This window comes from Ensifer sp. KUDG1, from assembly GCF_050434285.1.
Taxonomy (GTDB): Bacteria; Pseudomonadota; Alphaproteobacteria; order Rhizobiales; family Rhizobiaceae; genus Ensifer.
Map to the genome: position 1 here is coordinate 943862 of NZ_JBNDIG010000002.1, position 56929 is coordinate 1000790.

The following is a 56929-nucleotide window of genomic DNA, read 5'->3' on the forward strand; positions in this document are numbered from 1 at the left end:
CCGCTGCGCGCTTGAGATAGGCCGCACGCTCCCACGGTTCGGCCTCGACATGGCCAAGGATCGCCATCGAGATGATGCGGTCGCCGTCGCCGAGGTTGATACCGCGAACACCGATCGAGTTACGGCCGGCAAAGACGCGCACGTCATCGACCGGGAACCGGATGCACTGGCCGAGCGCTGTCGTCAGCATGACGTCGTCACGCTCCGTACAGGTGTCGACGGAGAGGATCTCGTCACCCTCTTCCTCGAGCTTCATCGCGATCTTGCCGTTGCGGTTGACCTGGACGAAGTCCGACAGCTTGTTGCGGCGAACCGTGCCGCGCGTCGTCGAGAACATGACGTCGAGGTTTTCCCAGGTCGCCTCGTCCTCAGGCAGCGGCATGATCGTCGTGATGCGTTCGCCGGGTTCCAGCGGCAGCATGTTGATCAGAGCCTTGCCGCGCGATTGCGGCGTGCCGATCGGCAGGCGCCAGACCTTCTCCTTGTAGACGATGCCACGCGAGGAGAAGAACAGAACCGGCGTGTGGGTGTTGGCAACGAATAGCCGGGTAACGAAATCCTCGTCCCGGGTCGCCATGCCGGAGCGGCCCTTGCCGCCACGGCGCTGCGCGCGATAGGTCGTCAGCGGTACGCGCTTGATGTAACCGAGATGCGAGACGGTCACGACCATGTCTTCACGGGCGATGAGATCCTCATCGTCCATGTCGGGGCCGCCCTCCATGATCTCGGACCGGCGCGGAGTGCCGAACTCGTCGCGGATGGCGATGAGCTCGTCCTTGACGATGCTCATGATGCGCAGGCGCGACGACAGGATGTCGAGGTAATCCTTGATTTCCTCGCCGATCTTGTTGAGTTCGTCGCCGATTTCGTCGCGGCCGAGCGCTGTCAGGCGCTGCAGGCGCAGATCGAGAATGGCGCGGGCCTGCTCTTCCGAGAGGTTGTAGGTGCCGTCCTCGTTGATGCGGTGACGCGGGTCGTCGATGAGGCGAATGAGGCTCTCGACGTCGTGGGCCGGCCAGCGGCGCTCCATCAACTGCTCGCGCGCGGTCTGCGGGTCCGGCGCCGTGCGGATCAGCTTGATGATTTCGTCGATGTTGGCGACGGCAATCGCAAGGCCGACGAGCACATGGGCGCGGTCGCGTGCCTTGCGCAGCAGGTACTTCGTGCGCCGGCTAACGACTTCCTCGCGGAACGAGACGAAGGCGCGCAGCATGTCGAGCAGCGTCATGTGTTCCGGCTTGCCGCCGTTCAACGCCACCATGTTGCAGCCAAACGAGGTCTGCAGCGGCGTGTAGCGGTAAAGCTGGTTCAGGATGACGTCGGCATTGGCGTCGCGCTTGAGTTCGATCACCACGCGGTAGCCCTGGCGGTCCGATTCGTCGCGCAGGTCCGAGATGCCCTCGATACGCTTCTCGCGCACCAGCTCGGCCATCTTCTCGATCATCGTCGCCTTGTTCACCTGGAACGGGATCTCGGTGATGATGATCTGCTCGCGGTCACCGCGCATCGGCTCGATATGGGCGCGGCCGCGCATGATGACGGAGCCGCGGCCGGTCTCATAGGCCGAGCGAATGCCCGAACGTCCGAGGATGAGCGCGCCGGTCGGGAAGTCCGGACCGGGGATGATTTCCATCAGTTCCGGCAGTTCGATCGCCGGATTGTCGATCAGCGCCATGCAGCCGTTGATGACTTCGACCAGGTTGTGCGGCGGAATGTTCGTCGCCATGCCGACGGCGATACCACCGGCGCCGTTGACGAGCAGGTTCGGGAACTTCGCGGGAACGACTGCCGGCTCCTGCAGGGTGCCGTCATAGTTGTCGCGGAAGTCGACCGTTTCCTTGTCGAGATCGTCGAGCAGCGAATGGGCAGCCTTTTGCAGGCGGCACTCGGTGTAGCGCTCTGCTGCCGGCGGGTCGCCGTCGACGGAGCCGAAGTTGCCCTGGCCGTCGATCAGCGGCAGGCGGAGCGACCAGTCCTGCGCCATGCGCGCCAGCGCATCGTAGATCGCGGCGTTGCCGTGCGGGTGGTACTTACCCATCACGTCCCCGGTCACGCGGGCGCATTTGACGTATTTCTTGTTCCAGTCGATGCCGAGCTCGCTCATCCCGTAGAGGATGCGGCGGTGCACGGGTTTCAGACCGTCACGCACGTCGGGAAGCGCGCGGCTGACGATAACGCTCATCGCGTAATCGAGATAGGACCGCTGCATTTCCTCGATGATGGAAATCGGCTCGATGCCTGGCGGAGTTTTTCCGCCGCCGGGGGTGCTTTGCTCAGTCAATGGTGATCACGATCTTTGTTCAGAATCAGTCGGATATTTATAGCGGATTGCCATCGGAAGCGCCAATTTGCGGCCTTCGGCGCCACTTGCCCGCCGGACTGTGAAGATGTCCTTGTAATGCCTTGATTCGCTGTGCGATTCACGCGGTTATCCTAGCAGGAACCGATGAGCCGCACGGCAGTTGTGAACAGTCTTTTGCCGCCGGAGCAGGCTTTTGTAGGGCATGGCGCGCGAAATCGGAAGAGCCGGGCCGCCAATGACGTCCACGGCGCCCGTTTGCGCCTCACCTGGGCGTAGCGATTGCTGATTAAGTCATTGCTGAGACTTTGTTTGTCTGCCCCTTCCCAATGCCCGGCCGCTTGCCTAACAATGTAGCCATGCCACCGGGAAAACCCGGGGCTAAAATCCGGAAGGGGAAACGGATGTTCAATGTCGACCTGTTGGTCAATGCGCTTACAACGCTTCTCGTCACGCTCGATCCGCCCGGCCTTGCGCCGATCTTCCTGAGCCTTACGGTCGGCCTCAGCCGACAGGAGCGCTTTCAGGTGGCCACCCGCGGCTCGCTGATCGCCTTCTTCATTCTCGCCGCCTTCGCCCTCTTCGGCAACAGCATCCTCGGACTGCTCGGCATCTCGATCGGCGCCTTCCGCATCGCTGGCGGCCTGCTGCTCTTCTGGATCGCCTTCGAGATGATTTTCGAGAAACGCCAGGAGCGCAAGGAAAAGACCGGCGAGAATGCGACGGTCAAGGACCACATTCACAACATCGCGGTCTTCCCGCTGGCCCTGCCGCTCATTGCCGGCCCGGGCGCAATTTCGGCAACGATCCTGCTTGCCGGCTCGTTCCCGACCGCCGTCGAGCGCACTCAGCTCCTGATCGTCATCGCCCTGTCGATGCTCAGCCTCTTCCTGGCGCTGGTCATCGCTGAACGCGTCGATCGCTTTCTCGGCGTCACCGGCCGCGCCATCCTCACCCGCCTGCTCGGCGTCATCCTGGCGGCACTTGCGGTGCAATTCGTCGTCGACGGCGTCAAATCCGCGATGGCGACCTGAGGTCGGACGGCTGGGCCACCCTTTGCCCGATGCAATCGAAGAAGACCGGAAACGAAAAACGCCACGTCCTTGGGACGTGGCGTTTTTCGTCAAAAGGATCCGCTTGCGATCAGAACGGGATATCGTCGTCCATATCGCGCGAGAAGCCGCCACCCTGGCCGCCTTGACCGCCCTGGCCACCGCCCGAACGGCCACCGCCGGAGGACTGGCGCGGCTGGTCGTAATCGTCGTAACCGCCGCCGCCATAGTTGCCGCCGCCGCCGAAGTCGCTCGAACCGCCACCGCCGCCACGGCTGACGCCGCCGCCTTCGCCGCGGCCGTCAAGCATCGTCAGTGTCGAGTTGAAGCCCTGCAGCACGACTTCGGTCGAGTAACGGTCGTTGCCGTTCTGGTCCTGCCACTTGCGGGTCTGCAGCGCGCCTTCGATGTAGAGCTTGGCGCCCTTCTTCACATACTGCTCGACGACCTTGCACAGGCCTTCGTTGAACACCACCACCTGGTGCCATTCCGTCTTTTCCTTGCGCTCGCCGCTGTTGCGGTCGCGCCAGGTCTCCGAGGTGGCGATGCGCAGGTTGGCGATCGGCCGGCCGTCCTGCGTGCGCCGGATTTCCGGGTCTGCCCCGACATTTCCGATCAAGATCACCTTGTTGACGCTTCCAGCCATGTTGCTTTTCCCGTGGTTTCACCGGACCAACGGCCCGGCTTGGAATTTCAAGAGCGCGCATCTTAGCGGTCAGAACCCGCCGATACGCCCCGCCTCAGACATAATCCACAACAGTTTTGGTCGTTTTATGGATGTTTTGTTCTTTATTTGTTCTAGTATTTGGCTATGATCCTGTCAACCGACTCGAATTGGCCGCCTGTTTTGCCGATTGCGCCTCGACATGGGCGTTAGCGTCATTACATAGGGGGCTTTCAACCGACATGCAAAAGCTGGCTTCCGATGAGTGAACTCAAGACCATCTCCATTCGTGGTGCGCGCGAGCACAATCTGAAAGGCATCGACCTCGATCTGCCGCGCAACAAGCTGATCGTGATGACCGGCCTTTCCGGCTCGGGCAAATCGTCGCTTGCCTTCGATACGATCTATGCTGAAGGCCAGCGCCGTTATGTCGAAAGCCTTTCGGCCTATGCGCGCCAGTTCCTCGAGATGATGCAGAAGCCGGATGTCGACCAGATCGACGGCCTGTCGCCGGCGATCTCGATCGAGCAGAAGACGACCTCGCGCAACCCGCGCTCGACGGTCGGTACCGTCACCGAAATCTACGACTATATGCGCCTGCTCTTTGCGCGCGTGGGCGTGCCCTATTCGCCGGCGACGGGTCTGCCGATCGAAAGCCAGACGGTCAGCCAGATGGTAGACCGGGTGCTCGAATTCGGCGAAGGCACCCGCCTTTATATCCTTGCGCCGCTCGTGCGCGGCCGCAAGGGCGAGTACAAGAAGGAACTCGCCGAGCTGATGAAGAAGGGCTTTCAGCGCGTCAAGGTCGACGGCACCTTCTACGAAATCGCCGAGGTTCCGGCACTCGACAAGAAGTACAAGCACGACATCGACGTCGTCGTCGATCGCGTGGTCGTCCGCCCCGACCTCGCCTCGCGCCTTGCCGACAGCCTTGAGACCTGCCTGACGCTCGCTGATGGCCTTGCCGTCGCCGAGTTCGCCGACAAGCCGTTACCGCCAGAAGAAACCGCCGCCGGCGGTTCGGCCAACAAGTCGCTGAACGAAACCCACGAGCGCATGCTGTTTTCGGAAAAGTTCGCCTGTCCGGTTTCAGGCTTCACCATTTCCGAGATCGAGCCGCGGCTGTTCTCGTTCAACAATCCCTTCGGCGCCTGCCCGACCTGCGACGGTCTTGGCAGCCAGCAGAAGATCGACACGGCGCTGATCGTTCCGGAAGAGCACCGGACGCTGCGCGACGGCGCAATTGCGCCCTGGGCGAAATCCTCCTCTCCCTACTACAACCAGACACTGGAAGCGCTCGGCAAGGTGTTCGGCTTCAAGCTCGGCAGCCGCTGGAACGAGTTGTCGGCAGCGGCGCAGAACGCGATCCTGCACGGAACGGAAGAAAAGATTGTCTTCCATTATGAGGATGGCGCCCGCTCCTACAACACCACCAAGAACTTCGAGGGCATCGTGCCCAACCTCGAGCGCCGCTGGAAGGAAACCGACAGCGCCTGGGCGCGCGAAGAGATCGAGCGTTATATGTCGGCTGCACCCTGCCCGGCCTGCGCCGGTTTCCGCCTGAAGCCGGAAGCGCTGGCGGTCAAGATCGACAAATTGCATATCGGTCAGGTGACCGAAATGTCGATCCGCATCGCCCGTGACTGGTTCGAGGCCCTGCCGGAACGTCTGAATGCCAAGCAGAACGAAATCGCCGTCCGCATCCTGAAGGAAATCCGCGACCGGCTGCGCTTCCTCAACGATGTCGGTCTTGAGTATCTGAGCCTGTCGCGCAATTCCGGAACGCTTTCAGGCGGTGAAAGCCAGCGCATCCGGCTGGCCTCGCAGATCGGCTCGGGGCTGACAGGCGTTCTCTACGTGCTCGACGAGCCGTCGATCGGCTTGCATCAGCGCGACAACGCCCGCCTGCTCGACACGCTTCGGCATCTGCGCGACATCGGCAACACGGTGATCGTCGTCGAGCATGACGAAGACGCGATCCTGACGTCCGATTATGTGGTCGATATCGGCCCGGCTGCCGGCATCCACGGCGGCGAGGTCATCGCGCAAGGATCGCCGTCGGACATCATGGCCAATCCGAAATCGCTGACCGGCAAATATCTGTCCGGCGAGCTTTCGGTCGCCGTTCCCGCGGAACGCCGCAAGCCGAAGAAGAAAAAGGAAATCACCGTTGTCGGCGCCCGCGCCAACAACCTGAAGAACGTCACCGCCTCGATCCCGCTCGGCGTCTTCACCGCTGTTACCGGCGTCTCCGGCGGCGGCAAGTCGACCTTCCTGATCGAGACGCTCTACAAGGCCGCCGCCCGCCGCATCATGGGCGCGCGCGAAAACCCGGCCGAGCACGACCGCATCGATGGCTTCGAGCATATCGACAAGGTGATCGACATCGACCAGTCGCCGATCGGCCGTACCCCGCGCTCGAACCCGGCGACTTATACAGGTGCCTTCACGCCGATCCGCGACTGGTTTGCCGGTCTGCCGGAGGCAAAGGCGCGCGGCTATCAGCCGGGCCGCTTCTCCTTCAACGTCAAGGGCGGCCGCTGCGAGGCCTGCCAGGGCGACGGTGTCATCAAGATCGAGATGCACTTCTTGCCGGATGTCTACGTCACCTGCGACGTCTGCCACGGGAAGCGCTACAACCGCGAAACGCTCGACGTGCATTTCAAGGGCAAGTCGATCGCCGACGTGCTCGATATGACCGTCGAGGAAGGCGTCGATTTTTTCGCCGCCGTTCCCTCGGTGCGCGACAAGCTCGTCACGCTCAACCAGGTCGGCCTCGGCTACATCAAGGTCGGGCAGCAGGCCAACACGCTCTCGGGCGGCGAGGCCCAGCGCGTCAAGCTCGCCAAGGAACTGTCGAAGCGCTCAACCGGGCGCACGCTCTACATTCTCGACGAGCCGACCACCGGCTTGCATTTCCACGATGTCGCCAAGCTTCTTGAAGTTCTGCATGAGCTCGTCAACCAGGGCAATTCGGTCGTCGTCATCGAGCACAATCTCGAAGTCATCAAGACCGCCGACTGGGTGATCGACTTCGGCCCTGAAGGCGGCGACGGCGGCGGCGAAGTCATCGCCAAGGGCACGCCGGAAGACATCGTGAAAGAGAATCGGTCCTACACCGGCCACTTCCTGAAGGAACTACTGGAGCGCCGGCCGATGAAGAAGGTCGAAGCAGCGGAGTAAGTCTGCCGATCTGGTCGGCGCGCTTTAGGAGTGATCACGGCATGATGCGGCCTGCTCGTCTGGAAGATCTGGCCGCCGTGCAAAGCGTGACGGCGGCGGCCTATGAGCCCTATCGGGCGCTCTTTGGTGGGCCGCCGCTCCCGGTCACCGAGGATTACGCGCCTCGCATCCTTCGTGACGAGGTCTGGCTTCGGGAGCGAAATGAGGTTGTCTCGGCGCTTGCCGTTTTCGAACGGCACGCCGATCACCTTATGATTTTCAGCCTTGCCGTTGCCCCGGCCTGTCAGGGCCAGGGGCTCGGTATCGAATTGCTGCGCTTTGTGGATGCAAAGGCGGCCGAGTTGGGCTTGCCGGAGGTGCGGCTCTACACCAATTCACGCATGGAGCGAAACATCGCGCTCTATCGCGCCTATGGATTTCAAGAAACGGGTCGCCGACCCAATCCCTATCGTCCAGGGTGGACACTCGTGGACATGACGAAATCGATCAAAGAGTAAAAAAGTAGGCGGTCAAGCGATGGCCGTCGTTGAGGAGGATGGCATGGCAAAATCCGGAAAGATTCGCGTTGGTATCGGCGGCTGGACCTTCGAGCCCTGGGAAGGCACCTTCTATCCCGACACACTGGCAAAGAAGCGGCAGCTTGAATTTGCCGGCAAAGAGCTGCGGGCGATCGAGGTGAACGGCACCTATTACTCGTCGCAGAAGCCGGAGACCTTCGCCAAGTGGGCGTCGGAAGTGCCTGATGATTTCATCTTCTCCCTGAAGGCGAGCCGCTTCGTCACCAACCGCAAGGTTCTGTCGGAAGCCGGTGAATCCATGGAGCGTTTCCTGACGCAGGGCCTGACCGAGCTCGGCCCCCATCTCGGCCCCATCCTCTGGCAGTTCGCGCCGACGAAGAAGTTCGAGCCCGACGATTTCGAAGGCTTTTTGAAGCTTCTGCCGGAGAAACAGGACGGCTTGCCGCTGCGCCATGTGGTCGAGGTCCGCAACCCAACCTTCCAGTCTGCGGATTTTGTCTCGCTGCTGGAGAAATACGGCGTCGCCGTCGTGCTCGCCGAGCATGCGGACTATCCGATGATCGCCGATGTCACCGCCGATTTCGTCTATCTCCGCCTGCAGAAGGGCAGCGACGAGATCAAGACCTGCTATGCCGCCGACAAACTCGACCTCTGGGCCGACCGCGCCAAGGCGTTTTCAGCCGGCGACGAGCCGAGCGGCCTTGAGAAAAGCGCGCCTGATCGCAAGGCCAAGAAGGAACCGCGCGACGTGTTCGCCTACTTCATCACCGAGGGCAAGGTGAATGCACCGAATGGCGCACGCGAGCTGCAAAAGCGCGTCGACTGACATCAGCGGGGCCAGATTGCGCGCAGACGCGTCTGGCCCGTTTGGGGCGCATCGGCGCCCGCGAACCATACCACTCGCTTTATCCCAGGCCTGTCGCAGGGCGTCGATGATCCGCCGTGTCGCGGGCTGCGCCAACGTCGGCTGTGCACCAAATGCCGGTGCTTACCGGACCGCTAAAAACGAATCACTGTCCCACCCCATATCGCTTTCGCTGACGCAACCGAGCCTGCCGTAAGGGACACTTTTTATGCGGGTTTTTACCCGTCAAAATTTCGTTTGCGCGCCGACCGTTGCGTCAGTCTCACAGGCAACCTCCGGAAGTGCCTGATTTTCATGGCATTGGCCGATGTCCCCGTTTTCCACAGCTGACCCACACAACATCTAGCGCTCAAACTTCCGTCACAAACCACCCCTTGACGCCCCCGGACGATTCACGGTTAATGGATTTCACGTTGCAACGGCGGCGGACCGGATTGTTCAAGTCCCGGTTCCTCTCCCAAAATCGGCGGTTCTGAAAGGCGGCAGTCATGGATTTCACCATGGGGTCGCCCTGAGGATTTCTGTGCGATTTTTCGGGTCCACCGGGGCAATATTTGGCTGGCATGAAGAAGTTGTTGATACTATATTTAGTATTTGCAGCCAGCCTATCTCACAAGATACAGGGTCACCCAGCTATGGGTTTCTCTCCAAGGACGGAAGCTGAGACTGGCTGCGGGATGCCCCTCGCGGCCGGGCGGGGACAATTGCGCCTGTGGCGGGCGCTAGGCAACACGAAGGACCAGGGACAATGAAGATCGAACGTCGTTTCACGAAAGCCGGGCAATCCGCCTATGCGGAGATCGAATTCCGCAAGGCTACGAGTGAAATCAAGAACCCCGATGGTTCGATCGTTTTCCGCCTTGCCGATATCGACGTGCCGGCTCAGTTCAGCCAGGTTGCCGCCGACATTCTCGCGCAGAAGTATTTCCGCAAGGCCGGCGTACCCGCCAAGATGAAGCGCGTCGAGGAGAACGATGTCCCCTCCTTCCTCTGGCGCGCGGTTCCCGACACGGATGCGCTGAAGGCGCTGCCGAAGGATGAGCAGTACGGTTCCGAAACCGATGCCCGTCAGGTCTTCGATCGCCTGGCCGGCACCTGGGCCTATTGGGGCTGGAAGGGCGGCTACTTCGACACCGAAGAAGACGCCTCCGCCTTCCAGGACGAACTTGCCTACATGCTCGCCACGCAGCGCGTCGCGCCGAACTCGCCGCAATGGTTCAACACCGGCCTGCACTGGGCCTATGGCATCGACGGCCCCGGCCAGGGCCACTTCTATGTCGACCCCTTCACCGGCAAGCTGACGAAGTCGAAGTCGGCTTACGAGCATCCGCAGCCGCATGCCTGCTTCATTCAGTCGGTCGGTGACGATCTCGTCAACGAAGGCGGCATCATGGATCTCTGGGTGCGTGAAGCGCGCCTGTTCAAGTACGGCTCCGGCACCGGCTCCAACTTCTCCTATCTGCGCAGCGAAGGCGAAAAGCTCTCGGGCGGCGGCAAGTCCTCCGGCCTGATGTCGTTCCTCAAGATCGGCGACCGCGCTGCCGGCGCGATCAAGTCGGGCGGCACCACCCGCCGCGCCGCCAAGATGGTCGTCGTCGACATCGACCATCCGGATATCGAGGAATACATCAACTGGAAGGTCAAGGAAGAGCAGAAGGTTGCCGCCCTCGTCACCGGTTCCAAGGTCGTCGCCAAGCATCTGAAGGCGATCATGAAGGCCTGCGTCAACTGCGACGGCACGGACGACGCCTGCTATGACCCGAAGCAGAACCCGGCACTGAAGCGCGAAATCCGCGCCGCCAAGCAGGCGCTGGTTCCGGAAAACTACGTCCAGCGCGTCATCCAGTTCGCCAAGCAGGGCTACAAGGACCTCGAGTTCAAGACCTACGACACCGACTGGGATTCGGAAGCCTACCTCACGGTTTCGGGCCAGAACTCCAACAACTCCGTCTCGATCAAGGACGACTTCCTGCGCGCCGTCGAAACCGATGGCGATTGGCACCTGACGGCCCGCAAGGACGGCCGCGTCATGAAGACGCTGAAGGCACGCGACCTCTGGGAATCGATCTCCTACGCCGCCTGGGCGTCGGCCGATCCGGGCCTGCACTTCAACACGACGATGAACGACTGGCACACGAGCCCCGCCGCCGGCCCGATCCGCGCGTCGAACCCGTGCTCGGAGTACATGTTCCTCGACGACACCGCCTGCAACCTCGCCTCCCTGAACCTGATGACGTTCAAGGATGCGGCGACCAAGCGCATCAATATTGCCGACTACGAGCACGCCGTCCGCCTGTGGACCATCGTTCTCGAAGTCTCGGTCATGATGGCGCAGTTCCCGTCCCGCGAGATTGCCGAGCTTTCCTACGAATACCGCACGCTCGGCCTCGGCTACGCCAATATCGGCGGCCTGTTGATGTCCTCGGGCATTCCTTATGACAGCGCCGAAGGCCGCGCCATTGCCGGTGCGCTGACCGCGATCATGACCGGCATCTCCTACGCCACCTCGGCCGAGATGGCCGAGAAGCTGGGTCCGTTCCCGGGCTTTGCGCCGAACCGCGACAACATGCTGCGCGTCATCCGCAACCACCGCCGCGCCGCCTATGGCGAGACGACCGGTTACGAAGCGCTGTCGGTCAACCCGGTTGCGCTCATCCATGGTGACAATCCGGATCAGGACCTCGTCATCCACGCCATGAGCGCCTGGGACAAGGCGCTGGAACTCGGCGAGAAGCACGGCTACCGCAACGCCCAGGCAACGGTTATCGCGCCGACCGGGACGATCGGTCTCGTCATGGACTGCGACACGACCGGCATCGAGCCTGACTTCGCGCTGGTCAAGTTCAAGAAGCTCGCTGGCGGCGGCTACTTCAAGATCATCAACCGCGCCGTTCCGGAAGCGCTTCGCTCGCTCGGCTATGGCGAAAGCCAGATCGCCGAGATCGAAGCCTACGCGGTCGGCCACGGCAACCTGAACCAGGCGCCGGCGATCAACCCGTCGACGCTGAAGGCCAAGGGTTTCACCGACGAAAAGGTGGAAGCGGTCAACGCCGCTCTGAAGAGCGCCTTCGACATCAAGTTCGTCTTCAACCAGTGGACGCTCGGCGCCGACTTCCTGAAGGGCACGCTGAAGGTCACCGACGAACAGCTAGGTTCGATGGACTTCAACCTGCTCGACCACATGGGCTTCTCCAAGAAGGACATCGAAGCGGCCAACATCCACGTCTGCGGGGCGATGACGCTGGAAGGCGCACCGTTCCTCAAGAACGAGCACCTGCCCGTCTTTGATTGCGCCAACCCCTGCGGCAAGATCGGCAAGCGCTACCTCTCGGTCGAAAGCCACATCCGCATGATGGCGGCCGCCCAGCCGTTCATCTCGGGCGCCATCTCCAAGACGATCAACATGCCGAACGAGGCGACCGTCGAGGACTGCAAGAACGCCTACATGCTCTCCTGGAAGCTGGCGCTGAAGGCAAACGCCCTCTATCGCGACGGCTCCAAGCTGTCGCAGCCGCTGAACGCCTCGCTGATCGAGGACGACAAGGACGAGGATGCGCTGGAGGATCTGATCCAGGCGCCCGCCGCCGCCCAGGCCGTCACCATCACCGAGAAGATCGTCGAGCGTGTCATCGAGAAGGTGATCCGCGCCCGCGAAAAGCTGCCGAACCGCCGCCAGGGCTACACCCAGAAGGCCGTCGTCGGCGGTCACAAGGTGTATCTGCGCACCGGCGAGTTCGGTGACGGCCGCCTCGGCGAGATCTTCATCGACATGCACAAGGAAGGCGCCGCCTTCCGTGCGATGATGAACAACTTCGCGATCGCCATCTCGCTCGGCCTGCAGTACGGCGTGCCGCTCGAAGAATATGTGGAGGCCTTCACCTTCACCAAGTTCGAGCCGGCCGGCATGGTCCAGGGCAACGACGCGATCAAGAACGCGACGTCGATCCTCGACTACGTCTTCCGCGAACTGGCGGTTTCCTATCTCGGCCGTCACGATCTTGCTCACGTGGACACGTCCGATTTCGGCAACACCGCACTCGGCAAGGGCATCCAGGAAGGCAAGACCAACCTGATCTCGACCGGCTGGACCCGCGGCTACAAGCCGACGATCGTCGGCGGCACCGGCGAGCGGGCCTCCAGCGAGCCCAAGGGCTCGTCGACGGGTGCTCCCGCCCGCGCCTCCTCGGGCGCGACCGTGACGGCGATCGCCGGAAACACGGTGCGCAAGCTGGAAACGACGACCGCGATCGCCACCTCGGAAATCGTCGCTTTCAAGCGCGACTATGAAGAGCGGGCTGCGGAGCTGGCAGAAGAGATCGCCGACGAAGTCGAGCAGGAAGTCACCGCCCTCTTCTCCGACAAGGCGGCCGCCGAAGCGGCATCGGCCAAGTCGGATGCCAAGAAGGTGGAAGCCGAACGCCGCGCCCGCTCGATCATGCAGGGCTACACCGGCAACATGTGCACCGAGTGCCAGAACTTCACCATGGTGCGCAACGGCACCTGCGAGAAGTGCGACACCTGCGGTGCAACGAGCGGCTGCAGCTAAGCGGTCCGTCGTCGCTGACGACGTCCGAACGATAACGGCAAGCATTGCCAACCCGAAGTTTTCTTCGGGTTGGATTGCTTTATAGAACAAAACAAGAATCTATAGGCCGAGCCACCATGCGACCGAGTTTCTAGCCATGCCCACCCCGATCATAGACATTATACTTGAAGACCCGAACCGGGATGACCTCAGTGGCATCGTCGCACCGCTCGACGCTTACAATGACGCCCATAGCGGCATGGCCGATCTGCCCGGTTTTGCCGTCGTGCTTCGCGATCCGGAGACGAAAGTCGCGACGGGTGGGCTCTATGCGACCGATGGATATGGCTGGGCCTTTATCCGTTACCTCGCCGTTCCCGATGAATACCGCGGCCAAGGCCTTGGCCGACGCCTGATCGAGGAAGCGGAGAAGATCGCGCGCCAGCGCGGCTATGTCGGCCTCTGGCTCGACACCTTCGAATTCCAGGCCCGGCCGTTTTATGAAAAGCTCGGCTTCGAGGTCTTTGGTGAACTCGAAGGCGGTGAAGGGGCGATTGCGCGCTACTTTCTGAAGAAGCGGTTCTGACGTCGGAAAGTCACGCCCCGAAGAAGCAACCGCGTTTTCTGCCCTCCGAAAGCAGCAGCATGCGGCGGCGACACGATGCACGACCGCCGACGCCACCGGACAGCGAGTGCCTTGTTGCCCTACAACGCGTTCAGGGTCACCCGAAGCGCCGGCTGCCGTTGACGTCCTTGCCGATGATCTCCCGGATAATGGTCAAGGTTTCCTTCGCCGCTTCTTTAGGTGCAAGTGCTGTGTCGGCGACGTTGCTGACCAGCTTCGTCATGTCGTGATCGATGTCCTTCTCCGCCCAACGCTTTCCTTTGGCGACGGTGATGTAGACGGAGTAGGCATGGTGCATGGTCCCGGGCCGCTCGCCGATGATGTGGAGAATTCCTCGAAAGGTGTTGGGATCGGCGTCGGCAAACAACGTCTCGCCGATCCTGTAGCCAGCCCGCACCCTGCCGCTGGTGACCAGGATGTTCTTGTCGCTCACCGAGACGCCGGCATCGCCGAGCAGCCTGCGCATTTCCTCCAGATAGGGCGAAAGATGGCCGTCATCCATGATGGCCTTGGCGTTCAGGCCATCTGAAATGACGATCTGGCCCTTGGGCATATCGCCTTTCCACGACGCCCTGATCGCTTCGATAGCCTTGATTGAGTCCGGGCTCAGCGTTTCACCGGTGGTCGGGTGCGCGATGTAGTCGTTCCGATCCTTGGACAGCGTGCGAACCGGGACGACGCTGGGCACGGCCGCAATGAAATCCGGCGTAAGTTCGGCCCAAAGAGAGAGTTTGGCGTCGTCGTAAAGACCCCTCACCTTCGTCGCGAGCGCCGGGTTGAGATCCCATATCTTCTCACCATGGCCCGTCGCCAGATCCACGCCCCTTGCCTCGACTTCCGTCATCAGCCGCCGACCCTCGGCGTAAACCTTCTCCTTCGGCCGCTTGTCCCCCTTGGCGAGGCGGTACTGGTAATAGACCCAGAGGGGATCGCCATAATTTGACGTGTAGGTGTTGTCCTTGCCGACTATTCCAAGTCGTTTGTAGAAATCCCACATCGCATCGTTGACCTTGAAGCCGAACTTATCCCTCACGCGCACGTGGTCCTGAAATGCGGTCGTGAGATAACTCAGCATCGGGTCGTTCTTGGTGGGCAGAGCAATCAGGTAGGCCGGGTTGGCCGGCATGATCTGGTCCTGGCACCAATCGAGATCGTCCAGGCTGACGGTCATGTGCAGGGTGGTGCAGATATCGAGGCCGATGGTCAGGCCGTGGAGCTTGCCCATCACCATGTCCTCGAGGCAGCACCGCACGAGTTGTTCCCGGCTCTTGAACACTTCAGGCCCAATAAAGCCGGCGACATCGTTGACATGCAGCCATGCGCCCTTCGGCTGCACTTTCGCAAGTTCCATGCCGATGGCCCGGCTGAACCCGTACTTCCGGGACTCAAGCACCATCATGTCGACACCGTTTGCCGCGCCGTTGGTGAATTCCGATCCTTGCCCGGTTTCGAAGTAGAGACCGTAGCGCTCCCCTGCCTTCGCGTTTGCATATTTCAGGATCTTCTCATTGGTGATGTCGAAGATCTTGTTGCAATCATCCGTACCGGCAAGGCTCTGGAACAAGGTGGAGACTGTGCCGGGAAAGTCCTCGCTGACCTCACCCTGGACGTCGATGTGGGCGAGCACGCACCACGGAATGACGTCTACCAGCTTGAACGTATCCACGATGTCTTTCAGCGCCCGCTCCACCGTGACCACGCTGTCGACGGTGCTGTCCACCGGGTTGGTACCGATGACGATATCTCCGGTCGCGTAGGAAAACGCGTCGAAGACCTGCCACATGATGTCGTCGGGATGGTCGGTCGGCGAATTCGGCTGGATCCGTGCGCCCATGTATCCCTTGGCCCCCAACTTGGTGCCGGGCATGACATTGAAGATCTTTTGGCTGACGGCGATCAGCTCGTCATTGCTCATCAGTTTCGGCACACAGCCGATGGTATCGCTGGTCAGGCCATACATGACGCCTTTGATCTCATCTTCCGATTTGGTCAGAAGAAATTCCTTCAGCTGGCCCATGGTCCAGTCCTTCAGCTTTTCCTGCTGGACCTTGTCGGTGGTCTGCCAGATCAGTCGTTGCAGATCGTCCTCAAACAGAGGGTGCCGATCGAGGTCTGCGATCTTCGTTCTTGCCAGGAGGCCTCGTGCGTTCGTTCGGGACGCGTCACTGTCCGCAGCCACACCGATTGTTTGGTCGCCTTCCTTGAAGGCATTCGCGCATCCCAGCACCTGCCGATAGGTCGTCTCGTCAAAGCCACCCTTGATCCTGCTGATATAGGCAAAGACGTCCTCATCCTGCTTCACCTCGTCGATTGCGAGGTTGCTTGCGCCCGCTGCGGCACGGGCGGCGTGACTATAGGCGGTCAGCGTGGCCGCTGCGGTCCCCGCCACCAGCAGGAGGTCGCGCCTGGACAGTGCATGCTGGTCTGAGAACATGCCTTTGCGCATTGCCATTTCCTTTCCGCAAAAGGTCTATCGGCATTTCGCCGGACGACTCACTGGCGACCGGCGATTGAAGGAAAGCGCACAAGAATAAATGCTCGACACGTGTCACTTGGGCATGGACCCGGTGAGCCTCGACCAACCAGGCCAAGTCGATTACTGCAGGCTCATCACGATGCGACCGTCGATCTTGCCGGCTTCCATGCGGCGGAAGATCTCGTTGATGTTCTCGAGGCTATCCCACGAGAAATGCGGCGCGACCTTGCCTTCGGCGGCGAATTGCAGCGATTCCTCCAGGTCCTGGCGGGTGCCGACGATCGAACCACGCACCGTGATGCGCTTCAGAACCGTTTCAAAGACCGGCACAGAGATCATGCCGGGGGGAAGGCCGACGAGCGCCATGGTGCCGCGCGAGCGAAGGAAGCCGAACGCCTGTTCCATCGCAGCCGGTGAGACGGCAGTCACAAGCGCGCCATGCACGCCGCCGGTAGCCTTGATGACCTGCTCGACCGCATCCTTCGCCTTGCCGTTGACCGTGATGTCGGCGCCCAGTTGCTTTGCCAACGCCAGCTTGTCGTCAAAAATGTCGGCGGCGACGACATGCATGCCCATCGCCTTGGCGTATTGCACGGCCATGTGGCCGAGCCCCCCGATGCCGGAGACTGCCACCCATTCGCCAGGACGGACTTCGGTCTCCTTCAATCCCTTGTAGACGGTCACACCCGCGCAGAGCACCGGCGCGGCAGGGCCGAACTCCAGCGCGTTCGGCAGGCTGCCGACGAAATCAGGATCCGCCAGTCCGTACTCCGCAAACGTTCCGTTGACCGAATATCCCGTGTTCGACTGGGCCGCGCACAGCGTCTCCCAACCCGTACGGCAATGCGGACAGTAGCCGCAGGCGCTGTGAAGCCAGGGAACGCCGACCCGGTCTCCCTCTTTCACTCTTTTGACGCCGGCGCCGACCGCCGAGACATAGCCGACGCCCTCGTGTCCGGGAATGAACGGTGGACTGGGTTTTACCGGCCAGTCGCCGTTTGCGGCATGGAGATCGGTATGACAAACGCCCGTTGCTTCGTATTTGACCAGGATCTGCCCCGGCTGCGGCGTGGGCACCGCCAATTCGTCGATCGTCAGCGGCGCGCCGAATTGCCGGACCACGGCCGCCTTCATCATCTGAGCCATTTGCCAATCCTCCTCCAATCGCCGGGCCACGGAGAGGTTTCTGATGGGAACAGCGGGCCGGCAGGGGCCTATCTCACATACGAAAATCGTGTAATTGGCGCGGGCATCATGGCGTTCACAACCGGTGCCCGGACGGCATTTCATGGTTGGCGTGTACCGCCGACACTTCAACGAGGCTCACGGAGCGCCATCGTCCGGTTGCAGGGTAAACCCGCCGGCAGAGTTCGACAATGGGTGGAGTTCAGAAGCGGTTCAGAGCCCGACGGCCTCGCTCCTCCTAGCCGGATCGAGCAACACTTATCGGGCAACGACGTTCGAGCGGGCGTGCTGGCGCGCGTCTATTGACAGGCTCGGCGGCCGTCGTGTTGACTGGATGGCACGGGGCCGTAGCTCAGTTGGGAGAGCGCCGCAATCGCACTGCGGAGGTCGAGGGTTCGACTCCCTTCGGCTCCACCAAGGCAAACAGAATTGAGCCAATTGCCGAAGCACTGGAGGAGTGGCTGATTTGTAATCAGCAGATCGCAAGTTCGAGTTTCTCTGGGGACACCACTCGTCCCGGCCACCGCCCGGCCTTCGCGCAACAACGCCCGCTCGCGCGCCCCTGTTTTCAGAGGCTAAACGGATCCCGTGCCGAGCGTTTTTCGCTCGGTGCATTGAACGGATCCGCCTTCTTCTCCTTGGACTTGCGGCCCTCGTCGGCGATGATCTCGTCGACTGCCTTCTGGCACTTCATCAGCTCTTCGGCTGCGGGGCCGGTGCCACGCAGGCTGAGATTGGCGATGACGCGATCTTCGAACGCGATGGCCAAGCCCCGCTTGCGCACGAAGCCCGTCAGGAACTCGGCGTCGGTCACGTTCACGAACAGAAACTTTCCGCTCGCGTCGCCAGCGGCGGTCGCCGAAGCGCTCCAGGGCTCGGTCTTGTCGAAGCGGAACGTCAGGTCGTATTCCTTGCCGACCTCGAGCGACCGCCAGTCGTCGCTGGCGAAGCTCATGTAGAGCGGCGACTCGGAGCCCTTGGGATAGAACCCGAGGCGCAAGGTGACGCCGCCGTCGAATTCCGACGAGATGAAGCAGGAGCCCTCCATCGAGGTGTCGGATGCAACGGTCCAACCGTCGACGTCCTTCCACTTGATGATTTCGGACTCCTCAGCCGCAGCCGATCCCGCGGCGATCAGACAGCTTACCAATCCGACCAGCAATCTACGCATGCAAAACCCCCGTTTGCCCGCATTTTGATAGGTCCCCGCGCCGCTGTCGAGGGTACCGAGCCCGATACCAGCAACATTTTAGGAATATTCACCTCTCTGCGGCAAGCGGACGCGCCCATCACATGGCAAAAGGATCTTTCGACGACTTGGTCTGGCCGCCACCGGCAAACGGATCGTTGTTCGGGGCAGTGCCACCGGCGCCAGCAAAGGGATCGTTCGCTGCCCCCTGCCCGCCATTCGGGATCAGGGCGCTCACCGCCTCCTGACATTTGAACATCTCGCTCACCGCCTTCATCGAATCGCGCAGGCTGAGGCTCGCGACGACGCGTCCCTCGAAGGCCAGCGCCAAGGTGTTCTTGCGAACGAATTCGGTAAAGAAGTCGGTGTTGGAAAAGTTGACGACGAGGGCCTTGGCGCCGGTAAGATCGACGCCGAACGCAACGGCCGGCCACTGGCGACCACGGTCGAGCTGCAGGGCGACGTCATATTCCCGCTGCGGCTCGATGGATTTCCACTCGGCATTGCCGATCGAAAGAAACGCCAGGTTCGCCGACCCCCGCGGATAAAACCCGATACGAAGGATCGCGCCGGCATCATAGCTCGTCGCGGCGTAACACGAGCCTCCAAGGGAAGGATCGGACCCCACCGTCCAGGCGTTGATCCGTTTCCAGATGTTCGAACGCCCTTCTTCAGCAGACGCCGCTCCGGCCGTGAGCAACAGACCGAGCACCACCAACGACAATCTACGCATGCAATTACTCCACTTTCCACGCAAAGTTATCTTTTTTTGACCTCCTGTCGAGACGGTGAAGCCCCTTCCTCGCAGGGATTTTTGCGCATCCCCCACCCCCGGCCCCAGAGCCGATAGTGCCGGTGCGTTCTTCGCCCGTCGCAAGAGGAACGGTCAAGATGAACTCGAGGTGCAGCGGCTGGCGCAAATCAGACACAGCCTGCAGGCAAAGAGCTGTTGAACACGGCAGAGTGATCGCCATGCTTGCTGGACTTCGGAACGAAAGCACGGTTCACATCGTTTCCCACCCTGTAGTGCCACCCCTTCATCAAGTGGACGTTCCCCGTGCTTGCCGCCCTGCTTCTCGCTTCGATAGTCGCATCGCCCAATATGCCTGACGTCAAGCTCAGCGCTGCGACGGTGGATGAACTCCAGACCGATTTCGAACGGGCCGTGCCGTGCCACCAGATCGATGGACGCAACGTGTGGAAGGGCGCGCTGGCGTTCTACATCCAGTCCTTCGTTTATGACGGCGACACGCCCGTCGCGACCGACGCGGCCGACGCGGTGCTTCCGGAAGACAACAGCGCAGAGACGGTGAAGGAGTTCGAGGACGCCTGCTCGACCTCGCAAGCGACCTAAATCTCTCCTCATAGAGCCCCGTGATTCGCTCGAATCAGCTGCGCGACTGGTGCCTGCCGGCGCGTTTTTGGCACGCACCGTCGCCGATAGGCGCCCTGCTCCCGCAAAAGTGACCGATCGACACCCGCAGAAGCGGCCAATTGCCTGAATTCACGGAATTTTAGGCACTTGCGGAACACATATGGAACAGATAGTGTCTGTTCTTGATTTGTTTCACGCCTCTGGAGCGACGTGCCATGCTGACCCGCAAGCAACAGGAATTGCTTCTGTTCATTCACGAACGCATGAAGGAGTCGGGCGTACCGCCGTCATTCGATGAAATGAAGGATGCGCTCGACCTGGCGTCGAAGTCCGGCATCCACCGTTTGATCACCGCGCTCGAAGAACGCGGCTTCATTCGCCGGCTGCCGAACCGGGCGCGCGCGCTCGAAGTCATCAAGCTTCCGGAAGCCTACGCCGCCGGCCAGCAGCAGCCGCGCAGAGGCTTCTCGCCGAGCGTGATCGAAGGCAGCCTTGGAAAGCCGCCGGCGGCCGCTCCTGCCGCGCCGAAGCCCGCCCCAGTTGCCGAAAGCACGTCAGTTTCCGTCCCGGTGATGGGGCGCATCGCTGCCGGCGTTCCGATCTCGGCAATCCAGAACAACACCCATGACATCACCGTGCCGCTCGACATGATCGGCAGCGGCGAACATTACGCCCTTGAAGTGAAGGGCGATTCGATGATCGAGGCCGGCATCTTCGATGGCGACACGGTGATCATCCGCAACGGCAACTCGGCCAATCCCGGCGACATCATCGTGGCGCTCGTGGACGACGAGGAAGCGACGCTGAAGCGCTTCCGTCGCAAGGGCGCGTCGATTGCGCTCGAAGCCGCCAACCCCGCCTACGAGACGCGCATCTTCGGACCGGATCGCGTGAAGATCCAGGGCAAGCTTGTCGGGCTGATCCGCCGCTACCATTGAGCTGCAGGCAGAACACCGGATCAAAAAAGAGCCTCGCCAAGGCAATTGGCGAGGCTCTTTCCATTTCGGGTGAAATCCAGATCGTCTATTCGTGGATCGTATATTCTCCGAGCTCGCAGAGATCCTGCGTGTCCTCGGTCGTATCGAGGGCCGAGCCCTCCTCGAATTCGAATCGCATGTCGTATTTGCAGACGTCCCGCCCGTCGGCAATGGTGATCTCCATGCTCTCGCCGGGGTTCAGGACCTGCCGACCGAAAACATCGTCTTCCCACTCATTGACGCCGACCGGTGACGTATAGAAGTTCGTCAGTACCACGCTGGTGTTGTTCTTCAGCTGGAAAACCAGGTCGTCAGCGTGCGCCTCAATAGCGGTCGCCGCAAAACACGCCAACGCCGTCAGGATCAGTCTCTTTTTCATTGATGCCATTGCCTCCGTTCTTAATGTTGACGGACGCTACCGATGCGGCTGATCTCAGCGGAGTCATCGTTCCCCCTCTACCGATTTCACCGAAGCGATAAGATCCGACGGAGGCATAGGAGACGTGGCTTGCGCGGACGTGGGGTCGCGAAACGACCCGCGCTGCCCTAAGGCAGAACGTCAAACCAATTCAAACGAGGTGAGATTTTTGGAGGCCTCGCCCGGAATTGAACCGGGGTACAAGGATTTGCAGTCCTCTGCGTCACCACTCCGCCACGAGGCCTCACAGCTCGGATAACCAAGCGTTGGCGCGGATTTAGAATGATTGCAGAAAAACCGCAAGAGGCATTTTCTGAAAAACGCGCCGTCGATTTGTTGGATAGATACTTTCCACAGAACGATCGCCGATGCCCGCCGATCGGCTCCCGGTTGATCTCAGCACCAGGGCGTCGGGCGTCCATCCCACGGGCGCACGAGCCCCTCGGAGACAAGCACGCGTCCAAGAGATTGATCGCCACGGGTAACCAGGCGCAGTTTTTCGCCGGCCTTGGCGTCTGATCGCCCGCCTGCCGAAACCAGCTTGAAGTCGCCCGCGTTCAGCAACTCGCGCAGGCGCTGCTTGGCGTAGAAGCCGCGCGAACGCTCCTTGTCGCAGCTTGCCTGGCGGATTCGCGGCGCATCGACGTCGGCGACACGGATCGTCTCGCCATGAAAGACGAAGGTGGAGCCATCGATCACGCAGTTGTCGTTGCGAATGCCGCAGAAATAAAACTGGTCGGTGCGGATGGACGCCGTCTTCACCTCTTCATTCGGCCGCACGACGGGGGTTGGCGGCGTGACGCCGACATTCACCGACGGCACCGGTGCGGCCAGGGCGACCTTCGTGACCGGGTCGGGCTTCGGATTAGGCTTGTGCCTGTCCGCCTGATGCGCGACGCGCTCCTGCGCTTCAGGAACGGCACGCGGAGGCTTCGGCTTCGTTTCCGTTCGCGACGCAAAAGCCACGACATCGGAAACCACGGGCCAGTGCCGCAACTCGGCGCGATGGTCATAGGCCATGACGCCGCCAAGGGTGAGCGCTGCGGCCAGATACCACGGCGCCATGCCGCCCTGCTTGCTGCTGCTTCTGCCCGAACTGCGGCGTCGACGTTTCGTAGTGGCTTTGGCCATCGGTCCCCATCCTGATTCGAGACCGCATTATGCGTTTGATGGGTTGCCGAAAAGTTTTCGAGGGTACCCCAACAGAGGGGAAGCCTGCGACGAACCGGTCATTCGCCCTGAGCATCACGGCGGTTCTTGAAATATTCGGGAATCGAACCGCGACCGCCCGAAGGACTGGGAACGGCCCCTGCCCGCAACAAGAGGAGCGGCAAACGGCGTTCGGCTCAGGAACCCTTCGAGGAATTGGTTTTCCCGCGCCAGCGCGCCCACCAGACGGCCAGGCGACGACGACGGCGGCGAACCGAGGGAATGTCGTGGGAAAGCACGATCAGGCCCAGCGGTATCATCCAGAAGCCCAGCACGGGCAGGAAGCCGAGAAAACCGCAGAACACCAGCAGCGAACCCAGCAGGATGCGCAAGAGCGGAGAGTCGGGCAGCGCGATGCGCCATTTGCCCAGCACGATCTGTCGTGTCTGCGGATCAATGCCGAAATGCATCTGCTTCCTGTTTTTATTCATCATTCCCTATCCGGCGTGTTTTCCCACAATTGGGGACTTCTCCACAGCCTCGCAACGGAACTTGTCATTTTTTTTGAAAAAAGCGCTTGGCAAATCAGAAAAGCATGCGTATTAGCAGCCTCACTTCTGAAGCGCACAGCACAACAGCGGCGCGGATGATCCCTGGTAGCTCAGCGGTAGAGCATTCGACTGTTAATCGACAGGTCGCCGGTTCGAATCCGGCCCGGGGAGCCACTTTCTAAAAGAGCCATTTGCAGCGATGCGAATGGCTCTTTTTCATTTTGCACCTATGTTCCCTGGGTGATCAATCCCCAACCTCCCGATGGTTCTCCATGACAAAGGCCGCGGCGCCGCCCATCATCGTCTGGTTCCGCAAGGATCTTCGCCTGGCCGACAATCGCGCCCTTTCGGCCGCTGCCGGCGAAGCCGCCGTCATTCCCCTCTATATTCGCGAACCCGCCGACAGCGGCAACGGTCCGCTCGGCGCGGCTCAGGAGTGGTGGCTGCACCATTCGCTTGAAGCTTTGGGCGCAAGTCTTACCGAGTGCGCTTCAAGCCTCGTTCTTCGATCAGGCACGCCGCTGGACGTGATCGTCGAGATCGCGCGCGCAAGCGGCGCGGAGCGCATCTACTGGAACCGCCGCTACGACCCGAGCGGCATCGCCACGGATACCGCGCTTAAGAAGGCGCTGGCCGAACGGGGCATCACCGCCGAGAGCTTTGCAGGACAGTTGCTGCACGAGCCCATGCGGCTGCTGACGACCACGGGCGGCCCCTACCGCGTGTTCACGCCGTTCTGGCGCGCGCTCGAGCTGAAAAACGAGCCGGCACCGCCGATCGACCGGCCGCACCATATTGCAGCACCGGAAACCTGGCCGCGATCGGAGCGCCTCGACGACTGGTCGCTGTTACCGACAAAGCCGGACTGGGCAGCAACATTCAGCGAGGTCTGGACGCCGGGCGAAGACGGCGCGGCCACCCGCCTCGAAGAATTCATCGACGAAAAGCTCGACGCCTACAAACGTCGCCGCGACTTTCCCGATGCGGATGGCACATCCCTGCTCTCGCCCCATCTGGCGTTTGGAGAAATCTCGCCGGCGCAGGCCTGGCATGCGGCAGCCGGCCCCCAGGCCGACAGCGGCGAAGGGGCCGCCACCTTCCGCAAGGAGCTCGCCTGGCGCGAATTCTCCTACCATCTGCTGTTTCATTATCCTGAGCTCCCCCGCCGCAACCTCGACCGTCGATTCGACCGCTTCCACTGGCTGAACGACGAGGACAATTTCACCGCCTGGACCAAGGGCCTCACCGGATACCCGATCGTCGATGCCGGCATGCGCCAGCTGTGGCGTCACGGCTACATGCACAATCGCGTCCGCATGATCGTCGCCTCCTTTCTCATCAAGGACCTGCTCGTCGACTGGCGAAAGGGAGAAGCGTGGTTCCGTGACACGCTAGTCGACGCGGATCCGGCCAACAATGGCGCAAGCTGGCAGTGGGTCGCCGGATCGGGCGCGGACGCCGCACCGTTCTTCCGGATCTTCAATCCGCTGCTGCAGGGCGAAAAATTCGACCCCGATGGTCTCTATGTGAAGCGCTTCGTGCCGGAACTGGAGCGCCTTTCCCCGCGCTATGTCCATCGCCCCTTCGCAGCGCCCGCCACAGCCCTTGCGGAAGCCGGCATCGAACTTGGTACGACCTATCCCAAACCGATGGTCGACCATGCCGTTGCGCGGGATCGGGCACTGGCGGCTTTCCGGCAAGTCACAGGCGCGCCGGGAGATTCCGAGGGCCCATAGACCCTCCGGTAGAATTCCTCAGTTGGCGTCTTGCCCGATTGCGGCTAGGCTCACCTTACGGATGCAACAGCTGAGGGGGTGGTGTGTGCGTAACCTGGAAGCCGATTTTGCTGCATTTTCCGATGCGGTGGAGCTATCTTCCGACAACCTGGCGACGGCCGTGCGGGATTTTCCGCTCAAGGCGCGCATGGTGCTTGGCGCCTTGGTGCACCTTCAGGTGGGAACGCTGATGCTCGCCACGCCAGATGGTCGCCGGCTGGTGATCAAAGGCGCCAGGGCCGGCCCCAGCGCCATCCTCAATCTCAACAACTGGAACCTGCCCCAGCGCGCCATTTCAGGCGGCACCATCGGGGCCGCGGAAAGCTACATCGACGGCGACTGGGACAGTCCCGATGTCGGCGCCTTTCTCGAACTCTTCCTCGTCAACGCCGAAATCGGCAATAATTTCCCGAACCGCGCGCGCGGACTTCTGCGCCTCTTCGACAAGTTCCTGCACTGGCGCAATGCCAACACCCGCTCCGGCGCCCGCCGCAACATCCAGGCCCACTACGACCTCGGCAATGCGTTTTACAGCGAATGGCTCGATCCGAGCATGACCTATTCGTCCGCGCTCTACGCCACCGGCGCCAACGATCTCCGCTCGGCGCAGAAAGCCAAGTACCGCGCGCTGGCCGAGGCGACGAATCTGCGTGCCGGCGACCACGTGCTCGAGATCGGTTGCGGCTGGGGCGGCTTTGCCGAGTTCGCGGCAGCGGAAATCGGCTGCAAGGTCACCGGGCTGACGATCAGCCGCGAGCAACTGGCCTTCGCCCGCGAGCGCATGCAGCGGGCCGGCCTTGCCGACCGTGTCGAACTGAAGTTCCAGGACTATCGCGAGGAAACAGGCACCTATGACCGCATCGTCTCGATCGAGATGTTCGAGGCGGTCGGCGAAAAATTCTGGGCAACCTATTTCTCGCAGCTGAAGCGGTGCCTGAAACCCGGCGGCAAGGCCGGACTGCAGATCATCACGATCAAGCCCGAATCCTATGAGGAGTATCGCTCCAATCCGGATTTCATCCAGAAATACGTCTTCCCAGGCGGGATGCTGCCGACGCGCGAGCATCTGGTCGAGCTTGGCCGCAATGTCGGCCTGCGGATGATCAACGACTTCGGCTTCGGGGTAGACTATGCCCGCACGCTCGGCGAATGGCGGGAGCGGTTCTGGGCGGTCTGGAACCGGATCGAGCCGCTCGGCTTCGACCTGCGCTTCAAGCGGCTGTGGGAGTTCTACTTCTACTATTGCGAGGCCGGGTTCCGCGCCCGCAACATCGATGTCCGGCAGATCGTCTTCGAGTGAAGCGTACGCCGCGTCTTTACCGCGTCACCCGTAGCGCTTAAGAGGCGGTCGATCCAAGTTTCTGTTCAAAGGTACAGCATGCGTCTTGCATGGTTTTTCCTCGCGCTCGCCATCGCGACCGAAGTGGTGGGCCTGACGGTGATGAAGGCCGCTTCCGAAAGCGGCTCCTACCTCGGCCACATCGTCATGTATGTCTCGATCGCGCTCTCCTACGTCTTCCTGGCGAAGGCCGTGAAGACGATTTCGGTCGGCGTCGCCTACGCGATCTGGGAAGGTTCGGGGGTCGCCATCATCACACTGGTTTCGGTTTTCGTCTTCGGCCATGTGCTGACCGGACGCGAAATGCTCGGGCTTTCGATGGCGATCGTCGGCATCCTGCTCGTCAATGCAGGCGAGTATCATGAGGAAAACGAAGCAGCGCGTGAAGGAGCCGCCGATGAGCGCGCCTAGCATCTACTTCGTTCTCGCGGTCGTGGCCGGCATCCTCGATATTGGGGCCAACCTTGCATCGACGAAATCGGAGGGGTTCGCCCGCCGTGGCTGGGGCATTCTCTCGATCCTGCTGGTGCTCGCCGCCTTTGCCTTCCTGGCGGAAGCCACCAAGGGCATGGAGCTCGCCATTGCCTATGCCGTGCTTGGCGCAACCGGGATCTTCGGGACGGCCATCTGTGGCCGTTTCCTGTTCGGCCAGAAGCTGAAGCCGATCGGCTGGGTCGGGCTGGCGCTCATCTTCGGCGCTGTGCTGGTGCTTCACACCGCCTGACGCGGGTGCCCGCCGGGTCCGGCGTGCTTCTTGCCTTCCATGGCCTCCGCCTTGCCGCGGGTCAGCCAGCTCAACACGCGGAAATAGAGGCTGTAGGGCAAAAGATCCATGAGCTTCACCGCGTAGGCAAAGCGGCGCGGGAAGGCAATCTCGAACCGTCGCGACTTCAGGCCGGCGACGATACGCCTTGCCGCCTCCTCGCTGGTCACCGGTGCTGGTCTCAGAAATCGGATATGTGCGGTCCCGGGCGTATCGACGAAGCCGGGGCTGATGATCTGCAGCCTGATACCGAGCCGGTCCAGATCGAACTTCAGGCTTTCAGCCATATTGATCAGCGCGGCCTTGGTGGCGCCATAGGCGGCACTGGTCGGCAATCCGCCATAGCCGGCCACCGACGAGACGATGGCGATGTGTCCGTACCCCTGCGCCTTCATGTGCTCCACCGCCGGCAAGAGACAGTTGACGACGCCGTTGAGGTTGACGGCAAAGCTCTTCTCGAAGGCCTCGCGGTGAAGCTCGTCTCCCCGCACCGGCAGCGCGACCCCGGCGTTCAGCACCACGAGAGACAGATGCCCGTGATCGTATTCGATCGCCGCCATCACCCGCTCCATGTCGGCGGGGTCGGTGACATCGCCGTCGAGCACGGTGATCCGCCCTTCACTTGCCGCTTCATGCTGCAGATCCACGAGCCTGTCGTGGTTTCTCGCCGTCACGACGACGGAGTAGCCTTCGCGCACCAGCGCAAGCGCCAGTGCCCGCCCGGTTCCCGAGCTTGCGCCCGTTACCCAAGCCAGTTTCTGTTCCGATTTCGTAGATTGAATACTCATCACTCACTCCTCGGCACGCGCCGGGAAACACGTACGCATCTCCTTCTGTGGGCGAAAAATGACTTGCCCGGCCCTTCTTCGCGGCAGCGCTCCTTGCCGCCGGCTCTCGCCGTCCCTGGAGACGATTTTTGTTCGGGACAGAGCGACGGCGAAACGCTATTTCTTGCCTGAAGTGCAGGCTGAGCCGAAAACACGCCAACATTTCGGCGGTCCCGGAACGTTGTCGATATTCGCCGCCCGCCGTTCGTTTTTACCTGGTACGTGCCGCCTTGCCGCGGTGCCTGTCTTCAAACACGAGGTTCTGAAAATGGCCATTCTCCCGTCCGTGCTCGAAGCAATCGGAAACACGCCCCTGATCCGGCTGAAATCCGTTTCCGACGCGACAGGCTGCACGATCCTCGGCAAGGCCGAGTTTCTGAACCCCGGACAATCGGTGAAGGACCGGGCGGCCCTTTCGATCATCCGCCATGCGGAACGCACCGGGCAGTTGCGGCCGGGCGGCGTCATCGTCGAAGGCACGGCCGGCAACACCGGCATCGGGCTGGCGCTCGTCGGCCAGGCACTCGGCTACCGCACCGTCATCGTCATCCCGGAAACACAGAGCCAGGAAAAGAAGGACGCCCTGCGGCTGCTTGGCGCCGAGCTCGTCGAAGTGCCGGCCGTTCCCTATAAGAACCCCAACAACTACGTGAAAATTTCCGGCCGGCTCGCCGAGCAACTGGCCAAGTCCGAGCCGAACGGCGCGATCTGGGCCAACCAGTTCGACAACGTTGCCAACCGCGACGCCCATGTGGAGACCACGGCGCCCGAGATCTGGCGCGACACGGATGGCAAGGTCGACGGCTTCATCTGCGCCGTCGGCTCCGGCGGAACACTAGCCGGTGTCGCGCAAGGGCTGAAGGCGAAGAACCCGGCGATCAAGATCGGCCTTGCCGATCCGCAAGGGGCCGCACTCTACAATTTCTACACCAATGGCGAACTGAAGTCCGAGGGAAGCTCGATCACCGAAGGCATCGGCCAGGGCCGCATCACCGCCAACCTCGAAGGCTTCACGCCCGACTTCTCCTACCAGATCCCCGATTCGGAAGCGGTGCCGTACGTCTTCGATCTGATCGAGCGGGAAGGCATCTGCGTCGGCGGCTCGACGGGCATCAACATCGCCGGCGCGGTGCGGCTCGCCAAGGATCTCGGACCGGGACATACGATCGTGACGATCCTGTGCGACTATGGTAACCGCTATCAGTCGAAGCTCTTCAACCCGGACTTCCTCGCCTCCAAGGGGCTGCCGGTGCCAACGTGGTTGAAGACGGCTTCCAACATTGCAGTGCCATACGAATCAGTTGGATAGGAATGCGATGACCAGGACCGTGACCGCCCTCTTCCGTGACGACTTCTACCTCTCGACCTGCGAGGCCAATGTCACCGGAATCCTCGAAGACGGCGGGATCGAGCTTGATCAGACCTGCTTCTATGCCACCTCCGGCGGCCAGCCCGGCGACACGGGCTTTCTGGAGCGCGCCGATGGCAGCCGCATCGACATCGCGGTCGCCCGCCATGGGCAGACCAAGGACATCATCATCCACGTGCCGGCCGAGGGCCAGCCGGCACCCGAGATCGGCGAGAAGCTGGTTCTGCACATCGACTGGCCGCGCCGCTACCGGCTGATGCGTATGCACACGGCCTGCCACCTTCTTTCGGTCGTCTGTCCCTTCCCGATCACCGGAGCCTCGGTCGGCGAGGACGAGAGCCGTGTCGATTTCGACATGAGCGAGACGATCGACCGGGACGAGGTCACGACAGCGCTGATGAAGCTCGTCGACGAAAACCACCCCGTTTACGTCCAGTGGATCACCGACGACGAACTCGCCGCCAACCCCGGCATCGTCAAGTCGAAGAATGTTCGCCCGCCGATCGGCCTTGGGCGCGTCAGCCTTGTCTGCATCGGCGAGAATTCGGCGATCGACAGTCAGCCCTGCGGCGGCACGCATGTGTCGGAAACGCAGGAAGTCGGCGCCATCCACATCGCCAAGATCGAGAAAAAGGGTAAGGAGAACCGCCGGTTCCGTATCCGCTTCGGTACCCCCGAAGACCGCGCATCAGTTTGAGTAAGGAGTTGCGACCGTGACCAACAACAAGAGCGCCTTTGTCGTTTCCGCCGATTGGCTGCAGGAGCGCCTTGGCGATCCCTCGATCCGGATCCTCGACGCGTCGTGGTACCTGCCGGCACAGAAGCGCAACCCGAAGGCGGAATACGACGCCGGGCACATTCCCGGTGCGGTCTTCTTCGACCAGGACGCCATTGCCGACCATACGAGTGGCCTGCCGCACACGCTGCCTTCGCCGGAAGCTTTTGCCGAAGCCGTCGGCGCGCTCGGCGTCAGCGAGAGCGACACGATCGTCGTCTATGACGGCCCCGGCATCATGACGGCGCCACGCGTGTGGTGGGAATTGCGCATCATGGGCGCCAAGAATGTCTATGTACTCGATGGCGGCATGGACGGCTGGAACCGGGAAGGCCGGCCCGTCAGCACGGACGTGCCCTCGCCCAAGCCGGCCACGTTCAAGCCGAGCTTCACGCCGGCCGCGGTCACGTCTCTCGCGGGGATGAAGCAGATCGTCGCCGATGGCGCGATCCAGATCGCCGACGCCCGCGGCGCCCCGCGCTTTTATGGCGAGGAAGCCGAGCCGCGCGCCGGCCTTCGTTCGGGCCACATGCCCGGCGCCCACAGTCTGCCGTCCGGCGTATTTTCGGAAAACGGGAAGCTGAAGGATCTTGAGAGCCTCCGCCAGACATTTGCCGCCGCCGGCGTCGATCTTTCGAAGCCCGTGGTCACCACCTGCGGATCGGGCGTGACTGCCGCCATCATCACCTTGGCGCTGCAGTCGCTCGGCCACACCGACAACACGCTCTATGACGGATCCTGGTCGGAATGGGGCGGGCGCGCTGACACCGCCGTCGTCACGGGTCGCGAGTGACGCCATGCGCACTCCGAAGCTCGCCTCGCTGACGGCGCACGTCACCGAACTCGAAATGACGGCTCCGCCGAAGCAGAGCCTGCCGATGCCGGTCAACATCCAGACCGCGATCCTGCGCGTCTCCGACATTCCGCTCGGCTACTATCGGTTTCTCTATCTGCGCGTCGGACGCCGCTGGCATTGGACCGAACGGCTGCGGATGAGCGACGAGGATCTGGCTGCCCTGCTTGGAGACAAGCGGCGGAGCGTAACGGTCCTTTACGTCAACGGCGCCCCGGCCGGATTCTTCGAGCTGCATCAGGGCGACGACGACGTGGTCGAGCTTGTGCATTTCGGCCTGATGGAACACGCACTCGGCCTCGGGCTCGGCAAGTGGTTCCTGCTGCAGACGCTGTTTGCTGCCTGGGCGCTGAATCCGAGCAAGTTGACGGTGACCACCAACAACCTCGACCATCCCCGCGCGCTGCAGCTCTATCAGCAATTCGGCTTCTCGCCGGTCGCGACCCGCGAAGCCACAGTCAAGCCTTTGACCGATGCCGAACTTCTGAAGCTGGTGAAGAACCTCTGAAGAACACCATGCGGCAAGTTCCGGGTGTCCCGATTGCTGCGGCCAGTGCACTCTCCTGATCGAACAACAAAAGCCGATCAAGGAGATACACTATGTCGTTGCGCTATATTCCGATGTCCGACGCGGAAGCTCGCCGGATGAGAGAAGGCGGGCTGGACGCCTATGGCAATGCGCCGGAGCGACAGATCTCCGATGGCGGCGGCGTACCCTGCCGTCATTGCCTGGATTATGTCGGGGCCGGCGCACCCTATCTGGTTTTCGCGCTTCGGCCGTTTTCCTCGTTGCAGCCCTATGCGGAAACCGGGCCCGTGTTCATGCACGCCGAGGCCTGCCCGGCGCATGACGGCGACGCGTTGCCGCCGATCCTGAACTCACGCGCCGACTACCTGCTGCGCGGCTACGGCGCGGACGAGCGCATCGTCTATGGAACCGGCGACGTTGTTGCCAGGGAAGACGTGGAAAGTCGCGCGACAGAATTGCTGTCGAGACCGGACGTTACGTCCGTGCACGTCCGCTCCACCCGGAACAATTGCTACCAGTGCCGGATAGAGCTGGCCTGAGACGAAATGGGCCCGGCATTGCTGCCGGGCCGAAACGATTGTCAGGCGACGTTCAGAACTGCTTCGGGCGCATAGGCATCATAGCCGAGCGCTTCGGCCACGGGCGCGTTGGTGACGCGACCGCGGTGCACGTTGAGGCCGGCACGCAGATGCCGGTCCTCGGCAATCGCCTTCAGGCCCTTGTCGGCGAGTTGCAGACCATAATGCAGCGTGGCGTTGTTGAGCGCATGCGCCGAGGTCACCGGTACCGCGCCCGGCATGTTCGCAACGCAGTAGTGCACGATGCCGTCAACCTCATAGGTGGGGTCGGAATGGGTCGTCGCATGCGAGGTCTCGAAGCAGCCGCCCTGGTCGATGGCGACGTCGACGATGACAGCCCCCTTCTTCATGCCGGTCAGCATTTCGCGGGTCACGAGCTTCGGTGCCGCAGCGCCCGGTATCAGCACGGCCCCAATGACGAGATCGGCCGAGAAGACCTCCTCTTCCAGCGCATCGATAGTCGAATAGCGCGTGTGTACGCGGCCGGAAAAGAGATCGTCGAGCTGGCGCAGACGCGGGATCGAGCGATCGATGATGCTGACGTCAGCCCCGAGCCCCGCCGCCATGCGGGCGGCATGCAGGCCGACGACCCCGCCACCGATGACGGTCACCTTGGCCGGCAGCACGCCGGGCACGCCGCCGAGCAGGATCCCGCGGCCACCATTGGCTTTCTGGAGCGAGGTCGCACCGGCCTGGATCGCCAGGCGCCCGGCAACTTCGGACATCGGCGCGAGCAGCGGAAGGCCGCCGCGATCGTCGGTGACGGTCTCGTAGGCAATCGCCGTGACGCCGGAATTGAGCAGGCCCTTGGTCTGTTCCGGATCGGGCGCAAGATGCAGATAGGTATAGAGAATTTGGCCTTCGCGCAGTTGCGCCCATTCGGAGGGCTGCGGCTCCTTGACCTTGACGATCATGTCCGACTTTTCGAACACGTCCTTTGCCGTCGCGACGATTTTCGCGCCAGCGGCACGGTACGCATCGTCGTCCGCGCCGATCCCTGCCCCGGCCTTGGTTTCCACGATTACCTCGTGGCCATGGGCAACATATTCACGCACCGAGCCGGGCGTCAGGCCGACACGATATTCATGGTTTTTGATTTCCTTCGGGCAACCGACACGCATTCTTGCGTTCCTCTCCTGTAATGGGCTTTGCGCCGCTTTTGACGAGGCAATCAGCAAAACACGCGGACAATCGAATGTCCTTGCAAAGACGAAAGCCAACGCGCATTGATTTCGAAGAATATTGCGGAATTTGGAGAAATATTGAGGGAAATCACCAATGAGCGAACTTGACGCCATCGATCATGCGATTCTGCGCATTCTTCAGCAGAACGGTCGGATCTCGAATGCCGACCTCGCGGCCAAGGTCGGGCTCTCGCCGTCGGCCTGCTCGCGCCGGGTCGACATCCTGGAAAAGTCGGGAACGATCGCCGGATACCATGCCCGGATCGCCCACAAGGCGCTCGACTACCAGATCATGGTCATCGTGCACATTTCGCTCTCGGGGCAGTTCGCCAAGACGCTCGCCGAATTCGAGGCGGCGGTAAAGCTCTGTCCGAACGTGCTCGTCTGCTACCTGATGTCGGGGGAATACGACTATATCCTGCGGGTGGCGGCCAAGGATCTGCAGGACTACGAGCGCATTCACCGCGACTGGCTTTCGGCCCTGCCCCACGTGGTGAAGATCAACTCGAGCTTCTCGCTGCGCGAAATCATCGATCGGCCGAATGTCGGCATCTGAAGGCGGCCGCAGACCCTACCGGCCGACGACGCAATCGCGGCCGCGTCCCTTGGCGGCATAGAGCCTCAGATCGGCCTGCGCCAGCAGATGCTCGACCGAGCCCCCATCGGCCGGCGTCGACGATAGGCCGATGCTCGCCGTCACCGGGCGCCCATCCGGCGTCGACAACTGGCTCGATATCGCGATCCGGATTTCATCGGCGCGCCGCAGCCCATCCACGTGGTCCATCTCCGGACAAAGGATGACGAACTCCTCGCCACCGTAGCGGAACAGGCGATCGACGGGGCGAATCTTTGATTTCACCGTTTCGACCAGCTGTTGGAGCACGCGATCGCCCTCGAGATGCCCGAAGCGATCGTTGACGCCCTTGAAGTGGTCGACGTCGATGATCATCAGCGTCACGGCTGCGTTTTCGGCGCTCGCGGCGTGCAGCATTGCCGGTGCCTCGACCTCGAATCGGCTGCGGTCGAGCGAGCCCGTCAGCGTGTCCTGCCCGGAGCGCGACAAGAGGTCCTCGTAGCGCTCACGGAAGGTCAGCGTGTTGAAGATATCGCCGAGCGGCCGGTCCGACATGGCAAGCGACGGGTGGCGCGAGAGGTTGAGATAAAGGCCGACGGCAAGGGCATAGAAGGGCGCCGCCAGCATCTTCGCCATCCAGCCACCCCAGAAGACCTCCGCCGGCGCGCCGTTCCACCAGCGCAGCGCCGCATAGAAGGCGGCCTGGTCGAATGTGAGCACCGCTACACCGCAGATGAGGAAACGGACAGTCACGAAGTGACGCAACCAACGACCGAGGCGCTCGTAGAGCAGGATGATCATCAGCGCATCGAAGTAGAGGATCGTCGTCCCCCAGACCATCAGCCATCCCATCTCGTCGATGAAGGCGAGGTCGGCGGAGCGCTCCGCGACGATCGACACCGTATCGTGCTGCCGCAGCAGAAGGCTGAGCGCCACCGTCAGGAAATTGCCGGCGAGCAGGCCATAGATCGGTTGGCGCACCGTTGCTGCGTCCTCCTTCACATAGAGAAGGAGGATCATCATCAACTTGCCGGAAAACAGGACGGCCGATCCCGGCGAGATCACGCCGAACGGCAGTTGCACATAGAAGACCGCAGCGAGATAGGTTTCGATGAAGTGCATGACGCCAAGGGCGGCGACAAATACCCCGAGCCCCAGTCGGGCACGAAGGTGCAACAGCCCGATCATCGCCGTCACGTAGACCAGCGCCTCGCCGACGAAGAGAAGAAGGTTGGCGTTTGGCATGTGCTTGAGAAAGTTCCGTTTCCTGGAGCACCGTTAACCAGGAAACTTGAAGAAAACTTTACCAGGTGTCCGCTGTTGCTCGACCTTTCAGTGCGAAAATCTGCCGCTTTCGGAAACGGCGGCTTTCCGGCATAGTCGGCTCCAACCCACCGTCGTTCGGTGACCAGCGAACAAAACTCCCGATTGTATTCCTTTTCCATGAAGACCCGCATTCTTGATAAATGGAGGACCGCATGACATCGATGACTTCCCCGCTTCACCTCACGCGCCGCTCGCTTCTCGCGGGGGCCGCGGCCTCCTCGGCACTCGTCATGCTGCATCCATTCTCGGCGCGCGCCGCCGCCAATCAGGCGCATCTCAGGATCATGGAATCGACGGACTTGCACGTCCACGTGTTCCCCTACGACTACTATGGCGACAAGCCTAACGACACGGTCGGCCTTGCGCGCACCGCCTCGATCATCGACGCCATCCGCGCCGAAGCGACGAACTCCATGCTCGTGGATAACGGCGACTTCCTGCAGGGCAATCCGATGGGCGACTACATCGCCTATCAGCGCGGCATGAAGGATGGCGACATCCACCCGATCGTCGCCGCCATGAACGTGCTCGGCTATGACTGCGGCACGCTCGGCAACCACGAATTCAACTATGGCCTGGACTTCATGTTCAAGGTGCTGAACGGGGCGAATTTCCCTGTGGTCTGCGCCAACCTGACGAAGGGATCGCTTGCCGCCAAGGCGCGCCAGGACGAACTGTTCCTGAAGCCTTATGTCATTCTCGACCGCAAGGTGAAGGACGGTTCCGGCCAGGAGCATTCGATCCGCGTCGGCCTTATCGGCTTCGTACCGCCGCAGATCATGACCTGGGACGCCAAGCACCTGGAAGGCAAAGCCAATGCCCGCGACATCGTCAAGGCGGCCGAAGCCTGGGTGCCGCAGATGCGCGAAGAAGGCGCCGACATCGTCGTGGCGCTCTCGCACTCCGGTATCGGCCAGCAGGCCTATGCGGAGAACCTCGAGAACGCCTCCGTGCCGCTGGCCGCAATCGAAGGCATCGATGCGATCGTCACCGGCCACAGCCACCTGGATTTCCCCGGACCGAAGTTCAAGGAGATTGCCGGCGTCGACAACGAGAAGGGGCTGATCTCCGGCAAGCCCGGCGTCATGGGCGGCTTCTGGGGCTCGCATCTCGGCCTGATCGACCTGTTGATCGAGCGCGACGGCGGCAAATGGCGCGTCGTCAGTTCGACGAGCGAGGCACGCCCGATCTACCGCCGCGAGGACAAGAAGGTCATCGCCGAGGTCGCCGACAAGCCGGAGGTCCTGGCGGCCGCCCAGAAGGACCACGAGGCGACGCTTGCCTATGTGCGCACGCCCGTCGGCAAGACCAGCGCGCCGCTCTATTCCTACTTTGCCCTGGTCGCCGACGATCCGTCGGTGCAGATCGTCAGCCAGGCGCAGACCTGGTACATCAAGGACATGCTGAAGGAGACCGAACACCGCGACCTGCCGGTGCTTTCGGCGGCTGCCCCCTTCAAGGCCGGTGGTCGCGGCGGCGCCGACTACTACACCGACGTTCCGGCCGGCGACATCGCCATCAAGAACGTCGCGGATCTGTACCTCTATCCGAACACGGTGCAGGCCGTGGTCATTACCGGCGAGCAGGTACGCAACTGGCTGGAAATGTCTGCCGGGATCTTCAACGAGGTCAAGCCGGGCGCTTCCGACGCGCCACTGATCAACGGCGGCTTCCCGTCCTACAATTTCGACGTCATCGACGGGGTCACCTATCAGATCGACCTTTCCGTACCGCCGAAGTTCGACAAGGACGGCAACACCATCAACGCCGCCTCAAACCGCATCAAGAACCTGCAGTTCAACGGACAATCGATTGATCCGGCTCAGAAATTCGTCGTAGCGACCAACAACTACCGCGCCGGCGGCGGCGGCAACTTCCCCGACATCGGCGCCGACAAGGTGGTCTTCGTCGCGCCCGACACCAACCGCGATGTGGTGGTCCGCTACATCATCGAGCAGGGCACGATCAACCCGTCGGCCGACGCCAACTGGACCTTCGTCCCGCTCGCAGGCACCAGCGTGACCTTCGACAGCGGACCGAAGGCGCGGCAGTTCCTGGCGCAGGTGAAGGGCGTGACGATCGAGGACGCCGGTGACGCTGCCGAGGGTTTTGCGCGTTTCCGCATCAAGCTCTGAGCCACGAACCGATCAGTGGGCTGCCGCTTGCGGTGGCCCACACACTTGGCGCCTGGCCGCTCCAGCAGGCTAAACCGCCGACTCAAGTCTCCGGCATTCCTGCCGCAGAACATGAGCTGCGGCAGACAATGTTCTGTTTATTTTAGATTATCTTGGATATAGGCGCGCGGCTCAGACCTGGCGCGACGGGGCGTCATCGGAAAACAGCGACGGACCGGTCTGGTCAATGATCTGGCGCCCCTTGCGCAACGCAGCGTCGATCGCGTCCTGCTCGGACGTGAAGAGATCGGCGCGGATGAAGCTGCGGACCTTGGCGCCGCCTTCGGCCGAGACCTTCTCGATGTTGCCCGCCAGACGAAACTGGGAGCCCTCGCGCATCGGCGTCGCGCGGATGGTGCAATCCGCATAGGCCTCGGATTTCCCCGGCGCTGCCTGCGCCTGGTCTTCAGAGTTGCCGGAGCGGCCGAACAATTTCGAGAAAAACGATGCCATGCCCAAGACTTAGACGCCGCGGCCGACACTGTCAAAGCTTAAGTGCCGATATTCGACCGCGACGCCCTCACGCCGATCAGATGATGAGGTTGGAGAGGATCTCGTTCTCGGTAATGTCCTGATAGCGCAGCCCCGCAGCGTCGAAGCGAGCCTTCAACACGGGGAAGTTCTCCGCCTGTTTCGTTTCGATGCCAATCAGGATGGAACCGAAATTGCGGGCCGACTTCTTCAGATACTCGAAGCGCGAGATGTCGTCTTCGTCGCCAAGCAGGTTGAGGAAATCGCGAAGCGCGCCCGGCCGCTGCGCCATGCGCAGGATGAAATACTTCTTGAGGCCGGCATGGCGCATCGCCCGCTCCTTGACGTCGGGAAGGCGTTCGAAGTCGAAGTTGCCGCCGGAAACGACCGCGACCACCGTCTTGCCCGCAAGCGCCTCGGGGCCCAGCGCTTCGAGCGCCGAAATCGAAAGGGCTCCGGCCGGTTCGAGCACGACGCCTTCGACATTCAGCATGTCGACGATCGTCCGGCAGATGGCATTTTCGGCCAGCAGCATAACCTGGTCAGGCGAGAAGCGCCGCAACGCTGCAAAGTTCAGATCGCCGATCCGCCCGACGGCGGCACCGTCGACGAAGTTGTCGACCTGGTCGAGGGTCACGACACTGCCGGTTTCCAGGCTTTCCCGCAGGCTCGGCGCACCCGACGGCTCGCAGAAGATGAAATGATCGGCCGCGACCTTGTCCTTGAGGTAGCCGGTGACGCCGGCGGCAAGGCCGCCACCACCGACCGGCAGCACGACGAGATCAGGGATGACACCTTCCGGCAGCTGCCAGGCAATTTCCGCCGCGACGCTCGCCTGCCCCTCGATGATGTCGGCGTGATCGAAAGGCGGCACCATGACGCCGCCGATCGCTTCCACGTGGTCGCGGGCAGCCTTGTAGCATTGATCGAAGATATCGCCGACCAGTTTGATGGTGATGAACTCGCCGCCGAACATCCTGGTCTTGTCGATCTTCTGCTGCGGCGTCGTCACCGGCATGAAAACGACACCCGGAACGCCGAAATGGCGGCAGACGAAGGCGAAGCCCTGGGCGTGGTTGCCGGCCGAGGCGCAGACGAATGTCTTCCCCGAGGCACCGGCACCGATCGCCTTGCGGAAGAAGTTGAAGGCGCCCCTGATCTTGTAGGAGCGAACCGGCGAAAGATCCTCGCGCTTGAGGTAAATGTTGGCGCCGTAGCGCGCGCTCAGGTGCTCGTTGAGCTGCAGCGGCGTCGGCGGGAAGATCTCCCGCAAGGCTTCGGTTGCGGTTTCGACATCCTGCTTCATCACGTGCGGTCTTCCGTTGAGTTGGTCGCTGGCGGTCGCTATTGCACATCGCAACGCCCGAAGCCATGGCTTTGACTCGAATCGGGCCGACGTTGAAAATGACGCACTGACCGTTCCACCGGCACGGCCATACTGTTTTTCCGGGAAATGAACGCTTGAACGCAACCCTGATCCGGCATGCCGTGCACATTTCGGCGATCCTCGGCATATATCTTGCTTGCGCCATGTTGGTGCCGGCGATGGTCGATCTCTATTACGGCCATTCGGATTGGCAGATCTTTGCCGCTTCGGCGTTCATGGTCGGCGGCCTTTCGCTTGCGACCTTCATGGCGACGCGCATGGGCCCGCCGCCCTTCTCCAAGAAGTTCGGCTTTGTTCTCGTCAATATGCTGTGGGCCGTGTTCTCGGTTGTCGGCGCGATCCCGCTCTGGCTGTCATCGATGAAGCTCGATTTTGCCCAGGCACTGTTCGAATCCGTCTCGGCCATCACGACGACCGGTGCGACCGTGATCGTCGGTCTGGACGATGCGCCGCCGGGGCTCCTCCTCTGGCGGTCGCTTTTGTGCTGGCTTGGCGGCATCGGCATCGTCGTGCTCGGCCTGTTCATCATCCCCTATCTCAGGGTCGGCGGCATGTCGTTCTTCAAGATGGAGTCCTCCGACACGAGCGACAAACCCTTTGCCCGGCTCGCGAGCTTTAGCCGCGCCTTCCTGGCGATCTATGTCGTCATCACGCTTCTCTGCACCATCGGCTATTTCCTGACGGGCATGAACCGCTTCGATGCGATCAACCACGCGATGTCGACGGTGGCGACAGGTGGTTTTTCCACCCATGATGCATCCTTCGCCTATTTCGGCAGCATTCCGCTGCTCTGGACCGCCACCTTCTTCATGGCGCTCTGCAGCCTGCCCTTCTCGATCCTGATCGTGCTGGTCGCTCGTGGCAGGCTCGACGCGTTGCGCGACCCGCAGATCATCGTGTTCCTCGGCTATCTCTCAGCCTTCTCGATTGCCGTTGCCGTCTATCATCGGCTCGCCAATGGCGTGGAATTCCATCTGGCGCTGGCACATTCCTTCTTCAACATCACCTCTATTCTCTCGACCAGCGGCTATGCCAGCCAAGACTACACGCTCTGGGGACCCTTCGTCGTCATCGCCGCCTTCATCGCCACCTTCATGGGCGGTTGTTCCGGATCGACCGCCGGCGGCATCAAGGCCTATCGCTTCATCGTGCTCTTCAATGCGATCCGGTCGGGGCTGAACAAGATCGTCTACCCCAACGCGATCTATGCGGTGCGCTATGGCGGCAACACCGTCGATGCTGACACGCAGCGCTCCATCTTCCTGTTCTTCATCACCTATATCCTGCTGTGGGTGCTCGGCAGTCTCGCCATGGGCGCGCTCGGCTACGATCTGGTCACCGCGACCTCGGCGGTCATTACCTGCCTTTCCAATGTCGGCCCGGGCCTTGGTCCGATCATCGGCCCGGCCGGAAACTTCTCGACACTCGGCGATCCCGAACTCTACCTGCTGTCGCTGATGATGCTGCTCGGTCGTCTCGAAGTGCTGACCGTGTTGGTAATCCTGACGCCGGTCTTCTGGAAGCATTGACCATTCGCCTCGCGGCCCTATCGTCTTGACTCGGTGCAGCAGATGCCGAAAGTCGGTCGAAACCGGCGATGGGGGAACGTCATGGTGAAACATATACGTCGTCTGGCGATGCTGACCGCCGCCGTGACGCTCTCGGCTGGTCTCGTCGCCCATGCCGGGCCGCTTGCCGACGCGGCGGTGCAGGCCGAGAAGCTCGCGGCATCCGGCGACGCGGCGAAGGCCCATGAGCTGCTCCGCCAGGCGATGAGCGATTTCTCGCAAACGCTGCCACTGGCGATCGGCAAGGCGGTTTTCGTCACCAAGGCGCCGACCGGCTACGCCATGTACGACCCGCGCGAGGGCGCGGTGTTCAAGGAAGGAGAGTCGCTGATCTCCTATATTGAGCCGATCGGCCTCACCTGGAAGGATTCGGCAACGAAGGGCCAACTCGAAAGCCACTTCACCGTCGACTTCGATATTCTCAACCCGAAGGGCGACGTGCTCGCGGGCCAGAAGGCGTTCGGTGATTTCACCTTCACCGGCCACCTCAGAAACCAGGAAATTTATTCGACGCTGACCATCGACGTCTCAGGTGCTCCCGCCGGCGACTATGTGCTGCGCTTCCATTTCAATGACGTCAACAGCGGCAAGAGCGCCAGCGTCGACCAACCATTCAAGATTGCCGGACCGTAATACCATGCCCCACGCAGTAACGACCGTCGGCTTCGATGCCGACGATACACTCTGGCAGAACGAGCAGTTCTTCCGGCTGACGGAAGCGCGCTTCGCCGAGCTTCTGAGCGCCCACACGGACACCGAACACCTGTCGGAGCGGCTGCTTGCGGCGGAGAAGCGCAACCTCGGCCTCTACGGCTTCGGCATCAAGGGCTTCGTGCTCTCCATGGTCGAAACCGCCGTCGACGTCACCGATGGCAAGGTGCCCTCCTCGGTCATCGCCGAGATCCTCGCCGCCGGGCGCGACATGCTCGTGCACCCGGTTGAGCCGCTGCCGCATGTCAAGGAAACGCTCGAAGCACTTCACGGCCACTTTCGCCTTGTCATGATCACAAAGGGCGATCTCTTCGACCAGGAGCGCAAGCTCGCCGCCTCCGGCCTTGGCGACCATTTCGACGCCGTCGAGATCGTCAGCGACAAGACCGTCGCCACCTACGAGCGCATCTTCAAGCGTCACGGCGACGGGGCGCTGAAAAGCATGATGGTCGGCAATTCGCTGAAGTCGGATATCGTGCCTGCACTCGGTGCCGGAAGCTGGGGGGTCTATGTCCCGCACGCGCTCACCTGGTCGTTCGAACACGACGATAAACCAGAGGACCATCCGCGGTTTCGCGAGATTGCGGATCTCGGCGGGTTGGGCTCGGTCCTTGAGCGCTTGACACCGAAGGCTTGACTGTCGTCCGCAAGCGCCAAGTCGATCGCAATTATAAGTTGATGCGTATCGATGATACACGAATCAGCTTATCGTCCACATGGTGGCTTAGATGAGGGGAATCAATGTTGGCGCTTGTTTTCGGTGCAGCGATTGCGATGGTGATGGTGGGCAGGCTCATTGGATGGCTGCTGCGGAAGGTTTCGGCTTTGAGCGTCTTTTCCTCGCGCCTCGCGGGTTTGGCGGTTCTGTTGTTTGTCGCACCCGCCATCTACTCGTTCAATTCGGGCTGGCCGTTTGTCGACGCGTTTTTCGTCTACGCCCTCGGGGCACTGATTGCCGCGGCCGTCTTCTACTTCATGAAGACGAGAGAACAGCGCGCCTAAGGGCGTTGTCCACCCCGTAAACCCCCGATCACCCTTGACTGTTTGACCTGAGTGTTTGATCTAGGCTGTATGCGGGCGTGGCGAAACTGGTAGACGCAAGAGACTTAAAATCTCTCGGCCTTGGCTGTGCGGGTTCGATCCCCGCCGCCCGCACCAGGCAATCGGTTTTCAAGGATCAACAGGATAGGCGCATCCGATGCTCTCAGGAGAGCGAGACGTTGCGCCGGCGAGACTGGCCGCTCAGTTGTTGTAGTAATAACAATCGCATTCCGCCTGGTAGGCGTCGTCGTGCCAGACGCGGACGGCGAGTTTCGTTGCGCATCCCTGGTTTTCCAGCCTGAGGCCGAGAAGCGAGACCGCTGCCGCCTTGGAATTGGGGGCGTCCACCTCGATTGCCGATCCGACCTGGTGGACACCCTGCCGCGGGGTCCAGGTGAAGATCTGAACGCTGTAGTGCATCGAATATCCTCCGTGGGAGAGATGGTGTGCACGCAATACTAAACGCTATGTGTTCGCATAGAGCCGGTCGCCTTGACCGTTTCAGCCGTCTTCGACGGTCGCTTCAGGCCGATCGCCGCCATCCGTGTGTTCGAAGTGCCAGTGGCCCTCTTCGTCCTGGAAGCTGATCTCCTCGTCGTCGCCGCCGACCTGCTGTTCGGCGGCGGCGGCCTTGGCGGCGGCAAGCGCCGTTTCGCGGTTGGGAAAGGGTTCCGAATAGGCGTCGGCGGCCTTGTAGGCCCATCCGCCGTCATGAGGAACGATGGTGTAAGTAATCCGCGCCATGCTTCCCTCCCAATAATCCGAAAGACGTTCCCGTCTTCGGCGGGCCGTTGCCGCACAGCCCCGCATTCCTCCTCGTCAAAGGCATACTCAATGCCGAACGCCGCGGATATTAGCACAAGTGTGGTACGAATTGCCACATTCGCGAATCACCCGGAAAGGCTAGCCGCCAAACGAAAAGGCGGCCCCTTGCGGCGCCGCCTAAACTCTTGAAACAATTGCGTCGAGATGATCAGGCCGAAAGCTTGGCGGCGATCTTGGCGACGTGTGCGCCCTGGAAGCGGGCAGCCTGGAGCTCGACCTCGGACGGCTGACGCGAGCCGTCGGCATCGGTGATCGTCGAGGCGCCATAGGGCGAGCCGCCCTTGATCTCGTCGAGGCCCATCTGGCCCTGGAAGGCATAGGGAAGACCAGCGACGACCATGCCGTGGTGCATCAGCGTCGGGATGAAGCCGAGGATGGTGGATTCCTGACCGCCATGCTGGGTGGCCGAGGACGTGAAGACGGAGCCGACCTTGCCGACCAGCTTGCCAGACGCCCACAGGCTGCCGGTCTGATCGATGAAGTTGCGCATCTGCGAGGCAACCGTGCCAAAGCGCGTGCCGGCGCCGAAGATGATCGCGTCGTATTGGGCAAGCTCTTCGACATGGGCGACCGGCGCGGCCTGGTCGAGCTTGAAGTGAGAGGCCTTGGCGACCTCGGCCGGCACCAGCTCCGGAACGCGCTTGACGTCGACTTCGGCACCCGCAGACTTGGCACCTTCGGCCACGGCGTACGCCATGGTTTCGATGTGTCCGTATGCCGAATAATAGAGAACGAGAACCTTGGCCATAATTGCTCCTTTGGATACAAGCGATCCCACTTGATCACTGCTGCGCGGAAGATTTATCAAAATGCAGCCGCATGCCAGGAGCCGTCCGGGAAACAGACTGTTCTCGCAATGTGAACAATAATAATTCACTGTTAAATGACTGACTAAACAAACAGGATCACCCGATGAGCAGCATAAAAGTCGTCACTGCCGCCATGGTCGCCATCGGCGACGAACTTCTGTCGGGGCGTACCAAGGACAAGAACATCGGCCACCTCGCCGACATGATGACCATGGTCGGTATCGACCTCAAGGAAGTGCGGATCGTCGCCGACGACGAGGTGGCGATCGTCGAGGCGATCAATGCAGTGCGCAGCCGCTACGATTACGTCTTTACGTCCGGCGGTATCGGCCCGACTCATGATGACATCACCGCCGACGCGGTGTCGCGCGCCTTCGGCGTCGAATGCATCTACGAGCCGGAGGCGATGGCGCTGCTCGGCGCCATGTACGAGCGCCGCAATATGGAGTTTACCGACGCGCGCAAGCGCATGGCGCGCATGCCGCTCGGCGCACGCCATATCCCGAACCCGGTATCGACGGCGCCGGGTTTCGCCATTGGCAACGTGCATGTGATGGCCGGCGTGCCACAGGTCTTCCAGGCCATGCTCGACGCTCTGCTGCCCGGTCTCAACGTCGGTTCGCCCCTCCTCTCCCGCACCGTGCGCTCGCCCTTCGGCGAAGGCGACATCGGCAGCCCGCTGACCGAAGTGCAGAAGAACCATCCAGAAACGAGCATCGGCTCCTACCCGAAATTCGACGGCAAGACCTTCTCGACGGATATCGTCGTGCGCGCCCGCGATCCGGAAGCCCTTGCGGCAGCGGAAGCGGATGTGCAGGCGATGATCCAAGCAATCGCCGACGCGCGGGCAAAGGGATAGCGCGAAGCCCTTGCACTCAAGGCCTCAATGCCGTTATTGCATGTCGGCAAATCAGGATGACGCGTTCCCGCCTGCCCGATCTGCCGGACGCTTCGCCTTACCCTCGTTCAGACAAGCCGGAGCCCACCCATGTCGCTGCCCGATAAAGCCTTTCCCGTTTCCTGGGACCAGTTCCACCGCGATTGCCGCGCGCTTGCGTGGCGGCTCGCCGACAATGGCCAGGAATGGCGCGCCATGGTTTGCATCACGCGCGGCGGCCTGGTTCCGGCGGCGATCATCTGCCGCGAGCTCAACATCCGCATGATCGAGACTGTCTGTGTGGCCTCCTATCACGACTACGATTCTCAAGGACAGATGAAGGTGCTGAAAGGCATCGCCCCCGAAATTGCCGAGGGCGGCGGTGAAGGCGTGCTGATCGTCGACGACCTGACCGACACCGGCAAGACTGCCGCGGAAGTCCGCGCCATGCTACCGAAGGCGCATTTCGCCGCCGTCTACGCCAAGCCGAAGGGCCGGCCGCTGGTCGATACCTTCGTTACCGAGGTCAGCCAGGACACCTGGATCTATTTCCCCTGGGACATGGGCTTCACCTATCAGGAGCCGATCGCCAAGGGCACGCGCGGCTAATAGCCCGTATGTTCCTTCCGGACCCGGTGCCCCTTGTCGGGAGGCGACTTTCGGTCCGTGAGTTTTCGATCAGCTGATCGGCGGTATCGCGCCGATCAGCGTTTCGGCAGTCAAGCCAGGCCCTGCCTTGGCGCCGGCTGCGCCATGGCGCCAGACTGCGGCTGCGGCTGCCTCGAAAGCCGGCATTCCCTTCGCCAGATGCGCGCCGACGATGCCGGCAAGAACGTCCCCCGATCCGGCGGTTGCCAGCCACGGCGGCGCGTTGTTGTTGACGACCGCCCGTCCGTCCGGCGCGGCAACGACGGTGTCGGCGCCCTTGTAGACGATCACCGCGTAACTCGCCCGCGCCGCAGCCTGCGCCTTCTCGATCTTCGAAAGCCCGTCGTCACCGGCAATATCAGGAAAGAGACGGGCGAACTCGCCGTCGTGCGGCGTCATGACCATCTGGCCCCCGCCTTTCGCCAGTGCCGCGAAAAGTTCGCCGGGATTTGCCTGGAACGAGGTGATGCCATCGGCGTCGAGCACCAGGGCGCGATCGCAGAGCGCAAGCGCAAAGTCCCTCGCCTTCTTGCCGATGCCGAAGCCTGGCCCAAGCACGAAGCTTCCCAGGCGCTGGTCCTGCAGCCATTTGGTAAGCTCCCGCTTGCCGTCGATCTCCTTGACCATCACTGCCGTCAGATGGGACGCATTGATGTCGAGGGCAGCGTTGCCGGAGGCGACGGTGACAAGGCCGGCGCCGGCCGCAAGGCCCGCCGCAGCCGACAGGCGCGCCGCGCCCGTCGCCTGGCGGTCACCTGAGAAAACCACCAGATGCCCGCGCTTGAACTTATGCGTCGAGGCTGCCAGGTCGCCGCCCCAGCCCGCCCAGAGCAACGGCGCATTGAGGTGCAGCGAACCTGCACCGGCGCGCAGGATGCGCGCGGGAATGCCTATGTCGAACACCTCGAGCGTGCCGCAGAGGGACCGCCCGGGCAAAAGCCAGTGACCGGGCTTTGGCACCATGAACGTGACGGTGTGGCGGGCGGCAAAGGCGGCGCCCCGGACCGCGCCCGTGCGGCCGTCGATGCCGCTCGGCAGATCGACCGCAACGACCGGAACGCCACTGGCATTGACCCGTTCGATAAGGTGAATGACGTCGTCCGGGAGGTCGCGAGACAAGCCCGCCCCGAAGAGCGCATCGATGACGACATCGCCGGCCTGCGGTTCGTAGGCAGAAAGTGGTGTGACGGGATCGCTCCAGTTTGCCCGGGCCCGCACAGCATCGCCTTGAAGCCTGGCGGGATCGCCCAGCACGAACACCGCGACATCCGCCCCGCTTTCGGCAAGGCCGCGGGCGGCAACGTAACCATCGCCACCATTGTTGCCGGGGCCGCAGAGCACGACGAAGCGGTGCGCTTCCGGAAAATACCGCAGGGCCGCAGCGCTTACCGCCAGTCCGGCGTTGCGCATCAGCGTAAAGCTATCGATGCCGGATTGGGCCGCCGCCTGGTCTATTGCCGTCATTTCGGCGGGCGTGATCAACAGGTGCTGAAGGTCAGAGCGCATGCCCCAGACTTATCCATGCCCGCGCGCGTGAAGCAAGGCCTCAGCCTTAACACCATGATTGCCTTAAAATAAGGCATTTGCACATAATTGTTGCTCAAATAACAAGCTTCGCGTCTGCCATGACGTAGGGGCTCTGCAAGAAGCGGGCATCTTTCGATCGGAAATCATAAAAAATAGGCAGATCGCACCCCGCCGAAGGCATGGAAATCCTGTAATCGGCGCGCCGGCGGCAGATTTTTTGTCGTTCTGACAGATTTTCGCAGAAAAACTGGCATGCAACGTGCATATTCAGGGCGAGCGGGCATGATCCTGCTATCAAGGGAGAAGCGGAGAGACATTTTCTCATGAAAAAGATCGAAGCGATCATTAAGCCCTTCAAGCTCGACGAAGTGAAGGAAGCCCTTCAGGAAGTCGGCCTACAGGGTATCACCGTCACGGAAGCCAAGGGCTTCGGGCGGCAGAAGGGTCACACGGAGCTGTATCGCGGCGCCGAATACGTGGTGGACTTCCTGCCGAAGGTAAAGGTCGAAGTGGTGCTGGCGGATGAAAACGCGGAGGCCGTCATCGAGGCGATCCGCAACGCCGCGCAAACCGGCCGCATTGGTGACGGAAAGATTTTCGTTTCCAATGTGGAAGAAGTCATCCGTATTCGCACGGGCGAAACCGGCCTCGACGCCATCTGACATCACGGGCCGTTCGGCCCGGTTCTTTTCAAATCCTCGTCATCTCACACAGGGAATAACGGCAAATGACGACTGCAAGCGATATTCTGAAGCAAATCAAGGACAACGACGTCAAGTTCGTCGACCTGCGCTTTACCGATCCCAAGGGTAAGCTGCAGCACGTAACGATGGATGTGGTCTGCGTCGACGAAGACATGTTCGCCGATGGCGTCATGTTCGACGGCTCCTCGATTGGCGGCTGGAAGGCCATCAACGAGTCCGACATGGTGCTGATGCCCGATCCGGAAACAGCGCATATGGACCCGTTCTTCGCGCAGTCGACGATGGTCATCATCTGCGACATTCTCGATCCGGTTTCGGGCGAATCCTACAACCGCGACCCGCGCGGCACGGCCAAGAAGGCCGAAGCCTACCTCAAGGCATCCGGCATCGGCGACACCGTTTTCGTTGGCCCGGAAGCAGAATTCTTCGTCTTCGACGACGTCAAGTACAAGGCCGACCCGTACAACACCGGCTTCAAGCTCGACTCCTCGGAACTGCCGTCGAACGACGACACCGATTATGAGACCGGCAACCTCGGCCACCGTCCGCGCGTCAAGGGCGGCTATTTCCCGGTTCCGCCGATCGACAGCTGCCAGGACATGCGCTCCGAAATGCTGACGGTCCTGTCCGAGATGGGCGTGACGGTTGAGAAGCACCATCACGAAGTGGCTGCCGCCCAGCACGAGCTCGGCGTCAAGTTCGACGCGCTTGTTCGCAACGCCGACAAGATGCAGATCTACAAATACGTCGTGCACCAGGTCGCCAATGCCTATGGCAAGACGGCAACCTTCATGCCGAAGCCGATCTTCGGCGACAACGGCTCGGGCATGCACGTACACCTGTCGATCTGGAAGGACGGCAAGCCGACCTTCGCCGGCGACGAATATGCCGGCCTCTCGGAAAGCTGCCTCTACTTCATCGGCGGCATCATCAAGCATGCCAAGTCGCTGAACGCCTTCACCAACCCGTCGACGAACTCCTACAAGCGTCTCGTCCCGGGCTATGAGGCTCCGGTTCTCCTCGCCTACTCGGCGCGCAACCGTTCGGCTTCGTGCCGCATTCCGTTCGGCACCAACCCGAAGGCCAAGCGCGTCGAAGTCCGCTTCCCGGATCCGACCGCCAACCCCTACCTCGCCTTCGCAGCCATGCTGATGGCCGGCCTCGACGGCATCAAGAACAAGCTGCACCCGGGCAAGGCGATGGACAAGGATCTCTATGATCTGCCGCCGAAGGAACTGAAGAAGATCCCGACCGTCTGCGGCTCGCTGCGCGAAGCGCTGGAAAGCCTCGACAAGGACCGCAAGTACCTGACGGCCGGCGGCGTGTTCGACGACGACCAGATCGATTCCTTCATCGAACTGAAGATGCAGGAAGTCATGCGCTTCGAAATGACCCCGCATCCGGTCGAGTACGACATGTACTACTCGGTCTAAGACCGTGCGACCGGCGGCATCGACCACCGGTTCAAGCCGTGCTTTGGGCCGGCGGCTCCCTAAAAGGAGCCGCCGGCCTTTTCGTTGGCGCGCACGGATTGCAAGCGCTCCCGCACAGGGAGCGGCACGAAACCGTCGAATTGTGTGATATTATGTTGCCAACAACTTTTGCGCGTCCGCGGGACACGCATGGCGAGATCGATCAACGGAGGGCAGAAGGGAAGTCCCTATTGATGTTTTGGGTTCGCCAACCCAGATAATCTCCTGAAAGGATGTGTTGCGTCATGAAGCAGAGAAACGCCAAATTCGAGATCGGACAGGTGGTTCGCCATCGGGTTTTCCCGTTCCGCGGCGTCATTTTCGACGTCGACCCGGAATACGCCAACACCGAGGAGTGGTGGAACGCCATTCCGCAGGAGATCCGCCCAAGCAAGGATCAGCCCTTCTATCACCTGTTCGCCGAGAACGACGACAGCGAGTATGTCGCCTACGTCTCCGAGCAGAACCTGGAATTCGACGACAGCGACCGGCCGATGCGCCACGCGCAAGTCGATGCCCTGTTCGACAAGGATGGCGTCGGTCACTACAGGCCCAAGGCGACGTTCCGCCACTGAGGCCGCTTCGCTCTCGAACAAATGAAAACGCCCGGACCGCGAGGTCCGGGCGTTCCTTTATCCGTTTGCGGAGGACCGCTTAGTTCTGCTTGGCAGCCTTCTGGGCTTCTTCAAGCTTCTTGCGTGCGTCCTCGGCCTTCTTCTGCATTTCTTCCTGCAGCAGGCGCTGACGCTCTTCGAGCTGCGACTGCTCGATCGGCTCGCCGTCGTAGACACCGGTGAAGCCCGTGAGGGCCATCTTGATCGGGTTCGGAGCGCGCTGGAAGTTGACCGAGGTGAAGACGACCTCATTGCCCTTCTTCAGGCTGGCGATCAGCTGGTCGGAAAGCGGCGCTTCGGCAACGCACTTGTCGGGCATGCAGATGGCGTAGTCGAGCTTGACCGGCTTGCCGCCGTCGATCTGCATCTGAACGCCGGTCGGGATGAGGCGCGCCGACGGTACCGAAACCTGCATGATCTTGCGGTTGACCTTGCCGGAAACGGTGATGAGGCCGACAGCGGTCACGAGCTGGCCGTTGTTGGCGGTCAGCAGGTTCTGAACGATGCAGACATCGTTGTCTTCCTGCTTGGTGCAAACCTTGAACCAGCCCTGCGGCGGCTTGCCGCCAGCCTGCTGTGCAGACGCAACGCTCGGAACGCCCGCAGCAGCTACAGTGAGCGCCAGCGCTGCCATGCCCGAACGTTTTGCAATATTCGACTTGAACATCATTGTGATTCCGTCTCCTGAAATCCGGTAACGGAACAGTTGTTCCGCAGGTGAGTATCGTCAGCCGCCGTTGTCCTGTTGGCCAAATAAGGCAAATGCATGACCCCGTTTCCGGAAACACCTGTTACATTGGCTCGCTTCGATTATCCAGTGTTTCCTGTCATTTTTTGACTTCATACTGGGCGGAATTTGGACCGCGGATCGGTTGGATTCATCCGTCGGCATTGGTAACGTTCGGGGAATCGGCCTGTTGATACCCCTCACGGGAGGTGACCTTGCGTGCAATTCTTTCCGGTCTGGCGCTGATCCTGACCACCACTTCATTCGGCGCTGCTGCGGCAGCCGCTCCTGTGCATGCGATTGCCATGCACGGAGAGCCGGCGCTGCCTGCCGATTTCAAGAACTTTCCCTACGTCAATCCGGACGTAAAAAAGGGTGGAAAGATCTCCTACGGCGTCGTTGGCAGCTTCGACAGCCTCAATCCCTTCATCCTGAAGAGCATGCGCACGACCGCGCGCGGCATGTGGGATCCGGAATACGGCAACCTCGTCTACGAATCGCTAATGCAGCGCTCGCGCGACGAGGCCTTCACCATGTACGGCCTGCTCGCGGAGACCGTGGAGTGGGACGACGACCGGACCTTCATCCAGTTCAATCTCAACCCGAAGGCCCGCTGGGCCGACGGGCAGCCGGTGACCGCCGAGGACGTGATCTTCACCTTCGAGTTGCTGCGCGACAAGGGACGTGTCCCCTTCAGCAACCGCATGGCCAAGGTGGCGAAACTCGAGAAAGTCGGCGAGCGCAGCGTGCGCTTCACCTTCACCGAGGATGCCGACCGTGAGCTGCCGCTGCTGCTCGGCCTGTCGCCGGTGCTGCCGAAACATGCCATCGACCTCGCGACCTTCGACCAGACAACGCTGAAGCCGCCGGTCGGCTCCGGCCCCTATCGCGTGGCCGAAGTGAAGCCGGGCGAGCGCATCGTCTACAAGCGAAACCCGGACTATTGGGCGAAGGACCTGCCCTCGAAGGTCGGCCAGGACAATTACGACGAGATCTCTGTTGAGTATTTCCTCCAGGAGAACTCGCTGTTCGAAGCCTTCAAGAAGGGCGAGATCGACATCTATCCCGAAGGCAGCGCCACCAAATGGGCGCGCGGCTACGATTTCCCGGCCGTTCGCTCCGGCGACGTCGTCAAGGAAACCTTCACGCCAAAGACGCCGTCGGGCATGCTCGGCATCGTCTTCAATACCCGCCGGCCGATGTTCGACAATCTGAAGCTTCGGCAGGGTCTGGCGCTGGTGTTCGACTTCGAGTGGGTCAACAAGAACCTCTTCGACAGCGCCTATACGCGCACCCAGAGCTACTGGCAGAACTCGACGCTAAGCTTTCTCGGCGCACCGGCCGACGACCGAGAACTCGGCCTGATCGGCGACGCCCGCGATCGAATCAACCCGGCGATCCTCGACGGCACCTACCGCCTGCCGGTGACCGACGCGTCCGGCCGCGATCGTAACGTGCTGCGTGTCGCCGTCTCGCTGATGCGCGAGGCCGGCTATCAGATCAAGGACGGCAAGATGGTCGATCCGCAGGGCAAGCCGCTTGCCTTCGAGATCATGAGCCAGAATGCCGGCCAGGAAAAAATTGCGCTCGCCTATCAGCGGTTTCTCGCCCCTCTCGGCATCCAGGCGACCGTGCGCACTGTCGACGATTCGCAGTACCAGCAGCGCAGCCAGTCTTTCGACTACGACGTGATCATCAAATCCTTCCCCTCGACGCTGTCACCCGGCATCGAGCAGGCCGGGCGCTGGACCTCGCAGGCGCGCGACCGGCAAGGCAGCGACAACTTCGCCGGCGTCGCCGACAAGGACGTCGATCGGATGGTCAACAACATCCTGCAGGCCCGCACGAGCGAAGATTTCACCGCGGCCGTGCGCGCGCATGACCGGTTGCTCGTCAACAACTCCTACCTGGTGCCGCTCTACCACCTCGACGCCCAGTGGGTGGCGCGGCGCAAGCATATCGGCCGGCCGGACGTGATGCCGCTCTACGGCTACCAGCTTCCGACCTGGTGGGATCAAGACGCGCAATAGAGGGTCGGTTCCCTTTTGGTAACGCATTGAAAGCCGGGTCAAACCGGCTTATCTCGCCGTCATACCGGAAAAAGGAAAGGCACCCACACCATGCAAACCGTCAGCATCGATATCGTCTCGGACGTCGTTTGTCCCTGGTGTTATCTCGGCAAGGCCCGGCTCGACCAGGCGATTGCCAACGTTCCGGACGTGCTTGTCACGGTCAACTGGCGCCCCTACCAGCTCAATCCCGACCTGCCGCCCGAGGGGATCGATCACAAGCGGCATCTTGCCGAGAAGCTCGGCGGCCAGGCGGCCGTCGACCGCGCTCACGACACGCTGCGCGAACTCGGCAATGCCGACGGCATCGCGTTCGATTTCGATGCGGTGAAGATCAGTCCGAACACGCTTGACGCTCATCGGCTAGTCCGCTGGGCCGCAACCAACGGCGAGAAAGCGCAGTCGGCCGTCGTCGGCCTGCTGTTCAAGGCCAATTTCGAAGAAGGCCGCAATGTCGGCGACCACGCGGTGCTTCTCGATATCGCCGAGCAGGCCGGCCTCGACCGCCCCGTCATTGCAGCGCTGCTTGGTTCCGATGCCGACAAGGACGCGGTCAAGGAAGAAGTCGGCATGGCCCGCGAAATGGGCGTGACCGGCGTCCCCTGCTTCATCCTCGAAGGACAATATGCGGTGATGGGCGCGCAATCGGTCGACGTCTTGACCAACGCGGTGCGTGAAATCGCCGAGATGAAGGCGAGCGGCGAGCCGAACTGATCGCGCGGCGATCCGAAACAAATCTGCTTCGACAGACCTTGACCGTACTGCCGCACTGCGCGGCAGTACGGTTTTTTGTTACTTCGCCAGGCCGGCGAGCTGAGTCATCACCATTGCTGCACCCGACAGGCGCTTTTCCGGTGTTGCCAGTTCGCGCTGGAAGAAGATGCTCTGGTCGGGCCGGATCTTCGAAAGCGTGCCCTGCTTGGCGATGTAGCCGACGAGTGCCGCCGGGTTCGGGAATTCCTTGTTGCGGAACTGCACGACGACGCCCTTCGGCCCGGCATCGAGCTTTTCGACATTTGCCGTGCGGCAGAGCGACTTGATGTAGACGATCTTCAAGAGGTGCTGGACCTCGATCGGCAGCGGGCCGAAGCGGTCGATCATCTCGGCGCCGAAGCCGTCGATCTCCTTAAGGTCCGTCAGTTCGCCGAGGCGGCGATAGAGACCAAGCCTCAGATGCAGGTCCGGCACGTAGTGTTCCGGGATCATGACCGGCGTTCCGACCGAAATCTGCGGCGACCAGCCGGTGTCGTGGATCTCTTCCTCACCCTTGAGTTCGGCGACCGCTTCCTCGAGCATCTGCTGGTAAAGTTCGAAGCCGACTTCCTTGATATGGCCCGACTGTTCTTCGCCCAGCAGGTTTCCGGCGCCGCGGATATCGAGGTCGTGGCTCGCCAGCTGGAAGCCGGCGCCAAGCGTATCCAGCGATTGCAACACCTTCAGCCGGCGCTCTGCCATGCCCGTCAGCGTCTTGTTGACCGGCAGCGTGAACAGCGCGAAGGCGCGCACCTTCGAGCGACCGACGCGGCCGCGAAGCTGGTAGAGCTGGGCAAGACCGAACATGTCGGCGCGGTGTACGATCAGCGTGTTGGCCGTCGGCACGTCGAGACCGGATTCGACGATCGTCGTTGACAGAAGCACATCGTAACGCCCGTCATAGAAGGCGTTCATGATGTCTTCGAGCTCGGTCGCCGGCATCTGGCCGTGGGCAACCGCCACCTTCAGCTCCGGAACGTCGGACTTCAGGAAATCATGGATTTCCGACAGATCGCTCAGGCGCGGGCAGACATAGAAGCTCTGGCCACCGCGATAATGCTCGCGCATCAGCGTTTCGCGGATCACCAGCGCGTCGAAGGGCGAGATGAAGGTACGCACCGCCATACGGTCGACCGGCGGCGTCGTGATCAAAGACAGTTCGCGGACACCCGTCAGCGCCAGTTGCAGCGTGCGCGGGATCGGCGTTGCCGAAAGCGTCAAGACGTGCACGTCCGACTTCAGTTCCTTCAGCCGCTCCTTGTGCTTCACGCCGAAGTGCTGCTCTTCGTCGATGATCAAGAGGCCGAGATTGGCAAAGTTGACCGACGTGCCGAGCAGCGCGTGGGTGCCGACGACGACATCGGTCTTGCCATCGGCCACTTCCTTCTTCGTCAGCGCCAGTTCCTTGGACCCGACGAGACGGGATGCCTGTTGGATGCGGATCGGCAGGCCGCGGAAGCGCTCGGAGAAGGTCTTGAAGTGCTGGCGGGCAAGCAGCGTCGTCGGCACGACGACCGCGACCTGCACGCCGTTCATGGCGGCGATGAAGGCGGCACGAAGTGCCACTTCCGTCTTGCCGAAGCCGACGTCGCCGCAGACCAGCCGGTCCATCGGACGGCCGCTGCCGAGGTCTTCGCGCACCGCCTCGATCGAGTTCAGCTGGTCTTCGGTTTCGTCATAGGGGAAGCGGGCGGCAAACTCGTCATAGACGCCGTCCTGCGCGGCCAGCACCGGCGCGCGGCGCGTATGGCGTTCGGCGGCGATGCGAATGAGGCCGCCGGCCATATCGAGCAGCCGCTTCTTGAGCTTGGCCTTGCGCGCCTGCCAGGCAACGCCGCCGAGCTTGTCGAGGATCGCATCGGTACCCTCCGAGCCGTAGCGCGACAGAAGCTCGATGTTTTCGACCGGCAGGAACAGCTTGGCATCGTCGGCATAGACGAGTTCGAGGCAATCATGGGGCGCGCCGACCGCCTCGATGGTGCGCAGGCCGACGAAACGGCCGATACCGTGTTCGGCGTGCACGACATAGCTGCCCTCGTCGAGGCCGGCTACCTCGGCGATGAAGTCTGCGCCGCGCTTGCGCCGCTTGGAGCGGCGGACCATGCGGTCGCCGAGAATGTCCTGTTCGCCGATGATGACGAGATCACCCGTCTCGAATCCGGACTCGATGCTGAGCACCGTCGCGGCCGCCTCGCCCGGCTTCAGCGACTTGACCTCGGCGAGCGCCTTGATCGGCTTGACGTTGCCGAGACCGTGTTCGGCAAGCACCTGGAGCAGGCGGTCGAGCGAGCCTTCGCTCCAGCCTGATATCACCACCTTGGCGCCCTTCGAGCGCCGCTCGGCGATGTATTTGACCGCCTGATCGAAGACGTTGACGCGTTCGCTTTCGGCTTCGCCCTCGCCCGCCGACTTCGCCCAGCGCATGCCTTGGCGCGCATCGACCGAGATCACCTGGCGGGCCTCGCCCTCGTGCTCGTTGAAGGGCGAGAGGCGAATGGCATCGCGTGAGCTCAGGCCGGCGTTGAAGCCTTGCGCGCTCAGATAAAGCAGTTCCGGCGGAACGGGCTTGTAGGGCGTGCCCTGGGTGGCCTGCGCCTTGCCCGGAGACGCCGAGGCCAGTCGGGCGTCGTAATAGTCGAGAATGAGCTTCGAGCGCTCGGCCGCGGCCTCGCGCGCCAGATGATCGGTGACGATACGGAAGCCGTCGAGATAGTCGAAGATCGTCTCCAGCCCGTCATAAAACAGCGGCAGCCAATGCTCCATGCCGGCGTAACGCCGGCCTTCGGAGACAGCCTGGTAAAGCGCGTCGTCGCGGGTCGTCGCGCCGAACAGCGATAGGTAGTGCTTGCGGAAGTGGCTGATCGTTTCGGGCGTCAGCGACACCTCGCTCATAGGATTGAGATCGAGGGAGCGGACCTGACCGGTGGTGCGCTGGCTTGCCGGATCGAAGGAGCGGATGGTTTCGAGCGTATCGCCGAAGAAATCGAGGCGCAGCGGCTCGCCGCTTCCGGGCACGAAGACGTCGAGGATGCCGCCGCGCACCGCGTATTCTCCAACCTCACGCACGGTCGCGACGCGCTCGAAGCCGTTGCGCTCCAGCCGCAGCGCGATGTCGTCCATGCGCACCTGATTGCCCGGACGAGCCGAGAACGCCAGGCTCTGGATCACGTCCTGCGGCGAGATCTTCTGGAGGGCCGCGTTGACCGTCACCAGCACGATCGCCGCATGCGGCTTCTTCTTGTGCGCAATCAAGGCGCTCAGCGCCGCCAGCCGCCGTGCCGAGGTGTCGGCGCTCGGCGAGACACGGTCATAGGGAAGGCAGTCCCAACCGGGAAGCGTCAGCACCGGAATGTCGGGCGCGACGAATGAGAGGACTTGTTCCAGATCGGCGATCCGCTGGCCGTCCGAAAGAATGTAGGCGACCGGCTGGCCGGCACGGGCCAACTCGGCAAGGATCAGCGCCTCGGCACCGGAAGGGACCGGCCCGATCGTGATCTCTCGCTGTGCTTCGACAATCTTCTTCGGATCAAGGCCAGCCAGCATCATCGGTCTATTTCATCTCTTCGGGAAGCTTGTCGAAATCCGGACGATAGGCAGCGATGCGCTGAA

General features: G+C 61.9%; 51 protein-coding genes and 4 tRNA genes (2 of these 55 cut by a window edge). 33 read left to right on the forward strand and 22 right to left on the reverse strand.

Annotation, left to right across the window (positions count from 1 at the left end):
* Positions 1–2281 carry the 5' portion of a DNA gyrase subunit A gene (gene gyrA, locus M2267_RS10145; protein ID WP_043614278.1) on the reverse strand. The gene continues 500 nt to the left of window position 1, outside the view, so only the first 2281 of its 2781 coding nucleotides appear in the window; its start codon is at positions 2279–2281; its stop codon lies beyond the left edge, outside the window.
* Positions 2282–2703: 422 nt separating this feature from the next.
* Here gyrA and M2267_RS10150 point away from each other — a divergent pair, with 422 nt between their 5' ends.
* On the forward strand, positions 2704–3333 hold the full coding sequence (locus tag M2267_RS10150; RefSeq protein ID WP_090295526.1) for a MarC family protein: 630 nt from the start codon (positions 2704–2706) through the stop codon (positions 3331–3333).
* A 109-nt stretch (positions 3334–3442) separates the two neighbouring features.
* On the opposite strand, the gene M2267_RS10155 is transcribed toward M2267_RS10150, so the two are convergent.
* A complete protein-coding gene (locus M2267_RS10155; RefSeq protein ID WP_043614270.1) occupies positions 3443–3997 on the reverse strand; it encodes a single-stranded DNA-binding protein in 555 nt (184 codons plus the stop codon).
* A 279-nt stretch (positions 3998–4276) separates the two neighbouring features.
* Here M2267_RS10155 and uvrA point away from each other — a divergent pair, with 279 nt between their 5' ends.
* The 5 genes from uvrA to M2267_RS10180 all read left to right on the forward strand — a co-directional run bounded on the left by uvrA (position 4277) and on the right by M2267_RS10180 (position 13692).
* Positions 4277–7198, forward strand: a complete 2922-nt coding sequence (gene uvrA / locus M2267_RS10160; protein WP_429114395.1) for an excinuclease ABC subunit UvrA — start codon at positions 4277–4279, stop codon at positions 7196–7198.
* A gap of 44 nt (positions 7199–7242) precedes the next feature.
* Positions 7243–7695, forward strand: a complete 453-nt coding sequence (locus M2267_RS10165) for a GNAT family N-acetyltransferase (protein ID WP_429114529.1) — start codon at positions 7243–7245, stop codon at positions 7693–7695.
* Positions 7696–7738: 43 nt separating this feature from the next.
* Positions 7739–8542: a DUF72 domain-containing protein gene (locus tag M2267_RS10170; protein ID WP_429114397.1), complete on the forward strand. Its 804-nt coding sequence runs from the start codon at positions 7739–7741 to the stop codon at positions 8540–8542.
* Between the two features lie 787 nt (positions 8543–9329).
* Entirely contained in the window at positions 9330–13127 is a 3798-nt protein-coding gene (locus M2267_RS10175) for a vitamin B12-dependent ribonucleotide reductase (protein ID WP_043614260.1), read from the forward strand.
* Positions 13128–13263: 136 nt separating this feature from the next.
* Entirely contained in the window at positions 13264–13692 is a 429-nt protein-coding gene (locus M2267_RS10180) for a GNAT family N-acetyltransferase (RefSeq protein WP_429114400.1), read from the forward strand.
* A gap of 136 nt (positions 13693–13828) precedes the next feature.
* On the opposite strand, the gene M2267_RS10185 is transcribed toward M2267_RS10180, so the two are convergent.
* Positions 13829–16177, reverse strand: coding sequence for an ethanolamine ammonia-lyase (locus tag M2267_RS10185; protein ID WP_429114401.1), 2349 nt, complete (start codon positions 16175–16177; stop codon positions 13829–13831).
* Between the two features lie 150 nt (positions 16178–16327).
* Entirely contained in the window at positions 16328–17353 is a 1026-nt protein-coding gene (gene adhP, locus M2267_RS10190) for an alcohol dehydrogenase AdhP (RefSeq protein ID WP_429114403.1), read from the reverse strand.
* Between the two features lie 380 nt (positions 17354–17733).
* Between adhP and M2267_RS10195 the strand changes: the two genes are divergently transcribed.
* A tRNA-Ala gene (locus M2267_RS10195) sits at positions 17734–17809 on the forward strand.
* 151 nt (positions 17810–17960) lie between these two features.
* Here M2267_RS10195 and M2267_RS10200 read toward each other — a convergent pair.
* Positions 17961–18563 (reverse strand): hypothetical protein, encoded by a 603-nt coding sequence (locus M2267_RS10200; RefSeq protein WP_156134020.1) that lies wholly within the window; start codon positions 18561–18563, stop codon positions 17961–17963.
* A gap of 118 nt (positions 18564–18681) precedes the next feature.
* Positions 18682–19410, reverse strand: a complete 729-nt coding sequence (locus M2267_RS10205; RefSeq protein ID WP_429114405.1) for a hypothetical protein — start codon at positions 19408–19410, stop codon at positions 18682–18684.
* A 273-nt stretch (positions 19411–19683) separates the two neighbouring features.
* Between M2267_RS10205 and M2267_RS10210 the strand changes: the two genes are divergently transcribed.
* Together M2267_RS10210 and lexA are read left to right on the forward strand one after the other, a co-directional pair.
* The gene (locus M2267_RS10210) at positions 19684–19935 is read left to right on the forward strand and encodes a hypothetical protein (RefSeq protein WP_052201701.1); all 252 of its coding nucleotides are present in this window, start codon (positions 19684–19686) and stop codon (positions 19933–19935) included.
* Between the two features lie 236 nt (positions 19936–20171).
* Entirely contained in the window at positions 20172–20894 is a 723-nt protein-coding gene (gene lexA, locus M2267_RS10215; RefSeq protein WP_043614246.1) for a transcriptional repressor LexA, read from the forward strand.
* Between the two features lie 85 nt (positions 20895–20979).
* Here lexA and M2267_RS10220 read toward each other — a convergent pair whose 3' ends face one another.
* The 4 genes from M2267_RS10220 to M2267_RS10235 form a co-directional block, all read right to left on the reverse strand.
* Positions 20980–21312 carry a hypothetical protein gene (locus M2267_RS10220; RefSeq protein WP_156134018.1) on the reverse strand — a complete coding sequence of 111 codons (333 nt, stop codon included), beginning with the start codon at positions 21310–21312 and terminating at the stop codon, positions 20980–20982.
* A gap of 209 nt (positions 21313–21521) precedes the next feature.
* Positions 21522–21595 (reverse strand) — tRNA-Cys (locus tag M2267_RS10225).
* Between the two features lie 152 nt (positions 21596–21747).
* Positions 21748–22482, reverse strand: a complete 735-nt coding sequence (locus tag M2267_RS10230) for a thermonuclease family protein (RefSeq protein WP_043614241.1) — start codon at positions 22480–22482, stop codon at positions 21748–21750.
* Between the two features lie 215 nt (positions 22483–22697).
* Complete coding sequence (locus M2267_RS10235) at positions 22698–22991, reverse strand: hypothetical protein (RefSeq protein ID WP_043614612.1); 294 nt, start codon at positions 22989–22991, stop codon at positions 22698–22700.
* Positions 22992–23150: 159 nt separating this feature from the next.
* On the opposite strand from M2267_RS10235, the gene M2267_RS10240 reads away from it, so the two are divergent.
* From M2267_RS10240 to M2267_RS10260, 5 genes are all read left to right on the forward strand, one after another.
* Positions 23151–23225 (forward strand) — tRNA-Asn (locus M2267_RS10240).
* Between the two features lie 98 nt (positions 23226–23323).
* Positions 23324–24787: a cryptochrome/photolyase family protein gene (locus tag M2267_RS10245; RefSeq protein WP_429114408.1), complete on the forward strand. Its 1464-nt coding sequence runs from the start codon at positions 23324–23326 to the stop codon at positions 24785–24787.
* 61 nt (positions 24788–24848) lie between these two features.
* Positions 24849–26126: a class I SAM-dependent methyltransferase gene (locus tag M2267_RS10250; protein ID WP_429114410.1), complete on the forward strand. Its 1278-nt coding sequence runs from the start codon at positions 24849–24851 to the stop codon at positions 26124–26126.
* Positions 26127–26204: 78 nt separating this feature from the next.
* A complete protein-coding gene (locus M2267_RS10255) occupies positions 26205–26576 on the forward strand; it encodes an SMR family transporter (RefSeq protein ID WP_429114412.1) in 372 nt (123 codons plus the stop codon).
* Positions 26563–26889: an SMR family transporter gene (locus M2267_RS10260; protein ID WP_043620407.1), complete on the forward strand. Its 327-nt coding sequence runs from the start codon at positions 26563–26565 to the stop codon at positions 26887–26889. Before M2267_RS10255 ends, M2267_RS10260 begins: the two co-directional genes overlap by 14 nt.
* Here M2267_RS10260 and M2267_RS10265 read toward each other — a convergent pair.
* Positions 26877–27719 carry an SDR family NAD(P)-dependent oxidoreductase gene (locus M2267_RS10265; protein ID WP_429114414.1) on the reverse strand — a complete coding sequence of 281 codons (843 nt, stop codon included), beginning with the start codon at positions 27717–27719 and terminating at the stop codon, positions 26877–26879. The two genes, M2267_RS10260 and M2267_RS10265, sit on opposite strands and share 13 nt — an antisense overlap.
* A gap of 304 nt (positions 27720–28023) precedes the next feature.
* On the opposite strand from M2267_RS10265, the gene M2267_RS10270 reads away from it, so the two are divergent.
* The 5 genes from M2267_RS10270 to M2267_RS10290 all read left to right on the forward strand — a co-directional run bounded on the left by M2267_RS10270 (position 28024) and on the right by M2267_RS10290 (position 31820).
* A complete protein-coding gene (locus M2267_RS10270) occupies positions 28024–29064 on the forward strand; it encodes a cysteine synthase A (protein ID WP_429114417.1) in 1041 nt (346 codons plus the stop codon).
* A 7-nt stretch (positions 29065–29071) separates the two neighbouring features.
* Positions 29072–29821 (forward strand): alanyl-tRNA editing protein, encoded by a 750-nt coding sequence (locus M2267_RS10275; RefSeq protein ID WP_429114418.1) that lies wholly within the window; start codon positions 29072–29074, stop codon positions 29819–29821.
* Between the two features lie 16 nt (positions 29822–29837).
* Complete coding sequence (gene sseA, locus M2267_RS10280) at positions 29838–30692, forward strand: 3-mercaptopyruvate sulfurtransferase (protein WP_429114420.1); 855 nt, start codon at positions 29838–29840, stop codon at positions 30690–30692.
* A 4-nt stretch (positions 30693–30696) separates the two neighbouring features.
* Positions 30697–31260 (forward strand): GNAT family N-acetyltransferase, encoded by a 564-nt coding sequence (locus tag M2267_RS10285; protein ID WP_043620393.1) that lies wholly within the window; start codon positions 30697–30699, stop codon positions 31258–31260.
* A gap of 92 nt (positions 31261–31352) precedes the next feature.
* On the forward strand, positions 31353–31820 hold the full coding sequence (locus M2267_RS10290) for a DUF1203 domain-containing protein (protein WP_429114422.1): 468 nt from the start codon (positions 31353–31355) through the stop codon (positions 31818–31820).
* A gap of 41 nt (positions 31821–31861) precedes the next feature.
* Here the strand turns inward: M2267_RS10290 and ald are convergent, their stop codons facing one another.
* Positions 31862–32980, reverse strand: a complete 1119-nt coding sequence (ald, locus tag M2267_RS10295; protein WP_043620387.1) for an alanine dehydrogenase — start codon at positions 32978–32980, stop codon at positions 31862–31864.
* Positions 32981–33137: 157 nt separating this feature from the next.
* On the opposite strand from ald, the gene M2267_RS10300 reads away from it, so the two are divergent.
* On the forward strand, positions 33138–33599 hold the full coding sequence (locus M2267_RS10300; RefSeq protein ID WP_034791115.1) for an Lrp/AsnC family transcriptional regulator: 462 nt from the start codon (positions 33138–33140) through the stop codon (positions 33597–33599).
* Positions 33600–33614: 15 nt separating this feature from the next.
* Here M2267_RS10300 and M2267_RS10305 read toward each other — a convergent pair whose 3' ends face one another.
* Positions 33615–34862, reverse strand: coding sequence for a diguanylate cyclase (locus M2267_RS10305; RefSeq protein WP_429114425.1), 1248 nt, complete (start codon positions 34860–34862; stop codon positions 33615–33617).
* 242 nt (positions 34863–35104) lie between these two features.
* Between M2267_RS10305 and M2267_RS10310 the strand changes: the two genes are divergently transcribed.
* A complete protein-coding gene (locus M2267_RS10310) occupies positions 35105–37078 on the forward strand; it encodes a bifunctional 2',3'-cyclic-nucleotide 2'-phosphodiesterase/3'-nucleotidase (RefSeq protein ID WP_429114531.1) in 1974 nt (657 codons plus the stop codon).
* A gap of 171 nt (positions 37079–37249) precedes the next feature.
* On the opposite strand, the gene M2267_RS10315 is transcribed toward M2267_RS10310, so the two are convergent.
* Both M2267_RS10315 and ilvA read right to left on the reverse strand, forming a co-directional pair.
* Positions 37250–37570: an HlyU family transcriptional regulator gene (locus M2267_RS10315; RefSeq protein ID WP_112984212.1), complete on the reverse strand. Its 321-nt coding sequence runs from the start codon at positions 37568–37570 to the stop codon at positions 37250–37252.
* 76 nt (positions 37571–37646) lie between these two features.
* On the reverse strand, positions 37647–38894 hold the full coding sequence (gene ilvA, locus M2267_RS10320; RefSeq protein ID WP_043620378.1) for a threonine ammonia-lyase: 1248 nt from the start codon (positions 38892–38894) through the stop codon (positions 37647–37649).
* A gap of 155 nt (positions 38895–39049) precedes the next feature.
* On the opposite strand from ilvA, the gene M2267_RS10325 reads away from it, so the two are divergent.
* The 5 genes from M2267_RS10325 (at position 39050) to M2267_RS10345 (ending at position 42412) form a co-directional block, all read left to right on the forward strand.
* Positions 39050–40504 (forward strand): TrkH family potassium uptake protein, encoded by a 1455-nt coding sequence (locus tag M2267_RS10325; RefSeq protein ID WP_429114428.1) that lies wholly within the window; start codon positions 39050–39052, stop codon positions 40502–40504.
* Between the two features lie 81 nt (positions 40505–40585).
* The gene (locus M2267_RS10330; RefSeq protein WP_429114430.1) at positions 40586–41176 is read left to right on the forward strand and encodes a hypothetical protein; all 591 of its coding nucleotides are present in this window, start codon (positions 40586–40588) and stop codon (positions 41174–41176) included.
* A gap of 4 nt (positions 41177–41180) precedes the next feature.
* A complete protein-coding gene (locus tag M2267_RS10335) occupies positions 41181–41891 on the forward strand; it encodes an HAD family hydrolase (RefSeq protein ID WP_429114432.1) in 711 nt (236 codons plus the stop codon).
* Positions 41892–41995: 104 nt separating this feature from the next.
* A complete protein-coding gene (locus M2267_RS10340) occupies positions 41996–42256 on the forward strand; it encodes a hypothetical protein (RefSeq protein ID WP_429114433.1) in 261 nt (86 codons plus the stop codon).
* 71 nt (positions 42257–42327) lie between these two features.
* Positions 42328–42412: transfer RNA gene (locus M2267_RS10345), tRNA-Leu, on the forward strand.
* Between the two features lie 84 nt (positions 42413–42496).
* Here the strand turns inward: M2267_RS10345 and M2267_RS10350 are convergent.
* The 3 genes from M2267_RS10350 to wrbA all read right to left on the reverse strand — a co-directional run bounded on the left by M2267_RS10350 (position 42497) and on the right by wrbA (position 43868).
* On the reverse strand, positions 42497–42715 hold the full coding sequence (locus M2267_RS10350; RefSeq protein ID WP_034791089.1) for a hypothetical protein: 219 nt from the start codon (positions 42713–42715) through the stop codon (positions 42497–42499).
* Between the two features lie 81 nt (positions 42716–42796).
* Positions 42797–43039, reverse strand: coding sequence for a DUF2188 domain-containing protein (locus tag M2267_RS10355; RefSeq protein WP_402317240.1), 243 nt, complete (start codon positions 43037–43039; stop codon positions 42797–42799).
* A gap of 229 nt (positions 43040–43268) precedes the next feature.
* Positions 43269–43868 carry an NAD(P)H:quinone oxidoreductase gene (wrbA, locus tag M2267_RS10360; RefSeq protein ID WP_205238952.1) on the reverse strand — a complete coding sequence of 200 codons (600 nt, stop codon included), beginning with the start codon at positions 43866–43868 and terminating at the stop codon, positions 43269–43271.
* A gap of 164 nt (positions 43869–44032) precedes the next feature.
* Between wrbA and M2267_RS10365 the strand changes: the two genes are divergently transcribed.
* Positions 44033–44788: a competence/damage-inducible protein A gene (locus tag M2267_RS10365; RefSeq protein ID WP_043620358.1), complete on the forward strand. Its 756-nt coding sequence runs from the start codon at positions 44033–44035 to the stop codon at positions 44786–44788.
* Positions 44789–44917: 129 nt separating this feature from the next.
* Positions 44918–45415, forward strand: a complete 498-nt coding sequence (gene gpt, locus M2267_RS10370) for a xanthine phosphoribosyltransferase (protein WP_043620356.1) — start codon at positions 44918–44920, stop codon at positions 45413–45415.
* A 69-nt stretch (positions 45416–45484) separates the two neighbouring features.
* Here the strand turns inward: gpt and M2267_RS10375 are convergent, their stop codons facing one another.
* Positions 45485–46960 carry an NAD(P)H-hydrate epimerase gene (locus M2267_RS10375; protein WP_429114436.1) on the reverse strand — a complete coding sequence of 492 codons (1476 nt, stop codon included), beginning with the start codon at positions 46958–46960 and terminating at the stop codon, positions 45485–45487.
* A gap of 344 nt (positions 46961–47304) precedes the next feature.
* Here M2267_RS10375 and M2267_RS10380 point away from each other — a divergent pair, with 344 nt between their 5' ends.
* The 3 genes from M2267_RS10380 (at position 47305) to hspQ (ending at position 49732) form a co-directional block, all read left to right on the forward strand.
* Positions 47305–47643, forward strand: a complete 339-nt coding sequence (locus tag M2267_RS10380; RefSeq protein WP_003528058.1) for a P-II family nitrogen regulator — start codon at positions 47305–47307, stop codon at positions 47641–47643.
* Between the two features lie 65 nt (positions 47644–47708).
* Positions 47709–49118 carry a type I glutamate--ammonia ligase gene (gene glnA, locus M2267_RS10385; protein ID WP_034791062.1) on the forward strand — a complete coding sequence of 470 codons (1410 nt, stop codon included), beginning with the start codon at positions 47709–47711 and terminating at the stop codon, positions 49116–49118.
* A gap of 284 nt (positions 49119–49402) precedes the next feature.
* Positions 49403–49732: a heat shock protein HspQ gene (gene hspQ / locus M2267_RS10390; RefSeq protein ID WP_034791060.1), complete on the forward strand. Its 330-nt coding sequence runs from the start codon at positions 49403–49405 to the stop codon at positions 49730–49732.
* Positions 49733–49811: 79 nt separating this feature from the next.
* Here hspQ and M2267_RS10395 read toward each other — a convergent pair whose 3' ends face one another.
* A complete protein-coding gene (locus M2267_RS10395) occupies positions 49812–50441 on the reverse strand; it encodes an invasion associated locus B family protein (RefSeq protein ID WP_043620346.1) in 630 nt (209 codons plus the stop codon).
* 272 nt (positions 50442–50713) lie between these two features.
* Between M2267_RS10395 and M2267_RS10400 the strand changes: the two genes are divergently transcribed.
* Entirely contained in the window at positions 50714–52528 is a 1815-nt protein-coding gene (locus M2267_RS10400; RefSeq protein WP_429114443.1) for an extracellular solute-binding protein, read from the forward strand.
* 90 nt (positions 52529–52618) lie between these two features.
* Complete coding sequence (locus M2267_RS10405; RefSeq protein WP_429114446.1) at positions 52619–53281, forward strand: DsbA family oxidoreductase; 663 nt, start codon at positions 52619–52621, stop codon at positions 53279–53281.
* A 78-nt stretch (positions 53282–53359) separates the two neighbouring features.
* Here M2267_RS10405 and mfd read toward each other — a convergent pair whose 3' ends face one another.
* On the reverse strand, positions 53360–56863 hold the full coding sequence (mfd, locus tag M2267_RS10410) for a transcription-repair coupling factor (protein ID WP_429114532.1): 3504 nt from the start codon (positions 56861–56863) through the stop codon (positions 53360–53362).
* Between the two features lie 7 nt (positions 56864–56870).
* Positions 56871–56929, reverse strand: the 3' portion of a protein-coding gene (locus tag M2267_RS10415) for a succinate dehydrogenase assembly factor 2 (RefSeq protein WP_043620340.1). Its footprint extends 247 nt past the window's final position; only the last 59 of its 306 coding nucleotides appear in the window; its start codon lies off the right edge, out of view — the gene reads right to left on this strand; it ends in the stop codon at positions 56871–56873.

Excerpts from the sequence above, each read along its gene's own strand:
- M2267_RS10150 (WP_090295526.1), top strand. The coding sequence starts at position 2,704 with ATGTTCAATGTCGACCTGTTGGTCAATGCGCTTACAACGCTTCTCGTC.
- M2267_RS10155 (WP_043614270.1), bottom strand. The coding sequence starts at position 3,997 with ATGGCTGGAAGCGTCAACAAGGTGATCTTGATCGGAAATGTCGGGGCA.
- uvrA (WP_429114395.1), top strand. The coding sequence starts at position 4,277 with ATGAGTGAACTCAAGACCATCTCCATTCGTGGTGCGCGCGAGCACAAT.
- M2267_RS10165 (WP_429114529.1), top strand. The coding sequence starts at position 7,243 with ATGCGGCCTGCTCGTCTGGAAGATCTGGCCGCCGTGCAAAGCGTGACG.
- M2267_RS10170 (WP_429114397.1), top strand. The coding sequence starts at position 7,739 with ATGGCAAAATCCGGAAAGATTCGCGTTGGTATCGGCGGCTGGACCTTC.
- M2267_RS10175 (WP_043614260.1), top strand. The coding sequence starts at position 9,330 with ATGAAGATCGAACGTCGTTTCACGAAAGCCGGGCAATCCGCCTATGCG.
- M2267_RS10180 (WP_429114400.1), top strand. The coding sequence starts at position 13,264 with ATGCCCACCCCGATCATAGACATTATACTTGAAGACCCGAACCGGGAT.
- M2267_RS10185 (WP_429114401.1), bottom strand. The coding sequence starts at position 16,177 with ATGCGCAAAGGCATGTTCTCAGACCAGCATGCACTGTCCAGGCGCGAC.
- adhP (WP_429114403.1), bottom strand. The coding sequence starts at position 17,353 with ATGGCTCAGATGATGAAGGCGGCCGTGGTCCGGCAATTCGGCGCGCCG.
- M2267_RS10200 (WP_156134020.1), bottom strand. The coding sequence starts at position 18,563 with ATGCGTAGATTGCTGGTCGGATTGGTAAGCTGTCTGATCGCCGCGGGA.
- M2267_RS10210 (WP_052201701.1), top strand. The coding sequence starts at position 19,684 with ATGCCTGACGTCAAGCTCAGCGCTGCGACGGTGGATGAACTCCAGACC.
- lexA (WP_043614246.1), top strand. The coding sequence starts at position 20,172 with ATGCTGACCCGCAAGCAACAGGAATTGCTTCTGTTCATTCACGAACGC.
- M2267_RS10220 (WP_156134018.1), bottom strand. The coding sequence starts at position 21,312 with ATGAAAAAGAGACTGATCCTGACGGCGTTGGCGTGTTTTGCGGCGACC.
- M2267_RS10230 (WP_043614241.1), bottom strand. The coding sequence starts at position 22,482 with ATGGCCAAAGCCACTACGAAACGTCGACGCCGCAGTTCGGGCAGAAGC.
- M2267_RS10235 (WP_043614612.1), bottom strand. The coding sequence starts at position 22,991 with ATGAATAAAAACAGGAAGCAGATGCATTTCGGCATTGATCCGCAGACA.
- M2267_RS10245 (WP_429114408.1), top strand. The coding sequence starts at position 23,324 with ATGACAAAGGCCGCGGCGCCGCCCATCATCGTCTGGTTCCGCAAGGAT.
- M2267_RS10250 (WP_429114410.1), top strand. The coding sequence starts at position 24,849 with ATGCAACAGCTGAGGGGGTGGTGTGTGCGTAACCTGGAAGCCGATTTT.
- M2267_RS10255 (WP_429114412.1), top strand. The coding sequence starts at position 26,205 with ATGCGTCTTGCATGGTTTTTCCTCGCGCTCGCCATCGCGACCGAAGTG.
- M2267_RS10260 (WP_043620407.1), top strand. The coding sequence starts at position 26,563 with ATGAGCGCGCCTAGCATCTACTTCGTTCTCGCGGTCGTGGCCGGCATC.
- M2267_RS10270 (WP_429114417.1), top strand. The coding sequence starts at position 28,024 with ATGGCCATTCTCCCGTCCGTGCTCGAAGCAATCGGAAACACGCCCCTG.
- M2267_RS10275 (WP_429114418.1), top strand. The coding sequence starts at position 29,072 with ATGACCAGGACCGTGACCGCCCTCTTCCGTGACGACTTCTACCTCTCG.
- M2267_RS10285 (WP_043620393.1), top strand. The coding sequence starts at position 30,697 with ATGCGCACTCCGAAGCTCGCCTCGCTGACGGCGCACGTCACCGAACTC.
- M2267_RS10290 (WP_429114422.1), top strand. The coding sequence starts at position 31,353 with ATGTCGTTGCGCTATATTCCGATGTCCGACGCGGAAGCTCGCCGGATG.
- ald (WP_043620387.1), bottom strand. The coding sequence starts at position 32,980 with ATGCGTGTCGGTTGCCCGAAGGAAATCAAAAACCATGAATATCGTGTC.
- M2267_RS10300 (WP_034791115.1), top strand. The coding sequence starts at position 33,138 with ATGAGCGAACTTGACGCCATCGATCATGCGATTCTGCGCATTCTTCAG.
- M2267_RS10305 (WP_429114425.1), bottom strand. The coding sequence starts at position 34,862 with ATGCCAAACGCCAACCTTCTTCTCTTCGTCGGCGAGGCGCTGGTCTAC.
- M2267_RS10310 (WP_429114531.1), top strand. The coding sequence starts at position 35,105 with ATGACTTCCCCGCTTCACCTCACGCGCCGCTCGCTTCTCGCGGGGGCC.
- M2267_RS10315 (WP_112984212.1), bottom strand. The coding sequence starts at position 37,570 with ATGGCATCGTTTTTCTCGAAATTGTTCGGCCGCTCCGGCAACTCTGAA.
- ilvA (WP_043620378.1), bottom strand. The coding sequence starts at position 38,894 with ATGAAGCAGGATGTCGAAACCGCAACCGAAGCCTTGCGGGAGATCTTC.
- M2267_RS10330 (WP_429114430.1), top strand. The coding sequence starts at position 40,586 with ATGGTGAAACATATACGTCGTCTGGCGATGCTGACCGCCGCCGTGACG.
- M2267_RS10335 (WP_429114432.1), top strand. The coding sequence starts at position 41,181 with ATGCCCCACGCAGTAACGACCGTCGGCTTCGATGCCGACGATACACTC.
- M2267_RS10340 (WP_429114433.1), top strand. The coding sequence starts at position 41,996 with ATGTTGGCGCTTGTTTTCGGTGCAGCGATTGCGATGGTGATGGTGGGC.
- M2267_RS10350 (WP_034791089.1), bottom strand. The coding sequence starts at position 42,715 with ATGCACTACAGCGTTCAGATCTTCACCTGGACCCCGCGGCAGGGTGTC.
- M2267_RS10355 (WP_402317240.1), bottom strand. The coding sequence starts at position 43,039 with ATGGCGCGGATTACTTACACCATCGTTCCTCATGACGGCGGATGGGCC.
- wrbA (WP_205238952.1), bottom strand. The coding sequence starts at position 43,868 with ATGGCCAAGGTTCTCGTTCTCTATTATTCGGCATACGGACACATCGAA.
- M2267_RS10365 (WP_043620358.1), top strand. The coding sequence starts at position 44,033 with ATGAGCAGCATAAAAGTCGTCACTGCCGCCATGGTCGCCATCGGCGAC.
- gpt (WP_043620356.1), top strand. The coding sequence starts at position 44,918 with ATGTCGCTGCCCGATAAAGCCTTTCCCGTTTCCTGGGACCAGTTCCAC.
- M2267_RS10375 (WP_429114436.1), bottom strand. The coding sequence starts at position 46,960 with ATGCGCTCTGACCTTCAGCACCTGTTGATCACGCCCGCCGAAATGACG.
- M2267_RS10380 (WP_003528058.1), top strand. The coding sequence starts at position 47,305 with ATGAAAAAGATCGAAGCGATCATTAAGCCCTTCAAGCTCGACGAAGTG.
- glnA (WP_034791062.1), top strand. The coding sequence starts at position 47,709 with ATGACGACTGCAAGCGATATTCTGAAGCAAATCAAGGACAACGACGTC.
- hspQ (WP_034791060.1), top strand. The coding sequence starts at position 49,403 with ATGAAGCAGAGAAACGCCAAATTCGAGATCGGACAGGTGGTTCGCCAT.
- M2267_RS10395 (WP_043620346.1), bottom strand. The coding sequence starts at position 50,441 with ATGATGTTCAAGTCGAATATTGCAAAACGTTCGGGCATGGCAGCGCTG.
- M2267_RS10405 (WP_429114446.1), top strand. The coding sequence starts at position 52,619 with ATGCAAACCGTCAGCATCGATATCGTCTCGGACGTCGTTTGTCCCTGG.
- mfd (WP_429114532.1), bottom strand. The coding sequence starts at position 56,863 with ATGCTGGCTGGCCTTGATCCGAAGAAGATTGTCGAAGCACAGCGAGAG.